This is a genomic window from Nocardia wallacei (assembly GCF_029868745.1).
GTDB classification, from domain to species: domain Bacteria; phylum Actinomycetota; class Actinomycetes; order Mycobacteriales; family Mycobacteriaceae; genus Nocardia; species Nocardia wallacei_B.
In genome coordinates, this window is record NZ_JARWOP010000145.1 from 1 (window position 1) to 41,868 (window position 41,868).

Consider the following 41,868-nt stretch of genomic DNA (forward strand, 5'->3'; position numbering starts at 1 on the left):
GCGGGGCTGCCCAGCTTGGTATAGGCCGCCGCTAACTTTTCGGGCGGGTGGTTTTCTAACTCCCCGCTCATCCCTCTTCGCCGCGGGGGGCGGGTCGTGCGCCCCGGGGGTGACGCGAACCGCGTGAGATCCGTCCGATGACTGGAACCCCGACCGAGAGGACCAGATTTCCATGACCGTCGACAACGAGCTGTCCCGCGCCGAGACCAACCGCCGGACCGTGCTGGAGCTGTACCGCCGATTCAACGCCGGTGACCTGGACGGCGCCTTCGCTCTGGTGCACGAGGACTTCGTCACGCACAATCCGCGGGTGCCGCACGACCCGGCGGCGAGCACCGGCAAACAGGCCTTCCGAGACTTCTTCGGCACTCCGGCCGGGCGGGCGCTGGCCGCGGCGCGACAGGAGGTGATGCGCGTCGTCGCCGATGACGACCTGGTCGCCGTGCATATCCGGCTCACCGTGGGCGAGGCCGTCAACGCGGTGGTCGACCTGCTGCGGCTGCGCGACGGAGTGATCGTCGAGCACTGGGATGTGGTGCAGCCGGTGCCCGACCGGCTGCCACATCCGCACGGAATGCTCTGAGTGCCAAGGGCTTCCGGTGCGCCCGCTATGCCGGGTGCACCTCGGCGGCCCACGCCCCGGCGGCCGCGGTCGCACGGGCGTAGTCCGCGAAGTCCTTGGGTTTGCGGCCCAGGATGCGTTCCACGCCGTCGGTCGTGGCCGAGTTGCGGCCGTCCAGCACGGTGCCGAAGAGGTAGTCGAGGAGGCTGATCTCCTCGGCGGGCACCTCGTAGGTCGCCAGTGCCGCAACGAAATCGGTGCGGCTGATGGGGATGTAGGCGATCTCGCGACCGGACGCCCGGGCGATCTCGCCGACCGCCTCGGCGAAGGTGAGGGCCCGGGGTCCGGTGAGTTCGTACACGGCGCCGATGTGCCGGTCGTCGGTCAGCGCGGCGACCGCGGCCGCCGCGATGTCGTCCGCGTCGATGAACGGTTCGGGCACGTCACCGGCGGGCAGCGCCACCTCGCCCGACTGCACGAAATCGGCGAATCCGCCCTCGCTGAAGTTCTGCGCGAACCAACTGCACCGCAGGACGGTCGTTTCGAGGCCGGAGTCCCGCACGATCTGTTCGCACTCCGCGGCCTCCGGCTCGCCGCGCCCGGACAGCAGCACCAGCCGCCGGACGCCGTTGTCCCGGGCGGCGGCGGTCAGCGCGTTGATCGCCTCGGGGGCGCCGGGCGCGGCGAGATCCGGCTGGTAGGCGATGTAGACGGCCGACACACCGGCGAGCGCGGCGGACCAGGTGGTGCGGTCGTTCCAGTCGAAAGGCGGTTGCGCGGAACGGGATCCGAGCCGTACCGGAATCGAGCGCTCGCGCAGTTGCGCGGCCACCCGGCTGCCGGTCTTGCCGGTGCCGCCGAGAACGAGGACTGTGTTGTTCGAGTTCGTCATGTACCAAGTACATCGCCGATGGCGTGGACGCGACATGGCCGAGAAGCGCGGGAACATTCGCGAGCGTCTGCCGTATCGCGCCCACTGCGTGAGGGCTACTCGGCCGCATCGAACGATGTGAGAAATCACTACCCGGCAAACGCGTAGCGGGCCGCACCGTAAGGTCGAGTCATGGCCTCCGCGGAGTTGTCGAAACTGGTGCAGTCGGTCGTGGAGCCGTACCTGCTGGACGGCCCGCGCCGCTATACCCGCGAGGATGTCTCGCGGCAGTCGGGCGTGCCGCCGGAACTGACCCGCCGGCTGTGGATATCGCTCGGCTTCCCGGCCAATCCCGACGACGACGCGATCGAATACACCGACGCGGATGTCCAGGCGGTCAACAACTTTCAGGGCCTGGCGGCGCTGGCCTCGACCGATCTGCGGCAGCAGTCGGGGGCCGCGCGCACCCTGGGCCAGGCGATGGCGCGGCTGGCCGAATGGCAGGTCGACCTGGTGGCCGAGGAGATCGTGGACCGGATCCGGGCCATCACCGCCGCCGACCCCACCGCGGACGAGGTCACGGTCGCGCAGGAGGCGACCGAGGAGGTCGTGTCGAGCCTGCAGGAATTGCAGGCCTACGCGTGGCGCCGGCACCTGGCGGCCGCCCTCGCCCGCTCGCTCGACGGCGACGGCAGCGGCGGCGACACGCTGCGGGAGGTGGCCGTCGGTTTCGCCGACATGGTCGGTTACACCCGGCTGACCAGGCACCTCGACCCGGACGAGCTGACCCGGCTGCTGGAATCGTTCGAGACGATCACCACCGACGCGATCACCGCGCACGGCGGCTGGGTCATCAAGAACGTGGGCGACGAGGTGATGTTCGCCGCCGAGTCGGCGGTGGTGGCGGCCCGCATCGCGCTGGCCGTCCAGGACGCGACGCTGTCCGCCGGAACCACGCCGGAACTGCGGGTCGGTCTGGCCTACGGCGAAGTGCTGCAACGGTTCGGGGATCTGTACGGCTCGGTGGTCAACACCGCGGCCCGGCTGACCGGCGTGGCCCGGCCCGGCACGGTACTCATCGACGACGGCGCCGCCGCGCAGCTGGCCGGGGAGCGGGAATTCGCGCTGCGGCATCTGCGCAGTGTGCGAGTGCGTGGCTTCAATCGGCTGCGCTCGCACGTGCTGCGGCGGGCCTGATCCCAGCGGCGTTCGCTGAAAGTGCCCGGGAATTAGGAGCGGGCCTCGGCGAAGGGGGGGAGTTAGCCGAGGCCCGCGTAGGGTCGGCCCGGGGGGGAGGGGCCGACGTGAACGATCCTACGCGACGATCCCCGATTGTGTGTGTATGAGGGCTGCCACTTTCGGAAAGTTTTTCGGAGGTACTCGGATGGGGTAGTCCGACGTGGTGTGCGGGGGTCGGCATCGTGGTACCTCGGTGGACTCGAACCCGTTGGGCGGCAATCGGTTACGTGGCCCTCGAGGCGGCCGTCGAAGCAGCGATCGAGGGGCCCCGAGCGCCCGTTTTCACCCCTCTGTACGTCCGATAAGGGGGCGACGTTCCGGATTGCGTGGATTCGCGGCGTGTCGATCGGGAGACCCACGATCGAGGCGAGTACCGGGAGGCGCTCCGGAACGAGTAGCGCACTACTCGCGATCCGTTCCGCGCGCTGGGCGACGATCGTATCGGCCGCATCCCGCCGGCACCCCCGAGCACCGCCGGATCCCGGGATGCGGCCTCCTGCTGTCCGCGTCGTGCCAGGTAGGAAGTGGTGCGGCGGGGACGGCCTTAATCGAATGAACTTGTCGGTGCCGTGGGCAATACTGGGCAGCAGTGTCGATCAGGTCACTGCACAATCCATTACGAACGGCAGGAGCATCATGCCCGACGCCATCATCGCCGAGGGTCTGGTCAAGACATATGGGCGGCTGACCGCCCTCGACGGACTCGACCTCACGGTACCCGAGGGTACGGTCACCGCTCTGCTGGGTCCCAACGGCGCCGGCAAGACGACGACCGTCCGGGTACTCACCACCTTGCTCATCCCCGACGCCGGGCGCGCCACCGTGGCCGGTATCGACGTACTGCGCGCGCCGCAGCGGCTGCGCGCGCACATCGGCGCCTCCGGCCAATACGCGGCGGTCGACGAATACCTCACCGGCTTCGAGAATCTGGAGATGGTCGGGCGGCTGTACCACATGGGCGTGCAGCGCAGTAAGGACCGCGCCCGCGAACTGCTCGAGCGGTTCCGGCTCAGCGACGCCGCCGACCGGCCCGTGAAGGGCTACTCCGGCGGCATGCGCCGCCGCCTGGACTTGGCGGGTGCGCTGGTCGCCAATCCTCCCGTCCTGTTCCTGGACGAGCCGACCACGGGCCTGGACCCGCGGGCCCGTCTCGACCTCTGGGATGTCATCGAGGAACTGGTGGCCGGCGGCACCACGCTGCTGCTGACCACGCAGTACATGGAGGAGGCCGACCGATTGGCCGATGCCATCGCGGTCATCGACCGCGGCAAGGTCATCGCCCGCGGCACCGCCGACGAACTCAAGACCATGGTCGGCGGCGACCGCATCGAACTGACCGTCGACCACGCCGACAGCCTCGCGGTCGCACAACAGGCCCTGTCCGCGCTCGCGGTCGGGGAGATCCATCTCGAGCCCGGGCTACGACGCATCACGGTGCCCGTCAGCGAGGGATCGCAGGCCCTGGTCGATGCCATCGGGCGGCTGGCCGAGCACAAGGTCCAGATTCACGACGTCGGGCTGCGGCGCCCCTCGCTCGACGATGTGTTCCTCACTCTCACCGGCCACGAGGCGGAAGAAATGATCAGCGAGAACGGCCACGCCGACGGTAAGGGCGCCGCCGAGCGAGTCGACGCGACGAAAGGACAGCAGAGATGAGCACGGCCGTAGCCATCGCCGATCAGCCGACGTTCGGCACACGCATGTCGATGGTGGTCAGCGACAGCCTGACGATCACCAAGCGCAATGTCATCAAGATCAGGCGAGTACCCGACGTCCTGATCTTCTCGACGCTGTCGCCGATCATGTTCGTGCTGCTGTTCGCCTACATTTTCGGCACGGCGATCGAGGTGCCGGGGTTGTCGGGCGGGTATCGGGAGTTCCTGATCGCGGGCATCTTCGCGCAGACCTCGGTCTTCGGCGCGACGTTCACCGGCCTGAGCCTGGCCGAGGATATGCAGAAGGGGATCATCGACCGGTTCCGGTCGCTGCCGATGGCCTCGGTGGCCGTGCTGATCGGCCGCACCGCCGCCGATGTCGTGATCAATGTGGTGAGCCTGGTCGTGATGTCGCTGACCGGCCTCATCGTCGGCTGGCGGATCCGCGGGTCGCTGTTGGACGCGGTCCTGGCCTATGTGCTGCTGTTGCTGTTCGCCTATGCGATCTCGTGGATCATGGCCGTGGTCGGCCTGATCGTGCGGGCGCCCGAGGTGTTCAACAACGCCAGCTTCATGGTCATCTTCCCGCTGACGTTCCTCGCCAATACCTTTGTGCCGCTGGACAAGCTGCCCGGGCCGTTGCAGGTGTTCGCCGAGTGGAATCCCGTCTCTGCGGTCACCCAGGCCACCCGCGAGCTGTTCGGCAACACCAGCCCGGCGGTTCCGACGCCGGACGCCTGGCCGATGCAGCATCCGGTGCTGACCACGCTGATCTGGGTGGTGGCCATCCTGGTGGTGTTCGTGCCGCTGGCGGTGCGGCAGTTCAAGCGCTCGGTCAGCCGCTGAGTTTGCCGGCCACTGTGACCAGCCTTTCCTGCGCGAAGCGGGTGGCTGTGCCACAGTGGTCGCATGCAGTTGGGGAGCTCTGGGAAGTCCGGCCGGTTGCGCAACCGGCTCATCGTCGCCGCCCTCGTCGGATTCGCGGGCAGTGCCGCCTGGCTGGCGGCGCGCCGCCGTCCGCAGCTGCCCGCACCCGCCGCCGAGCCGCCGCGCCTGGGCTACTCCACCAACGGATCCGCGCCGGAGGAAGCGGCGCGCTTGCCGTAGCCGGCTCCGGCACGGCCCGAAGACAGTGGGATACAACTCGATTCGCCGCGTACATGGCACGATGTTCGGCGTGACCTCACCGAATCAGACCGCCGTGGCCACGCTGCACACCAATCACGGCGACATCAAGATCTCGCTCTTCGGTAACCATGCCCCGAAAACGGTGCGCAACTTCGTCGGCCTCGTCGACGGCTCGGCGGCGTACACGACGGAGAACGCCGCGGGCGGCAAGTCCGGGCCGTTCTACGACGGCAGCACCTTCCACCGCGTGATCGATGGCTTCATGATTCAGGGCGGCGACCCGGCCGGCACCGGCCGCGGTGGGCCGGGGTACGAATTCGGCGACGAATTCCATCCCGAGCTGCGTTTCGATCGCCCATATCTGCTGGCGATGGCCAACGCCGGGCCGGGCACCAACGGTTCGCAGTTCTTCATCACGCTCAGCCCGCAGCCGCATCTCAACCGCCGCCACACCATTTTCGGTGAGGTGGTGGACCCGGATTCGCGCAAGGTGGTCGACACCATCGGCGCCACGGCGACCGACCGCAACGACCGCCCCAAGGATCCGGTGGTCGTCTCCTCCATCACCATCGACTGAATCTCGACGGAGTTTCGTGAATCCCCAACCGCCCGCACCGACCTGCTACCGCCATCCCGATCGCGCCACCGGCCTGGCCTGCACCCGGTGCGGCCGGTCGGCCTGCCCGGAATGCCTGCGCCCGGCCTCGGTCGGCCAGCACTGCGTGGACTGCCTGCGGCAGGGGCAGTCGGACGTGCGCCCGGTGCGCACCGTGGCGGGCGCGCCCGCGACGCAACGGGCGGTCCCGTACGTGACCTACCTGCTGATCGCCTTGAATGTCGCGATCTTCGCGATCACCGCTGCGCAGGCGAACAACGTCGCGGACAACCAGCGCTCGCAGTTGTTCTTCGACTGGGTGCTGGCGCCGCCGGCGGTGGCCGACGGGCAGTGGGTGCGGGTGCTCGGGTCCGGATTCCTCCACTACGGCCCGATTCACCTGCTGGTCAACATGTTCGCGCTGTACATCCTGGGTCGCGACTGTGAAATGGTGCTCGGCCGCCTGCGGTTCGTCACGGTCTACCTGGCCTCGCTGCTGGGTGGTTCGGCGGCGGTCATGTGGCTGGCCCAGGACACCTCGACGGCCGGCGCCTCCGGAGCGATCTACGGCCTGTTCGGCGCGATGACCGTGATCCTGCTGCGGCTGCGGCAGAGTCCGGTGCAGATGCTGGTGCTGATCGCGGTCAACGTGCTGATCAGCGTGTCGCTGCCGGGCATCTCGCTGTGGGGGCACCTCGGCGGCCTCGCCGCGGGCACCCTGGCCACGGGCGGCATTCTCTTCCTGCCGCAATGGCTGCGCGCCAAGACCCCGCAGGCCGCCCGCGCCGTCGGCTGGACGGCGTCGGCCGGTGTCGCGGTGATCGCGCTGCTGCTCATCGTCGCCGCGGCGGCGGAGCTGGCCTGAGTCGTTCGCCGCGTGCGTTATTCGCCGCGGGTCAGGCCGTGCACGATCATCGCGTCCAGCACGTCCTGGGGGTGAGTGCCCAGATCCCAGCGGCCGAAGATCAGCAGCCGGTCGTGCCCGTCCTGCTGGACGTCGAGTTCCAGATTGGGCACCTTGCGCCCGAGCCGCCGGAAGCCCACCACCCGGGCCCGCAGGATCCGCTCCGGCGGATACACGACCGGTCCGAGCAGCCCGCGGACGATCAGCGCGGGCGGGGTTCCGGGGACGACGGTCAGCCGCGGCCGCTGGCGCAGTCCCAGTGCGGTCAGCCCGAGCAACAGCACCGCGGCGATCCCGACCAGCAACCGGCTCGGCGCGTCACCGGTGAGGACGGCGGCGGCGATGAGCGCCACTCCGCCGAGCGCTGTCACCGCGAGCGCGGCCGGGGGAGTGGACCAGGTAAGACGGGACGTCGAGTCGGATGCGGTCACGGTCCCCAATCGCTCCTCGAGTTGTCCACAGATCTATCCACAAGTGTGCATGAACTACATCGGTGTAGTGCTGGTCAGCGCCACCGCATCGTCATGATCAGGCCGATCACCATGAGGCCGAAGCCGATCAGGAAGTTCCAGGCGTTGAGGTTGGCCATCCACTCGATCTTGTCGTTGGCCAGGTAATACACCAGCAGCCACACCAACCCGGCCAGCATGAAACCGAGCATGATGGAGACGTACCAGACCGGTGACGGGCCGCCCTTCACCTTCACCGGAGTACGGCTGGCGGGGTTGATCGTGTAATCGGTCTTCTTGCGGCGGACCTTCGACTTGGGCATGACGTCCTCGTATTCGGCGTACAGGTCGTACCGGCGGAGTAGGCAGCCGAGCATGTCGGCTACGCCGCACACGCCCCGCCGGTCTGGGTAAAGGCTATCCCAGCTGGGTATACCCGGGCGTTCCGGACTGTTGTCGGCGCACCGCCCGGGTATTCCCGCGACGCCGATCGGGCGGCCACGTACCCTCGAACCATGCGCGTACTGGTCGTCGACAATTACGACAGCTTCGTCTTCAACCTGGTCCAATACCTGGGCCAGCTGGGCGCCGAGGCGACGGTCTGGCGCAACGACGACCCGCAACTGGATGACACCGACGAGGTTGTCACCCGCTTCGACGGGGTGCTGATCAGTCCCGGCCCCGGCACTCCCGACCGGGCCGGGAAGAGTATCGATCTGGTGCACGCGTGCGTCGCGCATCGGGTCCCGCTGCTGGGCGTCTGTCTCGGGCACCAGGCCATCGGCGCCGCGTTCGGCGCGACCGTGACCCGGGCGCCGGAACTGCTGCACGGCAAGACCAGTGCGGTATTCCACATCGGCGCGGGCGTGCTGGCCGGACTGCCGGACCCGTTCACCGCGACCCGCTACCACTCGTTGACCGTTCTCGAGGAGACGCTGCCCGCCGATATCGAGGTCCTCGGCCGCACCGAGAGCGGCATCGTCATGGCGATGCGGCACCGCACCCTGCCGGTCCACGGCGTGCAGTTCCACCCGGAGTCGGTGCTCACGCAGGGCGGGCACCGGATGCTGGCGAACTGGCTGGAAGTCTGCGGCGAACGTCCGGCGGAGCATCTGGTCGAGCAGTTGGAGGCGGAGGTCGCGGCGCTGGTATGAGCGCCAGGCCGTACGTGCTGCTGTCGGTGGCCGTGAGTATCGATGGCTACCTCGACGACGCGGGCCCCGAGCGGCTGCTGCTGTCCAACCCCGAGGATTTCGATCGGGTCGACGCCGTGCGCGCCGACTGCGACGCGATCCTGGTCGGCGCCGAAACCCTGCGCCGGGACGACCCGCGGTTGCTGGTCCGCAGTGATACTCGCCGTGCCCATCGCATCGCGGCGGGGAAACCGGAGTTCCCGATGAAGATCGCCGTGACCGCGGGCGGCGAACTGGATCCGAGCCTGCGCTTCTTCCACACCGGAGGCGTCAAGCTGGTCTACACCACCGACCGCGGCGCCGCGCGGAGCGCCGGACCGCTCGCCGGCCTGGCCGAGGTCGTATCCCTCGGTGGCGGTATCGATTTCGGCGCACTGCTCGACGACCTGGGCAGGCGCGGCGTGGGGCGATTGATGGTGGAGGGCGGCGGCCGGATCCACACCGCCTTCCTGGCCGGTGATCTCGCCGACGAATTGCTGATGGCCGTGGCGCCGGTGCTGGTGGGCGATTCCCGAGCGCCGCGATTTCTGCGTCCGGCCGACTTCCCCGGCGGACCGCGGCGCAGAATGGAATTGGCGGACGTCGGCCGCGTGGGTGATGTCGCGCTGCTGCGTTACCTGCCGAGATACGCCGAGCCCCGAACCGACGGAGGGCCGCACGACATGGAAACACCACAGTGACATCGCATTTCGCGGAGCCGGGCACGGAAGGCCGTAAGTCCCACCGGTTCTGGATGCATCACGCGATCGGCCTGGCCCGGCTCTGCCCGCCCAGTTCGACCGCCTTCTCGGTCGGGGCGGTGGTGGTCGACGCCGGGGGAGTCGAACTGGCGCACGGCTATTCGCGCGAAACCGACGCCAAGGTTCATGCCGAGGAGTCCGCGCTGAACAAGCTCGGCGACGACTCCCGCCTGACCCGGGCCACCCTCTACAGCACCCTGGAGCCGTGCTCGCGGCGCGCGTCCCCCGACCGCGCGCCGTGCACCGACCGCATCCTGGCGGCGGGTCTCGCGCGGGTCGTCATCGCCTGGCGCGAACCCGCCACGTTCGTCGACAACTGCGTGGGCGTGGAAAAACTCCGCGACCAGGGCATCGAGGTGATCGAACTTCCCGACCTGGCCGCCGAGGCCATGTCGATGAACCGCCACCTCGACCTCACCTGATCGGCCGCCGGGAGATCACGGTGGCGCGATCACACCCGTCGCGATCGTGATGGTGGCGTTCTTGGGGATCGAGGAACCGGGCGCGGGTTGCTGACTGAGGATGTGGCCGATGCTCGGCGGATCGAAGGTGCCCTGGGTGGTCTGGTTGATCTGGCCGACGCCGCCGGTCCAGCCGGCCGTGCGCAGCCTGTCCACCGCCTGCGAGGGCGTGAGGCCGACGAGGGGCGGCATCGTGATCTGATCGCTGGAGACCTGCACGGTGATGGTGGAACCCTTGTCCGCCGAGGTGTTTCCGGCGGGGTCGGTGGAGAGCACCTCGCCGCTGGGACGCGAGGACGGCACCTTCTGAACGACCACCTTGAAACCACCGGGGTTCTCGAGGTTCGCCTGCGCCACATCGATCTGCTGGCCGACCACATCGGGCACGCGTACCTGCTCGGGCCCCTTGCCCAGGGTGATCGTGACCAGACCCTCGGCCTCGGCCCTGGCGTCGGCCTGCGGGCTCTGCCGGATCACCTTGTCCTTGTCTTCGGGACTCGACCAGTCCCGCTGGATATCCGGATTCAGCCGCAGATTGCCGGACGAGAGCAGCTGCTCGGCCTCCTGCTGGGTGCGTTTCGCCAGGTTCGGTACCGGAATGATCTCCGGACCGGTCGAGACCTGCACCGTCACGGTGCTGCCCTTCGGCGCCCGGGAACCGCCGAGCGGCTGGGTCGAGATGACATTGCCGACAGCGACCTTGCCGTTGGCTTTCGGCTGGGTGTTGACCGAGAATCCGGCCCGCTGCAACTCGTCCTGCGCCACCTGCGCCGGCTTGTTCGCCAGATCGGGGATGGCCACCTGGTCCGGCTTGCTGCCGGGACCGATCAGGAACCAGAACAACGCGAACAGGGCCGCGATACCGGCCAGCACCGCACCCGCGATCATGGCGGTGCGGCGCGGGTCGCGGGGCTCGTCGTATTCGGGTTCGTCGACATCCTCGCGTTCGACGGTGCGGTAGCCGCGCGCCGACGCGTCCATGCTGCCGAGGATGGTGGTGCGATCCTCGTCGGTCATCACCATCGGGGCGTGCGGTTTCTGGCCGCCCAGCACCCGGATCAGGTCGGCGCGCATCTCCGCGGCGGTCTGATACCGGTTGGCGGGATTCTTGGCCATCGCCTTCAGCACGACCGAATCCAGCTCGCGCGGCACCCCGGTATGCACCAGGGACGGCAGCCGCGGGTCCTCGCGCACGTGCTGATACGCGACCGCGACCGGCGAGTCGCCGGTGAAAGGTGGTTCCCCGGTGAGGATTTCGTAGAGCACGCAGCCGACGGAGTAGACATCGGAGCGGGCGTCGACCTGCTCGCCGCGGGCCTGCTCGGGCGAAAGATATTGCGCTGTACCGATCACCGCGGCGGTCTGCGTCATCGGGTTGGAGCTGTCGGCGATCGCGCGCGCGATGCCGAAGTCCATGACCTTCACCGCGCCCTGCCGGTTGATCATGATGTTGGCCGGCTTCATGTCGCGGTGCACGATGCCGTTCTTGTGGCTGAAATCCAGTGCGGCACAGACGTCGGCGATGACTTCCATCGCGCGCCGCGGCGGCAGCGGGCCCTTGCCGCGCACGATATCGCGCAGCGTGTCGCCGTCGACGTACTCCATCACGATGTAGGGCAGCGGCCCGCCGTCGACCTCGGCCTCGCCGGTGTCGTAGACCGCGACGATGGCCGGATGGTTCAGCGCGGCCGCGTTCTGTGCCTCGCGCTTGAATCGGAGATAGAAGGTGGGGTCGCGGGCCAGGTCCGCGCGCAGCACCTTGATCGCGACATCGCGCCCCAGGCGATTGTCGCGGGCCTTGTGTACCTCCGACATTCCGCCGAACCCGATGATCTCGCCCAGCTCGTAGCGCTCGGAGAGATTCTTCGGGGTCGTCATGGCAGTCCTTGCGGTGCGGTGGCCGGGGAACTACTGCTGTCGTCGGTCTGGTTCTCGGTGGTGCCGCGGGGTTCGCGCCCGGTGGTGCCGTGTGTGCCGTTCCTGCCGTAATTGCCATCGACACCCGGAATATTCGGCAATGGTATTTCGAATGTGGTCCGGGGTACGCGACCCGTGGTCGTCGGCGCGGTGGTCGTCGGCCGCTGCTGGGTCGAGCTGGGCGGCTGGGTGGTCGTGGTCGTCGGCGGTGGCGTCGTGGTGGGCGGCTCGGTCGTGGTGGTGACCGGCGGCGGCTGGTAATAGGTGGTCGTCGGCGCCTCGGTGGTGGTCGTCGGCACCGGTGGCGGCGGTGCGACGACCGACGTCGGCGACTTCGGCGTCACCGACGATTCCGGCGGCTTGCCGCTGAGCAGGACCCACGCGGCGATGCCGCCGATCAGCAGCGCGCCGACACCCAGACCGGCGAGGGCCTTCTGTCCGTTGCTGAACCGCGACCCGTCCTCGTCGCCCGGCGGAACCGTGCCGGTCCGTCCGGCCATGACCGCGGTGCCGGGCGGTTGTGCTTGCGCCCGGCCGGAATTCGCGTAGCGGACGGTGGCGTCGTCGTAGTCGCCGCGCGGCAGCACCGTGGTCGGTCCGGGCGGCAGCACCCGCGCCGCGCCGGACTGCGGTGTGGCGAGCCCGGCGGTGCGCGGCGGCGGGGGACGGCGGCCGGACCGGACCGCGGCCACGGCGTCGGCGAACTCGCCGCCGCTGCTGTACCGCCGATTCGGCTCCTTGGCCATGGTGATCTCGATGAGTTCGCGCACGTTCGGCGGCAGATCCGCGGGCATCGGCGGCGGCGACTCGCGCACGTGCTTCATCGCGACGGTGAGCGCGCCGTCGCCGGTGAACGGCCGCTGGCCCGACAGCGCCTCGTACCCGACCACGCCGAGCGAGTACACGTCGCTGGCCGAGGTGGCGTCCTCGCCGGTGGCCTGCTCGGGCGCGATGTACTGGGCGGTGCCCATCACCATGCCGGTCTTGGTGACCGGCGAGGCGTCGACCGCCTTGGCGATGCCGAAGTCGGTGATCTTCACCTGACCGGTCGGCGTGACCAGGATGTTGCCGGGTTTGACGTCGCGGTGCACGACGCCGGCGGCGTGCGCCACCTCCAGCGCGCGGCCGGTCTGCTCCAGCATGTCCAGGCCCTGCGCCACCGACAGCCGGTTGAGCCGGTTCAGCACGGCGTTGAGCGGTTCGCCCTGCACGAGTTCCATGACCAGATAGGCGGTTTCGCCGCCCTGCGGGTCGAAGGTCTCGCCGTAGTCGTAGATGCCGGCGATGCCCGGATGGTTCAGTTGCGCGGTGGTCTTCGCCTCCGTGCGGAACCGGTGCCGGAAGGTCGGATCCGCGGAGAACTCCGCCTTGAGCACCTTCACCGCGACGCGCCGGTCCAGCCTGGTGTCCAGGGCCTCCCACACCTGTCCCATGCCACCGGTGGCGATCAGCCGTTGCAGTCGGTAGCGGTCCGCGATCATCGCACCGTTGTTCAGCATTGCAGCCCCCGTAGGCTCCGTCTAATTGCGCCTGACCAGGGGCCCTGCGTGGTGACGCAGGCCGCTGCCGGGCCTCGATTGTTCAGGCGTGAAAGCACGTTCATGTGGGTCAGCCCCCCTGCAGTCCGGCGTCGAGTACCGCACGGGCCACGGGTGCGGCGACCGATCCGCCGGTGGCCGCGAGCGCGCGATCGCCGCCGTTCTCCACGATGACCGCGATCGCGATCTTCGGGTTCTGGGCCGGCGCGAAGGCCGTGTACCAGGCGTGCGGCGGGGTGCTGCGCGGGTTGCTGCCGTGTTCGGCGGTGCCGGTCTTGGACGCGATCTGATAGGGGCGTGACTGGTTCCCTCCGGCCGTGTTCTTCTCCGAGGCGATCATCAGATTGGTCAGCTCGGTCGCGACCGGTGCGCTGATCGCCTGCCCGACCGAGACCGGCTTGGTCTTGGACAGCTCGCTGAGATCCGGGCCCTGCAGCTGATCGACCAGGTGCGGTTCCATCCGCACCCCGCCGTTGGCGACCGTCGCGGCGATCACCGCGTCGTCCAGCGGGGTGAGGGCGACGTCGCGCTGCCCGATGCTGCTCTGCGCCAGCGACGGATTGTCCGGGATGGTGCCGACGGTGCTGTCGGCCCACTGGATCGGAATACCCGCGTGCGGCCCGATGCCGAACGCGGCCGCCTCGTCCTTCAGCTTCGCCGCGCCGACCTTCATGCCGATCTCGGCGAACGCGGTGTTGCAGGACAGCCGGAACGCGTCGTACAGCGAGGCCGTGGCGCCGCCGCCGCAGGTGGAACCGTTGTAGTTCTCCAGCGTGGTGCTGGTGCCCGGCAGCGTGATGTTCGGCGCCGCGGTGAACTGGTCCTCGGGCTTGATTCCCATCGACAGCGCGGCCGCGGTCGTCACGATCTTGAACGTCGATCCGGGCGGATAGGTCTGCGAGACAGCGCGATTGAGCATCGGCTGATCCTCGTCGGAGGACAGCGCCTCCCACGTCTGGGTGCTCTTGGCGCCGTCGTGGCCGGACAGCTGGTTGGGGTCGTAACTCGGGGTGGACACCATGGTCAGGATGCGCCCGGTGCTGGGCTCGATCGCCACCACCGATCCCGTGTAGCCCTTGCTGGTCAGCTGCTCGTAGGCGACCTGCTGCATCGCCGGGTTGATGGTGGTGACCACGTTGCCGCCGCGTGGGTCGCGGCCGGAGATCATGTCGACCAGCCGGCGTCCGAACAGCGCGCTGTCGGAGCCGTTGAGCACCGAGTCCTCGGCGCGTTCGAGTCCGGTGCTGCCGTACTGCATCGAATAGAAGCCGGTGACCGGGGCGTAGGCGGCCGGGTCGGTGGGGTAGGTGCGCAGGTACTTGTAGCGGTCGTCGGTCGCGATCGAGCTGGCCAGCACGGCGCCCGCGCCGGAGATCTGGCCGCGCTGGCGGGAGTACTCGTCCAGCAGCACCCGCGAGTTGCGCGGATCGTTGCGCAGGCTGTCGGCCTTGATCACCTGCACATAGGTGGCGTTGGCCAGCAGCGCGACGATCATGACCATCACGGCGATGGCGACGCGGCGCAGGGGGGTGTTCACACCGCTTCTCCTCTCGACCGGATGAGTTCCGTCTGCGCGTCGGCGATCGGCGCCGGCTGATCCTTCCGGCGGGCGGGGGCCGGGGCCCGGGCGGCGTCGGAGATCTTCACCAGCAGCGCGACCAGCGCGTAGTTGGCCAGCAGCGAGGATCCGCCGTAGGAGACGAACGGGGTGGTGAGACCGGTCAGCGGGATCAGCTTGGTGACGCCGCCGACGACGACGAAGACCTGCACCGCGATGGTGAATGCCAGCCCCGCGGCCAGCAGCTTGCCGAAGCTGTCGCGCACCGCCAGCGCCGTGCGCAGGCCGCGGACCACGAAGATCGCGAACAGCATCAGCACGGCGGCCAGCCCGATGAGGCCCAGCTCCTCGCCGATGGTCGCGACGACGAAGTCGGTCTTGGCGAACGGCACCTGCGAGGGCCGTCCGCTGCCCAGCCCGGTCCCCGCGAGCCCGCCCGTGGCCAGGCCGAACAGCGACTGCGAGATCTGGTAACCGGTGTTGTTATAGTCGGCGAACGGATGCAGCCAGGTCGCGACGCGCACCCGCACGTGCCCGAAGGCGTTGTAGGCGATGAAGAATCCGAGCGCGAGCAGCAGGCTGCCGACGATCACCCAGCCCACCCGCTCGGTGGCGATGTACAGCAGCGCCAGCACCGTCGCGAAGATCAGCAGCGAGGTGCCCAGGTCCTTCTCGAACACGAGCACCAGCAGGCACACCAGCCAGACCGCGAGGATGGGCCCGAGGTCGCGCCCGCGCGGCAGCTCCATCCCGAGGAAGCGGCGGCCCGCGGCGGTGAACAGTTCGCGCTTGGCGACCAGCACCGAGGCGAAGAAGATGATCAGCAGGATCTTCGCGAATTCGCCCGGCTGCATGCTGAATCCGGGCAGCCGGATCCAGATCTTGGCGCCGTTGGTCTCCGACAACGCGCTGGGCAGCAGCGCCGGAATGACGAGCGCGACCAATCCGAGCAGGCCCAGGGTGTAGCTGTAGCGCGCGAGAGTGCGGTAGTCGCGCAGCAGTATCAGCAGCCCGACGAACAGCGCGATGCCGAACGCCGTCCACAGCACCTGCTGGTTGGCGTCGGGCGAGGGCATCGGCCAGGAGTTGTAGGCGGCGGTCTGCTCGTCGGCGAGATCCAGGCGATGGATCAGCACCAGCCCGACGCCGTTGAGCAGCGCCACGATCGGCAGCAGCAGCGGATCGGCGAACGGCGCGAACCGTCGCACGGCCAGATGCGCCACACCGAACAGCGCGAAGTAGGCAAGGCCGAGCTTGGCCAGATCCCAGGTGACTTCCTGATCCTGGCTGGCCTCCACCAGCACCAGCGCCACGGTGGTGATCACCACCGCGCCCGCCAGCAGCAACGCCTCGGCGTTACGCCGCGTCGTCGGTGGTGGCGCGGGAGCGAAGCCGCCCGGTGGGCTGGGGAAAGCCCCAGCCGACGGCGGTGCCGGTGCGGACATCAGTCCGCCTTCCTGCAGTTCTCCCCCGGAGTCTGCGGGGCCGGCGCGGAGGCGGTCGGCGGGACCGGCTGTTGAGCGGGAGCGTTGGTGGGTCCCGGCTCGACCGGGGTCGGCGTCGGGGTGGCGCCGTTCTCGCCCGGCGCGGGCGCCGGAACGGGCGTGGGCACGGGCACCGGCGTCTTGACGCACGCCGGCAGCAGTTCCGCGGTGGTGAGCTTCTCGAGCTGGCGCTGGGCGTCGGCGAAGGTGCCCGGCTGCAGGCCGTTGTTCACGACCTTGTCGCGGCCGGTCTGCTTGAGGTCGGCGACCTGCAGCTGCTTGCAGCCGGAGGGGAAGTTGTTGCCGGGACGCAGCAGGCTGAGCCGGCCGTCCCGGTCGATGCAGGCGAGCTGGTCCACATCGCGGATCGAGTAACCCAGCACCGAGCCGGGGAGCCCGCGCATGATCACCACGCTGCCGGCGTCGGTGCCGACGTAGTAATTGCTGCGAATCATCTTGTAGCCCACCACGAGACCGATCACCACGGCGAGGAGCAACGCCAGCGACAACACGATCCAGCGCAGCTTGTGGGTCTTGCGCGGCGCGGGCGGCTGGGCGGCCTCGGGCGCGCGGCGGGGCGCGGCGCGCGGCGGGCGCATCGCCGCGGCGCGTCCGGCGGCGGTGTTCGGGGGCGGGACGTCCTCGTCCTCGCCGGAGGCGGCGCCGGCCACGATCGGATGACTCTGGCCGTAGTCCAGGTCGATGACATCGGCGACCACAACGGTGACGTTGTCCGGTCCGCCGCTGCGCAGCGCCAGCTCGATGAGCCGGTCGGCCGCCTCGTCGGTGTTGCCCTCGCGGAGCGTGTTGGCCATCGTCTCGTCGCTGACCACATCCGACAGGCCGTCCGAGCACAGCAGGTAGCGGTCGCCGGCGCGGGCCTCCCGCATCGTCAGCGTGGGCTCGATCTCGTTGCCGGTGAGCGCGCGCATGATCAGCGACCGCTGCGGATGGGTGTGCGCCTGCTCCGGCGTGATGCGGCCCTCGTCGACCAGCGACTGCACGAAGGTGTCGTCGCGGGTGATCTGGGCGAGTTCGCCGCCGCGCAGCATGTAGGCGCGGGAGTCGCCGATGTGGGCCAGACCGAGTTTCTTGCCCGCGAACAGGATTGCGGTGAGCGTGGTGCCCATGCCGTCCAGTTCGGGTTCTTCCTCGACCTGATCGGCGATGGCGGCGTTGCCGTCACGCACCGCGCGGTCGAGCTTGCCGAGTAGGTCGTCACCGGGTTCGTCGTCGTCCAGGTGGGCCAGCGCGGCGATCATCAACTGGGAGGCGACCTCGCCCGCGGCGTGCCCGCCCATGCCGTCGGCCAATGCGAGCAGGCGCGCGCCGGCGTAGACGGAATCTTCGTTGTTGGCCCTGACGAGACCACGGTCGCTGCGCGCTGCGTAGCGGAGAACAAGAGTCACGATCGCAGCTCGATCACTGTCTTACCGACACGGACAGGGGTACCGAGTGGAACTCGGACCGGGGTGGTGACCTTCGCTCGATCGAGGTAGGTCCCGTTGGTTGAGCCTAGGTCTTCGACGTACCAGTCGTCGCCGCGCGGCGAGAGCCGTGCATGCCTGGTCGACGCATAGTCGTCGGTCAGCACGAGTGTGGAGTCGTCGGCACGCCCGATCAGCACCGGTTGGGTGCCTAGCGTGATACGCGTGCCTGCGAGTGAACCCTGAGTCACCACGAGATGTCTGGCGCCCTTCTGGCCGCGACTGAAGGATGGCAGCACCGCGGAACCGCGTGCGGCCCGGGGCTGGATCCGGATGCCGGATGCCGCATAGATATCGCTGCGCAGGGTGCGGAGCACCGCCCAGACGAACAACCACAACAGCAGCAGGAACCCCGCACGGGTCAATTGCAGGATCAGTCCCTGCACGGCGTTCCACCTCCTGTTCGACCGGTGCCGTTGGTACGGTTCGACCCCCAACCGGCGTGCTGGTCAGCACGGCCCGGCTGCCGAGCGAATGGTGGCAGCATAATAGGGTCGACGACCGGTTGCGATCACGATACGGCCGAGGACTTCTCGTGCCCCACCGTGACCTGCACCGGCGAGCTTACGGGATCAGACGATTCGGATCAGGATCTCCGAATGCCCGGCGCGGATCACATCACCGTCGGCCAGTTGCCAATCCTGCACGGGAGACCCGTTGACCAGCGTCCCGTTGGTCGATCCGAGGTCGGACAGCATCGCGACCTGGCCGTCCCAGCGGACCTCGATGTGGCGTCGGGAGACCCCGGTGTCGGGCAGCCGGAAGTGCGCGTCCTGGCCGCGGCCGATGATGTTGCTGCCTTCCCGTAGCTGGTAGGTCCGGCCGCTGCCGTCGTCGAGTTGCAGCGTGGCCGAGTAGCCCGAACCGCTGCGCGGCGGCTGCTGGGGTTGTGCCGGAGCGGCGCCGTACGCGCTCTGCTGGCCGTAGCCCGGCTCGGCGTAGCCCGGCTGCTGGCCGTAGGCGGCCTGGTCGTACCCGGGCTGTTCGGCGTAGCCCTGTTCGTATCCGGCCGGCGCCTGGCCGTAGCCCTGGCCCGCGTAGCCCTGCTCGTATGCGGCGGGGGCCTGACCGTAGGCCTGCTGTGCCTGGCCGTAGTCCTGGTTCGGGTAACCCTGCTGGCCGTAACCCTGGTCGTAGCCCTGATCGGCGTAGCCCTGGTCGTACCCGCCCTGCTGGCCGTAGCCCTGGTCGGCGTAACCCTGCTGGGCGTAGCCACCCTGCTCGTACCCGGCCTGCTGGCCGTAGGCCGGATCGGCGTAGCCCGGCTGGCCGTAGTTGCCGCCACCCTGCTGGTAGTCGTAGCCGTTCTGATAGTCGCCGTAGGCCTGCTGCGACTCGGGCGCCGCGGCGTAGTCGCTCGCGGCGGGGTACTGCCCACCGCCGCGGCCGTAGTCGTAGTTCCCCGCACCGGGGCGGCCACCGGGCGGCGCGTACCCGCGGTTGCGTGGATCGGACTCCGCGGGCTCACGGCTGGGGTCGTAGCCTGAGTTCTGCGTCATGGGGCCAGCTCCTGGTTGCGGGTTTGCGGTTCGTTGTGCGGGTTGTCCAGGCCGGTCGGGCGGCCGTCGGTCCGGCTTGTCCCGGCGGCCCGCGTCCGGGTCGACCCGGCCGCGCGTTCTGAACTGCCCGGTGTGCAGCGTAGGGGATGCCTGGAATTCGACGTGCACTTCGCCGTAGGTCTGCCAGCCCTGCTCACGGATGTAGTCCTGCAGATGTTTGGCGAAGGCACGGCTGGTGAGCTCGTGATCGGCGTCGAGTTCTCGCAGGTCCGACGTGTTGATGGTGATCACGTAGCTGTTGGGAGCCAGCAGATGCCCGCCGTCGAGTTCGGTGACCCGATCGGTGGCCTCGCGCTGCAGCGCCGCCTCCACTTCCTGCGGCACGACGCTGCCACCGAAGACGCGGGCGAAGGCGTCGCCGACAGCGCCCTGCAGGCGGCGTTCGAAGCGTGACACGATCCCCATCCCGGCCTCCCTTCGGTGTTGCGCTCGTCCTGTCCTCTGTCGCAGATCCCGTCTGTCATCAATCCGCGACACGCCAATAGGGCGTGTCGTCGGACGGACACGGTCCCTGCATGATATCCACGATCGTCCACACCTGTAACTCTCGGCGGCCTGCCGGAGTTCCCCCACCGCAACAGGGTGACCACATATTCGTTGACCAGGCGATTTCATATGCACAACGGGTGCGTGATAACGTTTCCGAGTCGCTCGGGCGAGTGGCGGAATGGCAGACGCGCTGGCTTCAGGTGCCAGTGTCCTTCGGGACGTGGGGGTTCAAGTCCCCCTTCGCCCACCAGGCATCGAGGGCCCGGATCATTCGATCCGGGCCCTCGATTTTTTCTGTCCGGACCCGTCTCGCCCGGATCGTAGCGGGTGTACGAGATATCACAGTCTCGGCTCGCCCGCCGGGCGTGCCGCGCGGGTTTCCGTCAACCCCGGTTTCGAACTCACAGTGCCAGCAGGACCACCGCGAGAGCGGCGGCGAGCAGCCCGGCCCACTGGGCGCGGGTGAGGCGCTCGTGCAGCACGGTGATGCCCAGCAGCACCGGGATCACCGGATACAGGGAGGACAGGGCGACCGCGACGACCGGCAGCTGGCGGTGGGTGGCGTCGAGATAGGCCGCCAGCGCCAGCGCGGCGGTCGCACCCGCGAGCGCGGCCAGGCACAGCGGGCGGACGGCGGCCGTGACCGTCGCGCGGGTCCAGAACACCAGGGGGACAAGGGCGCACACGGCCGCGACCCGGCCCGACGCCACCGGCCAGAACCCCGACACCGGATCGGCGTGTGCCAGCGCCAGATATTGGATCGCGATACCGACCCCGGCGAGCAGGCCGTCGAGCACGGCCGCGCGGGATGCGGTCGGCGCGCTGTCGGGTGTGCGCGACACCAGCCACAGGGCGGGCAGCGCCACGACGATGCCGACGCCCGCGGCCAGGGTCGGGCGCTGTCCCTCGGCCACCACGCCGAACAGCACCGGCAGCCCCATCCCGGTCAGGGTGCTGGTGGGCACCACCGTGCTCATCGTGCCGCGGCCGAGCCCGCGGAACAGCGCGGCCATCCCGGCGGCGGTGCCCAGCCCGGACAGCGCGCCCCAGGCCAGGTCCGTCGCACGTGGCGCGCCCGTGCCGGTCGCGGCGGCGAGTAATAGGGCCACCAGCAGCCCGACCGTCTGGCCGAGTATCGCGGTGACGGCGAAATGTATTCGGCGCGAGGCGATTCCACCGACATAGTCGGACAGTCCGTACAGGACCGCGGAGGCCAGCGCGGTCAGCCACGCCATCGCGCTCACTCCGCCCTGTCGCGCGCGGCCTGTCCGACGGGGCAGACCCGCTCGTGCGTGCACGCCCGCCGGTCGCAGAGCCGGCAGAGCAGGTCGGCGTCCGGTACCTCGTCGTAGACCCTGGTCAGCAGCGTGCCGAGGATCCGTTCGAGATGTGCCCGGTCCGGCTCGTCGAGTGCGCCGGTCAGGGTCTCCAGCCAGTGCACGCGTTCGCGCAGAACCGTTGCGGCGCCGCGGCGCCCGGCCGTCGTCAGGGCGATGGTGCGGACGCGACCGGTCCTGGTGCGGCGCACCAGGCCGGCGTTTTCCAGCGAGTCGAGGGTGCGGGTGGCGGCCGACTGGGTCAGGCCCAGGCAACGACCCAGGTCGGTGACTCCCATCGGACCGGCCTGGAGCAGGACGACCAGCGCCGCCGCCGCGCTGGGGTTCGTCTTCGTCCGCGCGGTGACATCGCGAATCATCTTGTCGCTGACCGCCAGCGCGGTGGCGCCCAGCAGATTCGCCAACCGTTCTATATGCATGACTCATGCATTCCCGCAGAGCCGTGCGGTAATCACGGTCGTCCGGATCGGATCAGTTCTGGTCGACCTGTGCCGACAGCGGGATTCCGGTGTGGAAGAAGTGGATCAGCCGCTCGATGCGGACGCAGTGCTCGGCGCAGCGTTCGTAGTGATGCGCCACCAGCGCGAGATCGACGGCCATGGCGCTGCCGTGCTGCCATTCCGTCGCCGAAATGGCGTGCAGCACTTGCTGTTGCAGCGTGGTGAGCCGGGCGTGGGAGTCCTCGGAACCGCGATCCGCCGACAGATCGGTGTCGGTGATGGCGCGGCCCGCGGTGGCGGCGAGGTCGGTGACGATATCCCCGATCGCGCCGAGCAGCCGCAGAATGTCCGGGGGCGCTACGGGTTCCGGGTAGCGGTGCACCACGCTGTCGGCGATGCGACTGGTCAGCCAGCTCATCCGGGACAGGTCGTCGGCGATCTGCATCGCGGTGACCACGTGTCTGAGGTCGCGGGCGACCGGGGCCTCCAGGGCGAGCAGGATCACCGCCCGGTTCTCGCATCCCCCGTGCAGGGCCTGCAGCTGCTCGTCGATGGCAAGGACCTCGTACGCGGCGGTCAGATTGGCTTCGGCCACCGCGACGGCGACGCGTTCGGTGGCCTCGTGCGCCAAGGCCGACAGGCGGGCCAGCTCGTCGGTGAGCGCTGCCAGCTCGGAGGAGAATTTCGTCCGCACGGGCTTATCTTCTCCGGTCGCAGCCGTACGTGCCAGCAGTTCGGTCACGAAACCCGTTGTCGCTACCGATAACCCGGCGTCCGTTCGCGGTGTGGGGCACCGGAATCCTTGCGGGTGAACATGATCGGGGCGGGGCGCGTGTCAATGGGCCATGACAGGACGGAAGGGCCTTCGACGAGCGCGACTGTGGGCCGGGACGGGCTCTCGCGTGGCCGCGAACTCGCTCTGTGCCGGGTGTCTGCGGTTATGGAGGTGTGATCTTCGCCGCACTCCGGACGCCACTGTTCGGCCGGTGAAGTGCGTTCGAGGAGGTTGCGGGTCGCGCCGTATCAGTACCGCTGTGTCGCCGACGTGGCATCGAGCTGGTGCGGGCTCATGAAAACAGTGTCAATACAGTACGCAGCTCAAGTATTCCGTGGAGATAACAGACTTCGGGTCTGTTTAATGTGTTGGCAATTTGCCGGTCACCGACCGTTTGATGGGCATCCATCGAGGATAGGAGCGATTCCGGAGACTCTATCTGACCGTGCCCGCTGGTACAGCAAACGCGCGATACGGACCTTATGGACGTGACCGAACGGCCGTTCCGGACAGACAGGAGGGACCGGATGGTTTGGTGGCGGCCACTATTTCGACCCCCGAGCCCACGGGACGCTACAGATTTGCGACACCGGGCGTGGCGCGCCCCCGAGCCACTGTTTCCGGTCCGTTACTTATACGCCCGGGTGTCGAGTGGCTGGTTGCATAGCGATAACGATTGTGTAGAGTTGACGGTAACGCTGGCCGCAGCTGAGCTGGACTCGCTGCGGCCAGTGGATCTCAAATCCCCCGCCATGATCATGGTCGGCGGTAACCCTCCCCGCAACCGAATTTCGGCTTATCGGTCGGTCGTGCGCCGATCGGTAGCTGCCGTACCCGTTGCCGCCCGGCGACCGGCGGTGCACACGTACCCGAGGAAACAGAGTTCGGCCACCGCGCCGATAGCGATCCGGATCGGCGCGGGCAGGCCGCTCGGTGTCACGAAGCCCTCGATGAGACCCGAGACCAGCAGCACGACCACCAGACCCAGCGCGATGGTCGCGGTCGCGCGCCCCTGCCGGGCGAGCGCCTGGGCGCGGCTGAGCCGGCCCGGATCTATCAGTGTCCAACCGAGTTTCAGCCCGGCGCCCCCGGCCACGAAGACCGCGGTCAGCTCGAGCATGCCGTGCGGCAGGATGAAGCCGAAGAAGGCGTCGATGCGCCCGGCGTCGCCCATCAACCCGGCGGAGATGCCGAGATTCAGGGCATTCATGAACAACACGTAGGCGGCGGGCAGGATCAACAGCCCGGTGAACAGCGCGACCGCCGCCACCCACGCGTTGTTGGTCCACACCTGGGCGGCGAAGGCGTCGTGCGGATGCTCGGAGTAATAGGTCTCGAAGCGGCCGCCCGGTCCGGTCAGGACATCGGTATCGGCCGGAATGTCCAGGGTCTTGCGCGCGGCGGCCGAACCGGACACCCAGATACCGAGGCCCGTCGACACCGCGAGGAATACCGCCGTCACGCCCGCCCACCACGGCCAGGCGCGATAGACCGCCGCGGGGAAGCCGTGGGTGAAGAACAGGCCCACCTCGCGCCACACGTCGGCGCGGGTGCCCAGCGCCCGGCCGCGCGCCCGCGCCAGCAGCGCGCCGAGTCCGCGGATCAGTTCCGGATCGGGGGAGTGCGACTGCAGCCGCGCCAGTTGTTGCGAGGTGCGGCGGTACAGGCGCACCAGCTCGTCGGCCTCGGCGCCCGACAACTTGCGCTGCCGGGTCAGCTGATCGAGCCGATCCCACGATCGCCTGTGCGCGTAGGCGTACGCGTCCACGTCCATCGGTGCCCTCCCGCGGTTCCCTCGAGAGGCTAGTCTGTCTGCAGCATGGCCGTTTTCACTACCGGCGAGGCCGTCGCCCTGGACCTGCCGATCGCGCGCATCCCCACCCGGGCCGCGGCATTCCTCATCGATGTGGTGCTGCAGCTGGTGGTGGGGTGGTTGATCGTGCTCGCGGTGTCGGCGGCGGTGGTGTGGTCGCGGCCGGATCCGGCGTGGCTGGATGTCGCCATGCTGGTGATCATCGTGACGGTGCTGGCCGGTTATCCGATCGCGTGCGAGACGCTGCTGCGCGGTCGTACCGTCGGCAAGCTGGCGCTCGGACTGCGGGTGGTGCGTGGTGACGGCGGGCCGATCGATTTCCGCCACGCCCTGACCCGCGGCCTCGCGGGGGCCATCGTGGACTTCTGGGCGCTGGGTGGTTTCGGGGCGGTCGCGGTGGTCACCTCGCTGTGCTCCCCGCGGGCCCGCCGGGTCGGCGACGTGCTCGCCGGCACCGTCGTCGTGCACGACCGCATCCGGGTTCCGTTGCCCGCCTTGGCCCTCGCGCCGCCGTGGCTGCAGGGCTGGGCACAGCGGCTGGACCTGTCCGCGCTGACCGAGGAGCTGGCGCTACCGGCCCGGCAGTACCTGACCCGCGCCCGGACGCTGACGCCGGAAGCCCACCACGCACTCGGCCACGCCCTGGTCGTCGCCGTCTGCGCGCAACTGCGAGTGCCGCCCCCGCCCGGCTACCCACCGCTGCACATCCTGGGCGCGGTCATCGCCGAACGCCAACGCCGGACCCTCACACCCGCACCGGCGCAGTCCCTCCCGCCCATCAGCTGGTCCCGTCCCGCATAGCCTCGAGGGACGGTCCTGTCCCGCATAGGTTCCAGGGGCGGTCCTGTCTTGCGTGGCTTCCAGGTCGTCCCCCGTCATCCCGGCATGCTTTTGGCCGGGATCCATACCGTGCGGCTGGATTCCGGCCAGAAGCATGCCGGAATGACGAAGGGCCTACATGCCGAAATGACGAAGGGCTTACATGCCGAAATGACGAAGGGCCTACATGCCGGAAGGACGACGGAGCTACATGCCGGAAGGACGACGGAGCTACATGTCGGAATGACGACGGAGCTACATGTCGGAATGACGAGTGGGCTACATGCGGAATGACGACGGGGCTACCGGCGCAATCCAATTGGGTGGGGTACTAGCTTGCTCCCGAGCGCTTGAGTTCCAGGTATTCGTCTGCCAGAGCTTCCGGGAGATGGTCGGGGGAGGCGGTGACGACGGCTACTCCCATGCGTCGCAGGGATTCTCGGGTCAGGGCGCGTTCGGCGAGGAGGGTTTTGGCGGCGGCCGCGGTGTAGATGTCGGTGAGGGTGTCGCGGCGCACCGCGGCGGCGGCGACGTCCGGGTCGGTGACCGAGACGATGAGCACGCGGTGGCGCTGGGTCAGGACCGGGAGGACCGGGCGGAGGTTCTCTTCCACCATCGCACCGTCCAAGCTGGTGAACCATACGATCAGGCTGCGGCGGCGGGAACGGTGCACGGCGGTGCGGACCAGACCGGTGGTGTCCGTGTCGACCAGCGCCGGGACGACGCCCGAGAGCGCGTGCATCAGCTTGGGCTGCAACCTCTTTCCGCCGGAGCCGAACACCTCGGCCCGTACCCGCCGGTCGTAGGCCAGCAGGTCGACGGTGTCACCGGCCGCCGCGGCGAGCCCGCCCAGCAGCAGCGCGGCCTCGATGCTCACGTCCAGCCGGGTGCCGTCGCCGACGCGACCCGCGCTGAGGCGCCCGGTGTCCACGATCAGCAGCAGCCGCCGGTGCCGCTCCGGCCGCCAGGTGCGCACCAGCACGTCGGCGGCGCGCGCGGTCGCCCGCCAGTCGATCGCGCGCACGTCGTCGCCGGGGACGTACTCGCGGAACGAGTCGAACTCGGAACCCTGCCCGCGGGCGTTGACGACCGTGCTGCCCTCCAGCAGATGCAGTTCGGCGACCTTCGCCGCGAGCACGCCCTCGCTGCGGAACGGTGGCAGTGCGCGCAGCCGCGCCGGCACGTCGCGGCGGACCTGCCGCCCGGCCAGACCGAGCGGCCCGAACAGCCGCAGTGTGACCGGACCGGCCACCCGATCACCGCGGTACTCGGGGCGCAGCGTGGTGGCTAGCCGGGTCTTGCTGTTCGGCGGCAATCGCAGCACGTGACCGTGGTGCGAGGCGTGCGCGCTGCCGGGCCAGTCGTCCCACAGCCGCCCGCGCACCGTGCGGGGCCCGCGATTGACGACCTCGAGTTCGATCGTCGTCGCGCGACCCGACCGGACCGTGGTGAGCGGAGCGCGCGACAGCTCCAAGCCCGTAATGCCGCCGAGCGCAACGAGATCGGCGATGACCAGAGCCACGAGCACAGCGGTCGCCGACAACACTCCCCACCACGACGGCAGCGCGGCCATCACCACCGCCGCCGCGACCGCGGCGAGGGCGGCCAGCCGTCCCGTGACGACCATCGGCTACACCGGGACCGGCACCGAGAGCAGCAGCGACGACAGCACACTCTCGGTGGTCGCGCCGTCCAGCTCGGCCTCCGGACGCAATTGCAACCGATGCCGCAATACCGGCACCGCAACGGTTTTCACGTGGTCCGGGGTGACGAATTCGCGCCCGGTCAACCACGCGAACGCGCGTGCGGCGGCCAGCAGGGCGGTGGCGCCGCGCGTCGAGGCGCCGTGCCGCACCGCGGCCGCGGCCCGGGTGGCGCGGCACAGATCGACGATGTAGGCCAGCACCTCGGGATCGACCCGCACACCCGAGACCGCGTTGCGGGCCGCCGCGATGTGATCGGGCCCGGCGACCGGCCGCAGGCCCGCGGCGGTCAGGTCGCGCGGATCGAATCCCGCCGCGTGGCGCTGCAGTACCCGGAACTCGTCGTCGCGGCCGGGCAGTTCGATGTCGACCTTGAACAGGAATCGGTCCAGTTGCGCCTCCGGCAGGGGGTACGTGCCCTCCTGCTCGATCGGGTTCTGGGTGGCGACCACCACGAACGGGTCCGGCAGCGGCTGCGGTTTGCCGTCGACGGAGACCTGCCGTTCCTCCATCGATTCCAGCAGTGCCGACTGGGTTTTCGGCGGCGTCCGGTTGATTTCGTCGGCGAGCAGCAGATTGGTGAACACCGGGCCGCGCCGGAAGGTGAACTCGGCCGAATGCGGATCGTAGATCTGTGAACCGGTGACGTCACCGGGCATCAGATCCGGAGTGAACTGCACCCGGGCGTGATCCAGATCGAGCCCCGTCGCCAGCGCTCGCACCAGCAGCGTCTTCGCCACGCCCGGAACGCCTTCCAGCAGCACGTGCCCGCGGCACAGCAGCGCCAGCACCAGGAACATCACGGCCTGATCGTTGCCGACGACGGCCTTGCCGATCTCGGTGCGCAGCGCGCCGAAAGCCTGCAGGGCCTGCTCGGCGGTCGGGGTGTGGTCGGTGTCCGCTGTGGTCATTCGATCTCCGTCATTCGATCTCCGATTCGATTCGTCGCAGTTGCGCGGCAACCTGGCGCAGGGTGTCGTCGTCGTGCACCGGGCCGAACAGGGTGGCGCCGACATGGTCCGCCGGTGTGCGAGTGCGCGTGGCGATGGCCGTCACCAGGTGATTGACGGGTGCCTCCGGCGTCAGGCCCAGGGCCGGCCGGACGCGGCGCAGCGTCGCCGCGCGCAGCAGGGCGGCGACGTGGTCGCGATCGCCCGACTTGCGGTACAGCGCCGCCTGTCCGCCGAGCAGTTCGTTCGCCGCCACCTGGACCGGGCGCGGTTCGGCGACCAGCGCACCGCGCCGACGACCCCGCCACCACACCACGATCACGCCGCAGAGCAGCCACTGCAGGCCGCCGTAGGCCAGCCAGTCCGGCAGGCGCCCGAAGATCGAATCCGAGCCTTCGCCGAAATCCGGTGGGGGCGGGGTGTATCCGTCCGGGTCCGGTGGGGGTGGCGGGATCTCCGGCGCCGGGGGTGCGGTCGGTGCGGCCGACAGGTGGATCAGTACATAGACGAGCAGCGCCAGAACGAGCGCGGCCACCAGCACGGCCCAGAATCGTGGATTGCGAATGAGCTGTGGCAGTGGCGGAATGCGCAGTGAGCGCCGGGTCGGCGCGGTGGTCTCCACCGGTTCCGGCGGTGGCGGCGGGGCCAGGGAGAAGACGTCGGCCTGTGCGAGCCGCAGGTACTCGTCCGCGGTCGCGGCCCGGCCGCCGTATACGACCTCGTCGAAACCGTGTGCCGCCGTGGGTAGTTCGGCGGCGCGGTCGGGTATCGCGGTGACGGCGGCCGTGGCGGTCTCCTGCGCGGTGCGCGATCGCCGGACCTCCAGTACGCCACCCTGTTCCAGGCCGCGGACCACCGCGCGGTAGCGCTCTCGCAGCGCGGTGTCGTAATCGTGCTGTCCCGCGGCGGTTTCCGCGGCGACGCGATGGTCGGCGGCCGGGCCCAGGCGCGGCGGCGCGGGGGCGGGCGCGACCGGTGGCCGGTCGTGGTCCGGCCGGTCGGTCATCGGGTGACCGCCCGGGGCGCGTTGTCCAGGGGGCGAGTTCGATCGTCGTCGGGGATTCGGATGTCCCAGCCGTCGCGGCGGCATCGCCGGTCGACGTAGCCGACCACGTCGGCCGCCGACTCCACCACCTCGGTGAGCGCCGCGACGAGCAGTACCGTCGCGGTGATCAGCACGATCGCCGCCCAGCGGTGGGTGCCGGAGATCTCCGTGACGAACAGCGTGAGCCCCGCCAGCGGCACGACCAGTACCAGCAGCAGGCCGCGCAGGCACAGCCACAGTCCGGCCAGCCGCCATTCCGCGCCCGCGGCAAGCGTTTTCGCCCGTGCGATGGTGTCGCGGTACCGTATCGGGTGCTCGAACAGCACCGGGGTGGACAGGCAACGCCGCGACCGCAACCACCCCAGCCAGGCCAGTGCGGGCAGCATGGTGAGAATCAGCACCGCGCCCAGGATCGCTACGCCCAGGCCGATCAGTGTGGTCATGATCCGGTAGCGCAGCAGCGGTCCCGCCGCCGCGCCGAGCCGCCACAGCGTCTCGCGCCAGGTGATCGGCCGCCGGTGCACGCTCGCCAGGACGACCGGGACGGTCACCCCGCGCGTGAACGAGCGCAGCAGCCAGGCGAAGCACACTGTGGAAAGCACTGCGGCCCAGGCCGTCCCGGCATCGGAGCCGTCGGTGGCCACCGACCCGGCGGCCGTGATCGCCGCGACCGCGCCCGCGGCCGGCACGAGGGCGACACCGACCAGCCCCGCCAGCAACCGCACGTGCGCCTGTATCGCGGCGAACGGCAGATCCAGGTTCTCGCGGAACGACAGCGGCCGGATCGGCACGGCCTCACCGATTTCCCAGTCGTCATGGGTGGCCCCCGGCAAGCCCGCTGAACCTCCCGCCACGGCCCCGGTCGGCGCGGCGCCGGACACGTCCGGACCCGGCACAGGACCGGCCCCCTCGGCCGCAGCGGACAACACGCGCCCGAGTTTATCCGTGGTGACCCGCCGCGCACGCCTTCCGAGCCGAGGGACCCGCGATCCCCACGCAACCTGGACCGAATCCGCCGCGGCGGACGGCCGGACCGGCCGGCCCGCCTGCCACGGATGCGGCGGTCGTCGCATCGTGCGGCTCTGTCGGCTGACAATGCTCCGGAGCCGGATGTCCGGGTGCGTAGCGGTCAGGGTTGCAGGAGGCGGGTGACGACGGCGCGGTAGCGGGCGGGGTCTATCGGGGGGAGGCCGAGGAGGGCGCGTAGGTAGACGCCGTCGCCGACGAGGCGGACGATGTCGGCGCGTACGGGATCCTCGATTTCGTTGTCGAGGCCCGTGGTCCAGCTGTCGAGGACCTCGATGAGGGCGCGCTGTACCTCGTCGTCGCGCTCGTCGTGGGCGGCGTCGACAGTGCGCATGGCGGCCACCATGGAGCGGTACAGCGCCAGTTCCAGGGCGTCGGTGTCGTTGTCGGCGCTCGGGGTCTGCAGGTACCACTCGGCGACCGACTTGCCTTGTGCCGCAGCGGTGTCCAATTGCTCGGTCGTGCGTTCGCCCAACCGGCGCACGAGCCCGGCCAGCAGTGCGTCCTTGCTCTTGAAGTGGTAGAGCAGCCCGCCCTTGGAGACGCCGGCGGCGGCCGCCACGTTCTCCAGCGTCACCTGAGACATGCCCTTGTCCAGCAGCAGCGATTCGAGCGCGTCGAGAATCCGATCGCGGGTGGTAGTTGTCACGTCCGCGACTGTACCGTCCGGACGGTTATCTCTGATACTGTACCGTCCGGACGGTAAGAAAATCGACCATGGAGTGAGGATCATGAACACCCACGACGGCACCGCGCTCCCGCACCGGGCCACCGCCCGCGACTGGGCCGGGCTCGGCGTTCTGGTGCTCGCGCTGCTGCTCATCTCGGTGGATGCGACCGTGCTGGACATCGCCGTCCCCGCGATCAGCGCGCATCTGGCCCCGACCACGCCGCAGCTGCTGTGGATCATCGACGTGTACTCGTTCGTGCTGGCGGGTCTGCTGGTCACGATGGGCGTGCTCGGTGATCGCATCGGTCGTCGTCGGCTGTTGCTGCTCGGCGCGGCGGGATTCGGCGTGGCCTCGGTGCTCGCCGCGTGGTCGGTGAGCCCGGAGATGCTGATCGCCGCCCGCGTGCTGCAGGGCGTCGCCGGCGCCACGCTGATGCCCGCGACCCTGGGCCTGATCCGGGCGATGTTCACCGACGCGCGGCAGCGCACCACCGCGATCGCGGTCTGGAGTGCGGCCGCGACCGGCGGCGCGGCCCTGGGCCCGGTGCTGGGTGGCTGGCTGCTCGAGCACTTCTGGTGGGGCTCGGTGTTCCTGATCAACGTGCCGGTCATGCTGGTGCTGGTGGCGCTGGGACCGCTGCTCGTGCCGGAGTCGAAGGACCCGAATCCGGGCCGGTTCGACCTGGTCAGCGCGGGATTGTCGATGCTGGCGCTGGTGCCGGTGGTGTACGCGGTCAAGGAGACCGCCGCGCACGGCGTGCGCCCGGTCGTGCTGGGCGTCGCGGCGGCCGGTGTGCTCGCCGGCGTGCTGTTCGTGCGCAGGCAGCGCCGTCTCGCCGATCCGATGCTGGATCTCGGGCTGTTCGCGCTGCCGCGCTTCCGCACGGCGGTGCTGACCAGCCTGCTCGCGGTGTTCGCGCTCGCCGGTGTGCTGTTCTTCGGTTCGCAGTATCTGCAGCTGGTGCAGGGCCGCTCGCCCCTGGACGCCGGATTGCACCTGATGCCGGGGATGCTCGCCAGTATGGTGTCGGCGCTGGCCTCGGCTTGGCTGGTGCGGGTGTGGCAGCCGGGCCGGGTGCTCGCGGGCGCGCTGGTGGTGGCCGCCCTCGGCGCGGCGCTGTTCGTCGGGCTGAGTGCGGATCCGGCGGCAGGGGTCACCGCGTTCGTCGTGGGCTTCCTGCTGATCGGCGCGGGTGTCGGTGTGGCGCTGACGGTGTCGTCGGATCTGGTGGTCGGGTCGGCCCCGGCCGAACGCGCCGGTGCGGCGGCCGCCGTCTCGGAGACGGCGTACGAGGCCGGTATCGCGCTCGGTGTCGCGGCGCTCGGCAGCGTGGTGATGTCGGTGTTCCGGCACGGCGTGGACGTGTCGCGGGTGCCCGCGGCACAGCTGTCGGCCGCGCGGGAATCGCTCGGCGGCGCGGTGGACACCGCGAGCGGGCTGCCCGACGAAGCCGCCGCGGCCCTGCTGAATTCGGCGCGCGAGTCCTTCGTCGCCGGAATCCATTGGGCCGCACTCGCGACCGCGGTGATCCTGCTGGTGGCGGCGGTCGTCGCGTACCGCATGCCCACCGCGCGGGCCGCCGGCACGAGCGAGTCGCGCGGCCGGGCGGATGTCACTGTTCGGGCATGAGCGTCGTCGGACGCTTCGCCACGCAGGTCGATCGTGCCTTAGCTGCGGTTCGAGGTGGATGCCATCGCCGTCCGCGGCTGACCGGTCACCGTGCCGGTCGGCCGGAAACCGTTGGGACCAGGCGGTTTACATGTTCTACGTGAAACATTCGGCAAACCGGCCGGGGCGGGGCGGTCAGTTCTTGTCGGCGGCGGGAGGCAATTGCCGGGGCCCGCGGTATTCCAGTTCGGGGTTGCCTGTGCGCGATGACAGGGCGTCCTGCCGGTCGGTCGTGCCCAGGCTGTAGGCCGGGGACGACTGGGCGGGGGACAGCGCGGCATGACGAGGGTCCTGCGCGTCGACCACCTGCTGGGCATACTGCGGGGTCCCCGGAGCGCCGGACTCGTCGGAGTGCACGGTGACCTTGCGGGTGCGCCGCAGCGTGAAGGTGATCTCCTCGGCCTCCTCGAAGACCTGCCGGACCGTGCGCAACGGGTGCGTGGCGGTATCCACGGCGCTGGTGACGAAGGACGGCACCAGCGGGCGGATCCACCGGGCCGCGGTATCGCTGAACGGCACGGTGCCGATCACCGGAAGTTCCAGTCCGCCACGGTTTTTCTCCAGCGCCCGGTCCCCGGACTCGGCCGGTGCGAGCGCATCGGACGTGCGCTGGGCGGGCAGATTGCGCGGTGGTGTCACATTCGCCTCCTGGGGCGCGGGGTCGGTCGATTCGCCGGCCGGGAGTGCCGCGAGCGATTCGAAATCGGCGACCGCCCGGCGCGCGGGCTCGGTGACACCGAGCTCGAAATTGCCGATGGCGGCGATGATGCGCCTGCGCTGCTGTTCGCGGTCGATGGCGGTGTCGGCGTGCGCGGTCAGCCGGGCGGCGGCCAATTCCTGGTCCGCACGCAGGTTTTCGGCCTCGGTGCGCACCTCGGCGCGCTTCACCGCGATGGCGGCCGCGGCGTGCTGCTCGGCCCGGTCGGCCACGGCTCGCGCCGCGATGCGCCGCTCGAACGACGTTTCCCCGCGCCACCAGCGCAGCAGCAGCGGCAGCAGGGCCAGCACCACGGCCACCAGGATGGTCGCCAGGCGCAGCAGCAGGCCACCGGCATGACCGGTGGTGTAGTCGTGCATGGCCAGCCAGCGCGCGCCGAGCCCGCGGTCCCCGGTGTCGAAGGCGTCGGAGCGGGCGCTGTCCAGCGCCTGCTGCCGGTCCGTGACCCGCGCGTCGAGCGGTTGCACCCGCGCCTGCGCCGCGGCCAGCCGAGCCCGAGCGTCGGTGAGCATGTCCTCGGCGGTCTGCGATTCGGGTCCGCGGCCCGGCACACCGGTGATCTTCGTCTGCGGGCACTCCGGTGTCGGGTTGTATTCGCAGCGGGCGATCACCAGCGACTGCTCGATATCGCCCTGCGCCTTGGCGACGGCCTGATCCAGTCCGGCCCGTTCCGTGCGCGCCTGCTCCAGTTCGGTGCGGGTGGCCACCACGGCGGGCGCGGATTCGCCCTCGCGCCTTGCCTTTTCGTCCAGCACCCGGTTCACGGTGCCGGCCAGCAACACGGTGCTCGCCAACTCGGCGACCACCACACCGGCCAGCACGGCGACGGTGACGCGACCGATCAGTTCGCCGGCCCCGCGGCGCGGCGCGGTCACCGTGGCCAGCGCCCGCGCGCCGAACGCGACCAGCGGCAGCACGATCAGCGCCGCGAACACCACGAGCGGCGGCGGCCAGTGCGCCGCCACGGTGGCCGCCGTCACCGCCGCGGTGGAAACCACGGCGAACAGCAGTACCGCGACGCCGCCGACCGCGTAGCCGCCGCGTTCGTGCCGGTCGATGACCTCCGCTCCGGCGCCGCCGAACCAGGTCGATACCGCTGCCGCGGCCCGACCGGAGGTACGGTTACCGGAATCGGGCTGGTCAGGGACGCGGGGGTCGGTCATGGGAGCTCACATTCCTCTGGGTCCCAGGCGTTTCCGAGGCTCGCCGAAATTGTCGCGCATTCGTTGTCTCAGCGTGACAGGCTGGGGCGCGTTCTACCGAGCACGGCACCGGGGATGTGGTCAGCCTCACAGATCATCCGCGCGGCGAGGGCGCGAATCCCGGGGTACGACAGGATGTTTCGGCCGGGAAGCGGTTCCCGGGCCCACGGACCAGGAGGTGGTCGGGATGCGCGGCACTGTTTTCGCGCTGGCTGTGGCGTTGTCGGTCGGAGCGGTCTCGGTCGAGGCGCTGCCGGTGACCGGGGAGCGGACGCTGCCGGTAGCCGCGGCCGAGGTCCCGACAGCCGCGCCGGATCCACTCGTGAACCTAGTCCTCGAGCGCCTGAACACCGCCGACGCGGTGGCCGCCGCCAAGTGGTCGACCGCCACCCGCACCGGGCAGCCGCCGGTGATCGACGACCCGGCGCGGGAGGCGGAGGTCTACGACTCGATGGCCACCGCGGGCGCCCGGCTCGACCTGCCCGAATCGTGGGTGAGGCAGGTTTTCCAGGGTCAGATCGAGGCCAACAAACTCGTGCAGCGCGGCCTGCACGCCGAGTGGCGTTTCCAGCCGGGCGCCGCGCCCGCCACCGCTCCCGACCTCGCCGCGGTGCGTCCGGTGATCGACCGGGTGAACGGCGAGATCCTCGGACAGTTGGCGGCCGCGCGGGCGACGCTGTCCGGCCCGGCCTGCGCGCAGCGGTTGGCGGCGGCGGTCGCCCCGGTGGTGACCTCGGGTGAGGTCGACGTCCTGCACGCCGCGGCACTCGCCCGCGCGTCCGCCGCATTGTGCCGCTGACCTGCGCTCGAGTCCCCTCGGCCGAGGGTGTGAGAAACCACACTGAACAGCGTTTGCTGGAACTGTGCTGAACTACACATCGAGGAAACGAAGCCGTACGGTCTGAACGCAGCCGTCAGCCCGCTGCCTGCGTATCCGGAACGTCTCCGCGGGGTGTCCGGGAAGTTAGCCGTCTTACAATCGGTTTGTCCGTACCGGGCCGTGGGAATTCTCTGTTGATGCAGGTAAGAGGGCATCTTGCGGCGTACGTGCAGGCTCGGCGAGCGGACCGGCGCGACGATGGCGAACAGTGGCATACACGACTCAGTGATCATCCAACCCTGCTTTACACTGGAGAACGCGCAGGTAGTGGAGGACCGATGAAGAAGCCCAGGTAGACGCCGTTATTAGCACAACCTAAGTTGGTTGGGCTCAGGTCCTGACTTATCGTTTGCTCTTATGTCGGGCACGAAATGTCCGACTACATCGCCCGATTCGGCCACAAGCCGTGACGACAGCCCAACGGGCGATAACGGCGCGGCGGCATGGAACACGTCAGAGTTCCGTTACCGCCGAGCACCCGGCTACGACATCGAAGCGGGTAGGACAACTGGAGAGTTGACTGCACGGGATGACCATCAGCGCCGCTGGTCTCCGAAACGTCCGGGCGCAGTCTAGACGGAGGCGTTCGACGAAGGCCCGATTTCATCGAAGGCCTGATTTTCTTGAAGGCAGAGGCATGACGCAACTTCCTGGCCACCGGCCCGCGGGGCGCACTGGGTCGCACCGCAACCCGGGACCCACCGGTCTCTACGACCCGGCGTACGAACACGACGCCTGTGGTGTCGCGTTCGTCGTCGACATGCACGGCCGCCGCAGCCGCGACATCGTCGACAAGGCGATCACGGCGCTGCTGAACCTGGAGCACCGCGGCGCCGCGGGCGCCGAGCCCAACTCGGGCGACGGCGCGGGCATCCTGATCCAGGTCCCGGACAAGTTCTTCCGTGCCGTAGTGGACTTCGAGCTGCCCGCCGTGGGCTCCTACGCCACCGGTATCGCCTTCCTGCCGCAGGCCCGCCGGGAGGCGGCCCGCGCGCGCTATCACGTCGAGAAGATCGTCAAGGAAGAGGGCCTGGCCGTCCTCGGCTGGCGCGAGGTGCCCATCGACGAGTCGTCGCTGGGCGCGCTGGCACGCGACGCCATGCCGACCTTCCGGCAGCTGTTCATCGCCTCGCCGCCCGAGGGGGCCGAGCAGCTGACGGGCATGGACCTGGAGCGCCGCGCCTACGTGGTGCGCAAGCGCGTCGAGCACGAGCTCGGCAAGCAGGGTCCCGGCGAAGGCGCGGTCGGCCGCGAGACCGTGTACTTCCCGAGCCTGTCCGGGCAGACCTTCATCTACAAGGGCATGTTCACCACGCCGCAGCTGCGCGCGTTCTACCTGGATCTGCAGGACGACCGGGTGGAATCGGCCCTGGGCATCGTGCACTCCCGCTTCTCCACCAACACCTTCCCGTCCTGGCCGCTGGCGCACCCGTTCCGGCGCGTCGCGCACAACGGTGAGATCAACACCGTCACCGGCAACGAGAACTGGATGCGGGCCCGCGAGGCCCTGCTGAACTCCGACGCGTTCGGCACCGACCACGAGGGCCGCAACCGCCTGGAGAAGATCTTCCCGGTGTGCACCCCGGGCGCCTCGGACACCGCGCGCTTCGACGAGGTGCTGGAGCTGCTGCACCTCGGCGGCCGCAGCCTGCCGCACGCCGTGCTGATGATGATCCCCGAGGCCTGGGAGCGGGCCGAGTCGATGGATCCGGCCCGGCGCGCGTTCTACCGCTATCACTCGTTCCTGATGGAGCCGTGGGACGGCCCGGCCTCGGTGTGCTTCTCCGACGGCACCGTCATCGGCGCCGTGCTCGACCGCAACGGCCTGCGCCCCTCGCGCGTCTGGGTGACCGACGACGGGCTGGTCGTGATGGCCTCCGAGGTCGGCGTGCTGGACATCGAGCCGTCCAAGGTGATCAAGAAGGTCCGCCTGCAGCCGGGCCGGATGTTCCTGGTCGACACCTCGCAGGGCCGCATCATCGGCGACGAGGAGATCAAGACCCAGCTCGCCGGCGAGCACCCGTACCAGGAATGGCTGGACGACGGCCCGACCAAGCTGTCGGACCTGCCCGACCGCCCGCACGTGCACATGTCGCACGACCGCGTCCTGATCCGGCAGCAGATCTTCGGATACACCACCGAGGAACTGAGCCTGCTGATCTCGCCGATGGCCAAGACCGGCGGCGAGGCGCTCGGCTCGATGGGCACCGACACCCCGATCGCGGTGCTGTCGGCCCGGCCGCGACTGCTGTTCGACTACTTCTCGCAGCTGTTCGCGCAGGTCACCAACCCGCCGCTGGACGCCATCCGCGAGGAGATCGTCACCAGCCTGCGCAGCATGATCGGCCCGGAGGCCGACCTGCTGCACCCCAGCCCGGACTCCTGTCGCCAGATCACGCTGACCTCGCCGATTCTGGACAACGACGAGCTGTCCAAGCTCGTCCACATCAACGACGACGGCTCGCATCCCGGGCTGCGCTCGGTCGTGGTGCACGGCCTGTACCCGGTGAAGAAGGGCGGCAAGGGCCTGCGCAAGGCGCTGCAGGCGATCAACGAGCAGGTGTCGACCGCCATCGACGGCGGCGCGCGCATCATCGTGCTGTCCGACCGGGAGTCCAACGAGAAGCTGGCGCCGATCCCGTCGCTGCTGCTCACCGCGTCGGTGCACCACCACCTCGTCCGCGAGCGCACCCGCACCAAGGTCGGGCTGGTCGTGGAGGCCGGTGACGCCCGCGAGGTGCACCACATGGCCATGCTGGTCGGCTTCGGCGCGGCCGCGATCAACCCGTACATGGCCTTCGAGTCGATCGAGGACATGCTCGAGCGCAACGCGCTCCAGATGCCCGGCAGCACCGGCGATCTGGCCGTCGACTACGACACCGCGGTCAAGAACTACATCAAGGGCGCCGGCAAGGGCGTGCTGAAGGTGATGTCCAAGATGGGCATCTCCACCATCGCCTCCTACCGCGGCGCGCAGCTGTTCCAGGTCGTCGGCCTGTCGCAGGAGTTGTGCGATCAGTACTTCACCGGGCTGAACTCGCCGCTGGACGGCATCGGCCTGGACGAGATCGCCGGCGAGGTCGCTGCCCGGCACCGGGTGGCGTTCCTGGAGAACCGCAACGAGCGCGCGCACCGCGAACTCGAGGTGGGCGGCGAGTACCAGTGGCGGCGCGAGGGCGAGTACCACCTGTTCAACCCGGACACGGTGTTCAAGCTGCAGCACGCCACCCGCACCGGGCAGTACAAGATCTTCAAGGAGTACACCCGGCTCGTCGACGACCAGTCCGAGCGGCTGGCCTCGCTGCGCGGCCTGTTCAAGTTCAAGTCCGAAGGCCGCCATGCCATCCCGATCGAGGAGGTGGAGTCGGCCCGCGATATCGCCAAGCGGTTCTCCACCGGCGCGATGAGCTACGGCTCGATCTCCGCCGAGGCGCACGAGACCCTCGCGATCGCGATGAACCGGCTCGGCGGCCGCTCGAACTCGGGCGAGGGCGGCGAGTCCCCGGCCCGCTTCGAGCCGGAGGAGAACGGCGACTGGCGGCGCAGCGCGATCAAGCAGGTGGCCTCCGGCCGCTTCGGCGTGACCGCGCACTACCTGACCAACTGCACCGACATCCAGATCAAGATGGCGCAGGGCGCCAAGCCCGGTGAGGGCGGCCAGCTCCCGGCGCACAAGGTGTACCCGTGGGTCGCCGAGGTGCGGCACTCGACGCCGGGCGTCGGCCTGATCTCCCCGCCGCCGCACCACGACATCTACTCGATCGAGGATCTCGCCCAGCTGATCCACGACCTGAAGAACGCGAACCCGCAGGCGCGGATTCACGTGAAACTGGTCGCCGAGCCGGGCGTCGGCACGGTCGCCGCGGGCGTCTCCAAGGCGCACGCCGACGTGGTGCTCATCTCCGGTCACGACGGCGGCACCGGCGCCTCGCCGCTGACCTCGCTCAAGCACGCGGGCGGTCCGTGGGAACTCGGCCTCGCCGAGACCCAGCAGACGCTGCTGCTCAACGGCCTGCGCGACCGCATCGTGGTGCAGGTCGACGGTCAGATGAAGACCGGCCGCGACGTGATGATCGCCGCGCTGCTCGGCGCCGAGGAGTACGGCTTCGCGACCGCGCCGCTGGTGGTGTCGGGCTGCATCATGATGCGCGTGTGTCACCTCGACACCTGTCCGGTGGGCGTGGCGACGCAGAATCCCGTGCTGCGCCAGCGCTTCTCGGGCAAGCCGGAGTTCGTCGAGAACTTCATGCTGTTCATTGCCGAGGAGGTGCGCGAGCTGCTGGCCTCGCTGGGCTTCCGCACCCTGGACGAGGCCATCGGCCGGGTCGACCTGCTCGACACCACGCAGGCCAAGGAGCACTGGAAGGCGGCCAAGCTGGACCTGTCGCCGATCCTCGACGATGTCGAGACGGCGTTCATGTACCAGGACCGCCGCCGCACCAAGGAGCAGGACCACGGTCTGGACAAGGCGCTGGACAACCAGCTCATCGCCCAGTCCGCCGACGCGCTGGAGCGCGGCAAGCCGGTCAAGTTCGAAACCAAGATCACGAACGTGAACCGCACCGTCGGCACCATGCTCGGTCACGAGGTGACCAAGCTCTACGGCGGCGCGGGCCTGCCCGACGACACCATCGACATCACCTTCACCGGTTCGGCGGGCAACAGCTTCGGCGCGTTCGTCCCGGCGGGCATCACGCTGCGGGTGTTCGGCGACGCGAACGACTATGTCGGCAAGGGTCTTTCGGGCGGCCACCTGGTGGTGCGGCCCCCGCTGAACGCCCCCGCGGCGTTCGTCGCCGAGGAGAACATCATCGCGGGCAACGTGATCCTGTTCGGCGCCACCAACGGCCAGGCGTTCATTCGCGGTGTGGTCGGCGAGCGGTTCGCGGTGCGCAACTCGGGCGCCACGGCGGTCGTGGAGGGCGTGGGCGACCACGGCTGTGAGTACATGACCGGTGGCCGGGTGGTCATCCTCGGCGAGACCGGGCGCAACTTCGGCGCCGGTATGTCGGGCGGCATCGCCTTCGTCTACGACCCGGAGGGCAAGTTCGGCGATCATCTCAACGCCGAGCAGGCCGACGCGGTCGAGGCGCTGTCGGGCGACGACTTCACGTGGCTGCGCGACATCATCACCCGGCACCGCGACGAGACCGGATCGGCCGTCGCGGAGCGGATTCTGGGTGACTGGTCGCAGCAGGTGAACCACTTCGTGAAGGTTATGCCGCGCGACTACAAGAAGGTACTGCTGGCTATCTCCGAGGCTGAGAAGGCCGGCCGGAATGTAGATGAAGCAATCATGGAGGCCGCCCGTGGCTGATGTGAGACGCACCGGATTTGTTGGGTGCGCCGATGAGGCGCGGAGGTCAGAGGCCGTTCATGGGTGACGCACAAGGATTTCTGAAGCACACGAAGCGGGAGCTGCCCGAGCGGCGGCCGGTTCCGTTGCGGCTGATGGACTGGAAAGAGGTCTATAAGGAGGGTTTCCCGCACGAGACCCTGCAGACCCAGGCCAGCCGCTGCATGGACTGCGGAATCCCGTTCTGCCACAACGGGTGTCCGCTGGGCAACCTGATTCCCGAGTGGAACGACCTGGTGTACCGGGGCAATTGGCGCGAGGGCATCGATCGCCTGCACGCCACCAACAACTTCCCGGAGTTCACCGGGCGGCTGTGCCCGGCGCCGTGCGAGTCGTCGTGCGTGCTCGGCATCAATCAGGACCCGGTGACCATCAAGCAGGTCGAGGTCGAACTCATCGAGAACGCCTTCGACGAGGGCTGGGTGGCCCCGGTGTACCCGACCCGGCTGACCGGAAAGAAGGTCGCCGTGGTGGGTTCGGGTCCGGCCGGTCTGGCCGCGGCCCAGCAGCTCACCCGGGCCGGGCACACGGTGACGGTGTTCGAGCGCGACGACCGCATCGGCGGCCTGCTGCGCTACGGCATCCCGGAATTCAAGATGGAGAAGCGCTTCATCGACCGCCGCCTGGCACAGATGGAGGCCGAGGGCACCGTCTTCAAGGCCGGTGTGAACGTGGGCGTGGACATCACCGCCGCGCAGCTGCGCGAGAAATTCGACGCGGTGGTGCTCGCCGGCGGTTCGACCATCGCCCGCGACCTGCCGATCCCGGGCCGCGATCTGGACGGCATCCATCAGGCGATGGAGTTCCTGCCGCTGTCCAACCGCGTGCAGCTGGGCGACCCGATCACCGATGAGAACGGGCTGCCGCCCATCAACGCCAGGGGTAAGAAGGTCGTCATCATCGGCGGCGGCGACACCGGCGCCGACTGCCTGGGCACTTCCCACCGGCAGGGCGCCGCCAGCGTGCACCAGTTCGAGATCATGCCGCGGCCGCCGGAGGAGCGCGCCGATTCCACGCCGTGGCCGACCTATCCGCTGATGTACCGGGTCTCCTCGGCGCACGAAGAGGGCGGCGAGCGGGTGTATTCGGTGAACACCGAGCGCTTCGTCGGCCAGGAGGGCAAGGTCACCGCTCTCCAGGCGCACGAGGTGCAGATGGTCAACGGCCGCTTCGAGAAGATCGAGGGCTCCGACTTCACCCTCGAGGCCGATCTGGTGCTGCTGGCCATGGGCTTCACCGGGCCGCAGAAGCCCGGCCTGCTCGAGGACCTGGGCGTCGGCTACGACCAGCGCGGCAATGTCAAGCGTGACAACGAGTTCCAGACCACCGTTCCCGGCGTGTTCGCCGCCGGTGACATGGGTCGCGGCCAGTCGTTGATCGTGTGGGCCATCGCCGAGGGGCGGGCCGCCGCGTCGGCGGTGGACAAGTTCCTCGAGGGCGACACGGCGCTGCCCTCGCCGATCGCGCCGACGACGGTCGCCCAGCGCTGACGAAGTATCGGGAGAAGTGCCCGCGGGTCGTGGGGGGCCGGGCCCGGGCGGGGTGTGGGGCGGGGGGGGTGGGGGGGGAAAGGGCGGGGTGGGGGGGGGGGGGTGGGCGGTGGGGGTTTTGGCGGGATTGTTTTGAAGAGGGTTGG

At 69.5% G+C, this 41,868-nt stretch carries 35 protein-coding genes and 1 tRNA gene; 16 read left to right on the plus strand and 20 right to left on the minus strand.

Translation table 11 applies throughout. From position 1 onward, the window contains the following. Positions 1-172 precede the first annotated feature (172 nt). Positions 173-583, plus strand: a complete 411-nt coding sequence (locus tag QH470_RS12020; RefSeq protein ID WP_280272404.1) for a nuclear transport factor 2 family protein — start codon at positions 173-175, stop codon at positions 581-583. A 25-nt stretch (positions 584-608) separates the two neighbouring features. Here the strand turns inward: QH470_RS12020 and QH470_RS12025 are convergent, their stop codons facing one another. Then, complete coding sequence (locus tag QH470_RS12025) at positions 609-1,454, minus strand: NAD(P)H-binding protein (protein WP_280272405.1); 846 nt, start codon at positions 1,452-1,454, stop codon at positions 609-611. A gap of 171 nt (positions 1,455-1,625) precedes the next feature. On the opposite strand from QH470_RS12025, the gene QH470_RS12030 reads away from it, so the two are divergent. From QH470_RS12030 to QH470_RS12055, 6 genes are all read left to right on the plus strand, one after another. Next, positions 1,626-2,630, plus strand: a complete 1,005-nt coding sequence (locus QH470_RS12030; RefSeq protein WP_280272406.1) for an adenylate/guanylate cyclase domain-containing protein — start codon at positions 1,626-1,628, stop codon at positions 2,628-2,630. 678 nt (positions 2,631-3,308) lie between these two features. Beyond that, positions 3,309-4,328 (plus strand): ATP-binding cassette domain-containing protein, encoded by a 1,020-nt coding sequence (locus QH470_RS12035; protein WP_280272407.1) that lies wholly within the window; start codon positions 3,309-3,311, stop codon positions 4,326-4,328. Continuing rightward, positions 4,325-5,173, plus strand: a complete 849-nt coding sequence (locus QH470_RS12040) for an ABC transporter permease (protein WP_280272408.1) — start codon at positions 4,325-4,327, stop codon at positions 5,171-5,173. The genes QH470_RS12035 and QH470_RS12040 overlap by 4 nt, the downstream gene beginning before the upstream one ends. Before the next feature lie 63 nt (positions 5,174-5,236). Next, entirely contained in the window at positions 5,237-5,434 is a 198-nt protein-coding gene (locus tag QH470_RS12045) for a hypothetical protein (RefSeq protein WP_280272409.1), read from the plus strand. Between the two features lie 70 nt (positions 5,435-5,504). Continuing rightward, on the plus strand, positions 5,505-6,032 hold the full coding sequence (locus QH470_RS12050; protein WP_280272410.1) for a peptidylprolyl isomerase: 528 nt from the start codon (positions 5,505-5,507) through the stop codon (positions 6,030-6,032). 16 nt (positions 6,033-6,048) lie between these two features. Continuing rightward, positions 6,049-6,915: a rhomboid family intramembrane serine protease gene (locus QH470_RS12055; RefSeq protein ID WP_280272411.1), complete on the plus strand. Its 867-nt coding sequence runs from the start codon at positions 6,049-6,051 to the stop codon at positions 6,913-6,915. A 17-nt stretch (positions 6,916-6,932) separates the two neighbouring features. Here QH470_RS12055 and QH470_RS12060 read toward each other — a convergent pair whose 3' ends face one another. Together QH470_RS12060 and crgA are read right to left on the minus strand one after the other, a co-directional pair. Then, positions 6,933-7,385, minus strand: a complete 453-nt coding sequence (locus QH470_RS12060) for a PH domain-containing protein (RefSeq protein ID WP_280272412.1) — start codon at positions 7,383-7,385, stop codon at positions 6,933-6,935. A 74-nt stretch (positions 7,386-7,459) separates the two neighbouring features. Beyond that, positions 7,460-7,726 (minus strand): cell division protein CrgA, encoded by a 267-nt coding sequence (gene crgA, locus QH470_RS12065; RefSeq protein WP_280272437.1) that lies wholly within the window; start codon positions 7,724-7,726, stop codon positions 7,460-7,462. Between the two features lie 192 nt (positions 7,727-7,918). Between crgA and QH470_RS12070 the strand changes: the two genes are divergently transcribed. Genes QH470_RS12070 through QH470_RS12080 form a run of 3 tightly spaced genes read left to right on the plus strand, consistent with a single transcriptional unit; the run spans position 7,919 to position 9,758 of the window. Next, entirely contained in the window at positions 7,919-8,557 is a 639-nt protein-coding gene (locus QH470_RS12070; protein ID WP_280272413.1) for an aminodeoxychorismate/anthranilate synthase component II, read from the plus strand. After that, the gene (locus QH470_RS12075) at positions 8,554-9,276 is read left to right on the plus strand and encodes a RibD family protein (RefSeq protein ID WP_280272414.1); all 723 of its coding nucleotides are present in this window, start codon (positions 8,554-8,556) and stop codon (positions 9,274-9,276) included. The genes QH470_RS12070 and QH470_RS12075 overlap by 4 nt, the downstream gene beginning before the upstream one ends. After that, positions 9,273-9,758: a cytidine/deoxycytidylate deaminase family protein gene (locus tag QH470_RS12080; RefSeq protein ID WP_280272415.1), complete on the plus strand. Its 486-nt coding sequence runs from the start codon at positions 9,273-9,275 to the stop codon at positions 9,756-9,758. The genes QH470_RS12075 and QH470_RS12080 overlap by 4 nt, the downstream gene beginning before the upstream one ends. Before the next feature lie 15 nt (positions 9,759-9,773). On the opposite strand, the gene pknB is transcribed toward QH470_RS12080, so the two are convergent. The 7 genes from pknB to QH470_RS12115 form a co-directional block, all read right to left on the minus strand. Then, positions 9,774-11,675, minus strand: a complete 1,902-nt coding sequence (gene pknB / locus QH470_RS12085; protein WP_280272416.1) for a Stk1 family PASTA domain-containing Ser/Thr kinase — start codon at positions 11,673-11,675, stop codon at positions 9,774-9,776. Continuing rightward, positions 11,672-13,213 (minus strand): protein kinase domain-containing protein, encoded by a 1,542-nt coding sequence (locus QH470_RS12090; RefSeq protein ID WP_280272417.1) that lies wholly within the window; start codon positions 13,211-13,213, stop codon positions 11,672-11,674. Before QH470_RS12090 ends, pknB begins: the two co-directional genes overlap by 4 nt. A 109-nt stretch (positions 13,214-13,322) precedes the next feature. Beyond that, positions 13,323-14,789 carry a peptidoglycan D,D-transpeptidase FtsI family protein gene (locus QH470_RS12095; RefSeq protein ID WP_280272418.1) on the minus strand — a complete coding sequence of 489 codons (1,467 nt, stop codon included), beginning with the start codon at positions 14,787-14,789 and terminating at the stop codon, positions 13,323-13,325. Next, the gene (locus tag QH470_RS12100) at positions 14,786-16,255 is read right to left on the minus strand and encodes an FtsW/RodA/SpoVE family cell cycle protein (RefSeq protein WP_280272419.1); all 1,470 of its coding nucleotides are present in this window, start codon (positions 16,253-16,255) and stop codon (positions 14,786-14,788) included. The genes QH470_RS12095 and QH470_RS12100 overlap by 4 nt, the downstream gene beginning before the upstream one ends. Next, positions 16,255-17,703, minus strand: coding sequence for a protein phosphatase 2C domain-containing protein (locus tag QH470_RS12105; protein ID WP_280272420.1), 1,449 nt, complete (start codon positions 17,701-17,703; stop codon positions 16,255-16,257). The genes QH470_RS12100 and QH470_RS12105 overlap by 1 nt, the downstream gene beginning before the upstream one ends. Next, entirely contained in the window at positions 17,700-18,167 is a 468-nt protein-coding gene (locus tag QH470_RS12110) for an FHA domain-containing protein FhaB/FipA (RefSeq protein WP_187686012.1), read from the minus strand. Before QH470_RS12110 ends, QH470_RS12105 begins: the two co-directional genes overlap by 4 nt. A 186-nt stretch (positions 18,168-18,353) precedes the next feature. After that, a complete protein-coding gene (locus tag QH470_RS12115; protein ID WP_280272421.1) occupies positions 18,354-19,745 on the minus strand; it encodes an FHA domain-containing protein in 1,392 nt (463 codons plus the stop codon). A gap of 248 nt (positions 19,746-19,993) precedes the next feature. Between QH470_RS12115 and QH470_RS12120 the strand changes: the two genes are divergently transcribed. Next, positions 19,994-20,079, plus strand: a tRNA-Leu gene (locus tag QH470_RS12120). A gap of 151 nt (positions 20,080-20,230) precedes the next feature. On the opposite strand, the gene QH470_RS12125 is transcribed toward QH470_RS12120, so the two are convergent. The 4 genes from QH470_RS12125 to QH470_RS12140 all read right to left on the minus strand — a co-directional run bounded on the left by QH470_RS12125 (position 20,231) and on the right by QH470_RS12140 (position 24,155). Continuing rightward, a complete protein-coding gene (locus QH470_RS12125; RefSeq protein WP_280272422.1) occupies positions 20,231-21,064 on the minus strand; it encodes an EamA family transporter in 834 nt (277 codons plus the stop codon). Between the two features lie 5 nt (positions 21,065-21,069). Continuing rightward, a complete protein-coding gene (locus tag QH470_RS12130) occupies positions 21,070-21,585 on the minus strand; it encodes a MarR family winged helix-turn-helix transcriptional regulator (RefSeq protein WP_280272423.1) in 516 nt (171 codons plus the stop codon). A gap of 52 nt (positions 21,586-21,637) precedes the next feature. Continuing rightward, positions 21,638-22,348, minus strand: a complete 711-nt coding sequence (locus tag QH470_RS12135; protein ID WP_280272424.1) for a phosphate signaling complex PhoU family protein — start codon at positions 22,346-22,348, stop codon at positions 21,638-21,640. Positions 22,349-23,177: 829 nt separating this feature from the next. Beyond that, positions 23,178-24,155 (minus strand): stage II sporulation protein M, encoded by a 978-nt coding sequence (locus QH470_RS12140; RefSeq protein ID WP_280272425.1) that lies wholly within the window; start codon positions 24,153-24,155, stop codon positions 23,178-23,180. Between the two features lie 45 nt (positions 24,156-24,200). Here QH470_RS12140 and QH470_RS12145 point away from each other — a divergent pair, with 45 nt between their 5' ends. Continuing rightward, positions 24,201-24,995, plus strand: a complete 795-nt coding sequence (locus QH470_RS12145) for an RDD family protein (RefSeq protein ID WP_280272426.1) — start codon at positions 24,201-24,203, stop codon at positions 24,993-24,995. Positions 24,996-25,344: 349 nt separating this feature from the next. On the opposite strand, the gene QH470_RS12150 is transcribed toward QH470_RS12145, so the two are convergent. The 5 genes from QH470_RS12150 to QH470_RS12170 all read right to left on the minus strand — a co-directional run bounded on the left by QH470_RS12150 (position 25,345) and on the right by QH470_RS12170 (position 30,386). After that, complete coding sequence (locus QH470_RS12150; RefSeq protein WP_280272427.1) at positions 25,345-26,640, minus strand: DUF58 domain-containing protein; 1,296 nt, start codon at positions 26,638-26,640, stop codon at positions 25,345-25,347. A 3-nt stretch (positions 26,641-26,643) separates the two neighbouring features. Beyond that, entirely contained in the window at positions 26,644-27,627 is a 984-nt protein-coding gene (locus QH470_RS12155; protein WP_280272428.1) for an AAA family ATPase, read from the minus strand. Between the two features lie 10 nt (positions 27,628-27,637). After that, on the minus strand, positions 27,638-28,672 hold the full coding sequence (locus QH470_RS12160; RefSeq protein ID WP_280272429.1) for a DUF4129 domain-containing protein: 1,035 nt from the start codon (positions 28,670-28,672) through the stop codon (positions 27,638-27,640). Further along, positions 28,669-29,640 (minus strand): hypothetical protein, encoded by a 972-nt coding sequence (locus QH470_RS12165; protein ID WP_280272430.1) that lies wholly within the window; start codon positions 29,638-29,640, stop codon positions 28,669-28,671. Before QH470_RS12165 ends, QH470_RS12160 begins: the two co-directional genes overlap by 4 nt. A gap of 200 nt (positions 29,641-29,840) precedes the next feature. Continuing rightward, complete coding sequence (locus QH470_RS12170; RefSeq protein WP_280272431.1) at positions 29,841-30,386, minus strand: TetR/AcrR family transcriptional regulator; 546 nt, start codon at positions 30,384-30,386, stop codon at positions 29,841-29,843. An 82-nt stretch (positions 30,387-30,468) separates the two neighbouring features. On the opposite strand from QH470_RS12170, the gene QH470_RS12175 reads away from it, so the two are divergent. Next, positions 30,469-32,037, plus strand: coding sequence for an MFS transporter (locus QH470_RS12175; RefSeq protein WP_280272432.1), 1,569 nt, complete (start codon positions 30,469-30,471; stop codon positions 32,035-32,037). Between the two features lie 174 nt (positions 32,038-32,211). On the opposite strand, the gene QH470_RS12180 is transcribed toward QH470_RS12175, so the two are convergent. After that, entirely contained in the window at positions 32,212-33,957 is a 1,746-nt protein-coding gene (locus QH470_RS12180) for a DUF4407 domain-containing protein (protein ID WP_280272433.1), read from the minus strand. Between the two features lie 226 nt (positions 33,958-34,183). Here QH470_RS12180 and aroQ point away from each other — a divergent pair, with 226 nt between their 5' ends. From aroQ to QH470_RS12195, 3 genes are all read left to right on the plus strand, one after another. Continuing rightward, complete coding sequence (gene aroQ, locus QH470_RS12185; RefSeq protein WP_280272434.1) at positions 34,184-34,795, plus strand: gamma subclass chorismate mutase AroQ; 612 nt, start codon at positions 34,184-34,186, stop codon at positions 34,793-34,795. A 718-nt stretch (positions 34,796-35,513) separates the two neighbouring features. Beyond that, positions 35,514-40,193, plus strand: coding sequence for a glutamate synthase large subunit (gene gltB, locus QH470_RS12190; RefSeq protein WP_280272435.1), 4,680 nt, complete (start codon positions 35,514-35,516; stop codon positions 40,191-40,193). Between the two features lie 59 nt (positions 40,194-40,252). Beyond that, a complete protein-coding gene (locus tag QH470_RS12195; RefSeq protein ID WP_280272436.1) occupies positions 40,253-41,722 on the plus strand; it encodes a glutamate synthase subunit beta in 1,470 nt (489 codons plus the stop codon). The last annotated feature ends 146 nt before the right edge of the window (positions 41,723-41,868 follow it).

Bases quoted from the DNA above. Each gene is read 5' to 3' on its own strand.
- QH470_RS12045 (WP_280272409.1), top strand. From the start codon at position 5,237: ATGCAGTTGGGGAGCTCTGGGAAGTCCGGCCGGTTGCGCAACCGGCTC.
- QH470_RS12155 (WP_280272428.1), bottom strand. From the start codon at position 27,627: ATGACCACAGCGGACACCGACCACACCCCGACCGCCGAGCAGGCCCTG.
- QH470_RS12175 (WP_280272432.1), top strand. From the start codon at position 30,469: ATGAACACCCACGACGGCACCGCGCTCCCGCACCGGGCCACCGCCCGC.
- QH470_RS12035 (WP_280272407.1), top strand. From the start codon at position 3,309: ATGCCCGACGCCATCATCGCCGAGGGTCTGGTCAAGACATATGGGCGG.
- QH470_RS12115 (WP_280272421.1), bottom strand. From the start codon at position 19,745: ATGGGGATCGTGTCACGCTTCGAACGCCGCCTGCAGGGCGCTGTCGGC.
- QH470_RS12090 (WP_280272417.1), bottom strand. From the start codon at position 13,213: ATGCTGAACAACGGTGCGATGATCGCGGACCGCTACCGACTGCAACGG.
- QH470_RS12145 (WP_280272426.1), top strand. From the start codon at position 24,201: ATGGCCGTTTTCACTACCGGCGAGGCCGTCGCCCTGGACCTGCCGATC.
- QH470_RS12100 (WP_280272419.1), bottom strand. From the start codon at position 16,255: ATGTCCGCACCGGCACCGCCGTCGGCTGGGGCTTTCCCCAGCCCACCG.
- QH470_RS12140 (WP_280272425.1), bottom strand. From the start codon at position 24,155: ATGGACGTGGACGCGTACGCCTACGCGCACAGGCGATCGTGGGATCGG.
- QH470_RS12195 (WP_280272436.1), top strand. From the start codon at position 40,253: ATGGGTGACGCACAAGGATTTCTGAAGCACACGAAGCGGGAGCTGCCC.
- pknB (WP_280272416.1), bottom strand. From the start codon at position 11,675: ATGACGACCCCGAAGAATCTCTCCGAGCGCTACGAGCTGGGCGAGATC.
- crgA (WP_280272437.1), bottom strand. From the start codon at position 7,726: ATGCCCAAGTCGAAGGTCCGCCGCAAGAAGACCGATTACACGATCAAC.
- QH470_RS12180 (WP_280272433.1), bottom strand. From the start codon at position 33,957: ATGACCGACCCCCGCGTCCCTGACCAGCCCGATTCCGGTAACCGTACC.
- QH470_RS12125 (WP_280272422.1), bottom strand. From the start codon at position 21,064: ATGGCGTGGCTGACCGCGCTGGCCTCCGCGGTCCTGTACGGACTGTCC.
- QH470_RS12020 (WP_280272404.1), top strand. From the start codon at position 173: ATGACCGTCGACAACGAGCTGTCCCGCGCCGAGACCAACCGCCGGACC.
- gltB (WP_280272435.1), top strand. From the start codon at position 35,514: ATGACGCAACTTCCTGGCCACCGGCCCGCGGGGCGCACTGGGTCGCAC.
- QH470_RS12160 (WP_280272429.1), bottom strand. From the start codon at position 28,672: ATGACCGACCGGCCGGACCACGACCGGCCACCGGTCGCGCCCGCCCCC.
- QH470_RS12150 (WP_280272427.1), bottom strand. From the start codon at position 26,640: ATGGTCGTCACGGGACGGCTGGCCGCCCTCGCCGCGGTCGCGGCGGCG.
- QH470_RS12040 (WP_280272408.1), top strand. From the start codon at position 4,325: ATGAGCACGGCCGTAGCCATCGCCGATCAGCCGACGTTCGGCACACGC.
- aroQ (WP_280272434.1), top strand. From the start codon at position 34,184: ATGCGCGGCACTGTTTTCGCGCTGGCTGTGGCGTTGTCGGTCGGAGCG.
- QH470_RS12025 (WP_280272405.1), bottom strand. From the start codon at position 1,454: ATGACGAACTCGAACAACACAGTCCTCGTTCTCGGCGGCACCGGCAAG.
- QH470_RS12070 (WP_280272413.1), top strand. From the start codon at position 7,919: ATGCGCGTACTGGTCGTCGACAATTACGACAGCTTCGTCTTCAACCTG.
- QH470_RS12075 (WP_280272414.1), top strand. From the start codon at position 8,554: ATGAGCGCCAGGCCGTACGTGCTGCTGTCGGTGGCCGTGAGTATCGAT.
- QH470_RS12130 (WP_280272423.1), bottom strand. From the start codon at position 21,585: ATGCATATAGAACGGTTGGCGAATCTGCTGGGCGCCACCGCGCTGGCG.
- QH470_RS12030 (WP_280272406.1), top strand. From the start codon at position 1,626: ATGGCCTCCGCGGAGTTGTCGAAACTGGTGCAGTCGGTCGTGGAGCCG.